This window comes from Collimonas sp. OK242 (genome assembly GCF_900107095.1).
Taxonomy (GTDB): Bacteria; Pseudomonadota; Gammaproteobacteria; order Burkholderiales; family Burkholderiaceae_D; genus Collimonas.
Window position 1 is genome coordinate 115,344 of record NZ_FNOR01000003.1, and the last position, 55,150, is coordinate 170,493.

Sequence of the window (55,150 nt, forward strand, 5' to 3'; positions counted from 1 at the left end):
TCTGCATGCCGGCAATGAAATTACCCAGCACCGGCCGCGCCGCGATGCCGGCGACCAGCCCGGCGACCCCGGCCGAAGCCAGCAAACTGGCGCCAAACTGGCGGGCGCCAGGCAAGGTCAGCAAGACGAAGCTCAAACCGAGAAGCGCGGCAATGAAGTAAGCGCTGCGCGTCAGCACCCTGGTTTGGGTCAGGATGCGGCGCGCTTTCAGGTTATCGGCGGCGGTGACCGGATTGAGCTGGACAACGGTCGCGCTTAACGCGCGAATGCAGCGCATTGCCAGCCATGTCAAGGCGATGACCAGCGCTACCGAGCTCAGGTAGGACAACGGCACCAGCCAGGGAGTATCATCCGGCGCCCCGGTCAGCACCAGGCGCACCGCGAACAGGATCAGGCATGCCTGGCTGGCGCGGTAAGCGATAAAACTGAGGTTGGCGAGGTAGGGCCGATTGCGGATTAACCGGCGCAGCAGCATGATGCCGACATGGTGCAACACGCCGGCAAGCAATGCCGCCAGCAAGGCCGCGCCAAGCACATAGAGGCTGGCCTCCAGGTATTGCAACTCAGGGAAAATACTCAGATTCATCCATCGCCTCCCATCGTTTGACCGGCCCCGTAGCGATTCCCCGCCGACCTTGCCCGCCTCCGGCCGACGTTAGAGTTTTTTCTGCAACAGCATGGCCTTGCCCGTGGCAGCACCCAGTTCATAACCGGCAAACCCGGTCGACTTGTACAACGCCTGGGCGCGCTGGTTGCCTTCCAACACTTCCAGCGTGATCTTGCAGCAGCCAAGGCCGCGCGCCACCTCCTCAACCTGAGCGATCAGCTGCTTCGAAATCCCGCGGCCGCGAAATTTTGCGGCGACCGCCAGATCATGGATATTCAGCAGCGGCTGGCAGGCAAAAGTCGAGAATCCCTCGATGCAGATCGCCACGCCTGCCGGCGCATCGTCCACAAAAGCCAGCACCACATGGACATCGTTCCTTTTACTCAGCGCGGCGATCAAATTGCTTTTGACGAAATCGGCAAGCTGCTGCCCGCCGCCCATGGCATCCATCGCATAGCCGTTCAAGAGTTCCACAATCGCACTGGCATGGCGCGCATCGGCAAAATCGGCGTTCACTATCTGAGTCATGTTCCTGGTCCTGGTTCATTATTGATTGATGTTTCTGATTTTATATCAGCGCCGAACAATGCAAGGCACGTACCAGGCGAGTGCCAAAAAAGCGCAGCGGCGCCCCTTTTTAGTGACTTTAGTGACAATTATCGGCAGCACTCGCCAATTTGGTGAACTGATACACCAATCTTGTATATCAGATTGGTGCATCAGTCTCGAATATCACCTGATATCGCCTGGCATACGACTTGCTGATAGCACGGCATGACCGTCACCGCCAAATCGTCAACCCAGATCGCCGAACGGATTACCGAGGCAATGCTGGCGCGTAAACTCGCGCCCGGGACCCGCTTAGGCGAGCAGCAGCTGGCAGAATTGTTTGGCGTCAGCCGGACCCAGATTCGCGAGGCGCTGACCCGCCTGGTGACACGCGGCATTGTCACCGTCAGCGCCCGCCGCGGCTGGTATGTGATTGAACCCACGCCGGAGGATGCGCGCGATGCCTTCGAGGCGCGCCGGGTGCTGGAACTGGGACTGCTGCGGCATGCGCGGCCGATCAGCGCAGATGCAATCCGCAAGCTGCGCCGGCATGTCGAGCGTGAACAGGCCTCGCTGGAGGGCGAAGACGTCGCCACCCGCAGCTTCTTGCTGGGCGATTTCCATGTCTGCCTGTGTGAATCGTTCGGCAATACTTTACTGGCCGACACCTTGCGCGATCTCACTACCCGCACCACCCTGACCGCCATGCAGTACCAGTCTTCGCACCATGCCAGGCAATCCTGCGCCGAACACGTCGGCATCGTCGCGGCGCTGGAAAGCGGCGATCTGGAGCAGGCGGAACAATTGATGCACACCCATTTATGCAACGTCGAAGCGGGTCTGGAGCAATCCCTGCGCAGCGACCCGCTGTCGCCGCTACGACGCGCATTAGCGCCGCTTACAGAGAATTTCGACCAGCAGTCATTTGCAATATCACCTCAGCCAAAGGAGTGTTAACATGAAATTTCCAAAGATTCTGCTCGCCATGATGGCCGCCGCTGCCCTCTTCAGCAGCACCGCGCGGGCCGATGCGCTCGATGATATTGTCAAGAGCGGCGTACTGAAAGTCGCCGTGCCGCAAGACTTCCCGCCGTTCGGCTCGGTCACCAGCGATCTCAAGCCGCAAGGCCTGGATATCGACGTCGCCACCTTGATTGCTAAAAAACTGGGGGTCAAGGTCGAACTGGTCCCGGTCACCAGCGCCAACCGCGTGCCTTACCTGCAAACCAGGAAAGTCGACCTGATCATCTCCAGCCTCGGCAAGAATCCGGAGCGCGAAAAAGTCATCGCCTTCAGCGACGCCTACGCACCTTTCTATAACGGCGTATTCGGCGGCGCCGAGCAAAAGGTCAGCAGCGCGGCCGACCTGGCCGGCAAGACCGTGGGCGTGACCCGCGGCGCGGTGGAAGACCTGGAACTGTCCAAGATCGCTCCTGCCAGCGCCACCATCAAGCGCTACGAAGACAATAACGGCACCATCAGCGCGTTCCTGTCGGGCCAGGTGCAACTGGTTGCAACCGGCAACGTAGTGGCCGCCGCGATCATCGCCAAGAATCCGCCGAAGAAGCCGGAAACAAAATTCCTGATCAAGAATTCGCCTTGCTCGATCGGCCTCAACAAGGACGAACCGAAATTGCTGGCCAAGGTTAATGCGATCCTGGCGCAAACCAAGAAGGATGGCGAATTGAATGCGGTGAGCGTGAAGTGGCTGGGCCTGCCTTTGCCGGCCAATCTGTAAGCACGACTTGCCACCACCAGCCTTGGGCAAGACATGAGTTATCACTTCGATTTTCTGGCGCCGTTCGACTATCCCGCCGTCCTCATCAAGGGCGTGCTGGTGACGCTCGAACTGATCGCGATCGGCGGCGTGCTCGGGATAGCGGTCGGCATCTTTGGCGCCTGGGCCCGGACCCAGGGGCCGCGCTGGTTGCGGCCGCTGGTCAGCGCCTATGTGGAATTGATCCGCAACACGCCGTTCCTGATCCAGCTGTTTTTCATTTTCTTCGGCTTGCCGGGAATCGGCTTGCAAATCAGCGAGATGGAGGCGGCAATACTGGCCATGGTGATCAATCTGGGCGCCTACAGCTGCGAAATCATCCGCGCCGGCATCGCCGCCGTCGCCCGCGGCCAGATCGAAGCCGGATTGAGCCTGGCAATGACCAGGATGCAGATATTCCGTCACATCATCCTGCCGCCGGCCTTGCAAAAAATCTGGCCGGCCCTGTCCAGCCAGGTAGTGATTGTGATGCTGGGTTCAGCCGTGTGTTCGCAAATTGCGGTGGAAGAACTGGCGTATGCGGCCAACTTCATCCAGGGCCGCAACTTCCGTTCGTTTGAATCGTATCTGCTGTCGACAGCAATCTATCTGCTGCTGGCGATCGGCTTGCGGCAATTGCTGCGATTGCTTGGCGACCGGCTGTTCGGCCGGCCCGTAGCCAGGGAGGCCGCATGATTTCCTTTTCGACCTGGGACATCGTCCGCAACCTGTTGCTGGCGCTGCGCTGGACCGTATTGCTGTCGCTGGCCTCATTCGCCCTGGGCGGTCTGCTCGGATTAGTCATCTTGTTCTTGCGCAGCTCGCAGCAAGCCTGGCTGCGCCGCCTCACCAAAATGTATATCGAACTGTTTCAAGGCACGCCCCTGCTGATGCAATTGTTCCTGGCTTTTTTCGGCCTGGCTCTGTTCGGCCTGGAAGTGCCGGCCTGGCTTGCCGCCGGCCTGGCGCTGACTTGCTGGAGCAGCGCCTATCTGGCCGAAATCTGGCGCGGCTGCGTTGACGCCATTCCGCGCGGCCAATGGGAAGCATCGTCGTGCCTGGCCATGACCTATATGCAGCAAATGCGCCATGTGATTCTGCCGCAGGCCTTGCGTATCGCTATTCCGCCTACGGTTGGTTTTAGCGTGCAAATCGTCAAAGGCACCGCGGTGACCTCCATCATCGGCTTCGTTGAACTGTCGAAAGCCGGCACCATGATCACCAACGCGACGTTTCAGCCGTTCACCGTGTATGCCCTGGTGGCGCTGATGTATTTTGCGTTGTGCTGGCCGCTGTCCAAATACAGTCAGTTTCTGGAAAGGAAATTCAATGCCGCTCATCGCCATTGATAATGTAAAGAAAAGCTTCGGCGACAACCAGGTGCTGAAAGGCATCCGGCTCGATGTCGAAGCCGGTGAAGTGATTGCCATCATCGGCAAAAGCGGCTCCGGCAAGAGCACCTTGCTGCGCTGTATCAACGGCCTGGAAAGCATCGACGAGGGCAATATCAGCGTCGCCGGAGCTCATCTGGGCAAGACCGAGCTGGAATTGCGGGCGCTGCGCCTGAAGGTCGGCATGATCTTCCAGCAGTTCAATCTGTTTCCGCACCTGACTGTGGGCCGCAACGTGATGCTGTCGCCGATGATCGTCAAGGGAACCACAGAAAGCGAAGCGCGCAAATCGGCGCAGGAAAATCTGGCGCGCGTCGGCCTTGCCGAAAAATTCGATGCTTATCCGGATCAGTTGTCCGGCGGCCAGCAGCAGCGGGTGGCGATTGCACGCGCGCTGACGATGCAGCCGCAGGCTTTGCTGTGCGATGAGATCACCTCTGCACTCGATCCTGAACTGGTGAACGAAGTATTGGCGGTGGTGCGCGGGCTGGCGGAAGAAGGCATGACGCTGTTGATGGTCACGCACGAAATGCGCTTTGCGCGTGAAGTCTGCGATCGCGTAGTGTTCATGCATCAGGGGAAGGTGCATGAAATCGGCGCACCGGAAGAGATTTTCGTTCATCCGAAAACAGTCGAGCTGCAACAGTTTCTAGGCGCGTCGAACTGAGCATCAAACTGCGCTTCAGTCGACAGCGGAATGGGTAAACTCAGTGAGCTGATCCGCAATTCTGTAAAATTGCGGATTAGCTCCTGTTAACCGTGGAAGTACACATGAATTCAAACAGCACTACCGCGCCGCTCGCTGCCGATCTGATCTCCTTCATCGAAGGCTTGCCGAAAGCGGAATTGCACCTGCATATCGAAGGCACGCTGGAACCTGAATTGCTGTTCTCGCTGGCGCAACGCAATAATGTCAAACTGCAATACGCCTCGGTGGAAGAGCTGCGCGCCGCTTACGCCTTTACCGATCTGCAATCGTTTCTCGATCTGTACTATGCCGGCGCCGCAGTATTGCAGACCGAACAGGATTTTTACGACATGACGATGGCATACATCGTCCGCTCACGCGCCGACAACGTACGCCATTCGGAAATTTTCTTCGATCCGCAAACCCATACCGAACGCGGCATCGGCATCGATGTGGTATTTTCAGGGATCGCCCGCGCCTTGCGTGAAGCGCGCGACAAACACGGCTTCAGCAGCGCCATGATCATGTCGTTCCTGCGCCATTTATCGGAAGAAGACGCCTTCGCCACCCTGGAACAAGCGCTGCCCTTGCGCGCGCAGTATCGCGACCTGTGGATCGGCATAGGCCTGGATTCCGCCGAACGCGGCAACCCGCCGGAAAAATTTGCACGGGTCTTCGCGCGCTGCCGCGAACTCGGCTTTCACCTGGTTGCCCACGCCGGCGAAGAAGGTCCGCCGCAATACGTCAAGGACGCACTCGATGTGCTGCATGTGGAGCGCATCGATCACGGCGTGCGCAGCGAAGAAGACCCGGCTCTGATGAAGCGGCTGGCGCAGCAACGCATCCCGCTGACGGTATGCCCGCTGTCCAACCTCAAGTTATGCGTGGTCGACGACATGCGCAACCACAACCTGGCGCGCATGCTGCATGCGGGCCTGGCGGTTACCGTGAATTCTGACGATCCGGCCTATTTCGGCGGCTACATGAACGCCAATTTCCTGGCAGTGGCTGCATCGCTGCGCTTGAGCCGCACCGAATTGGTGATGTTGGCGCGGAATGCTTTTGAAGCGACTTTTTTACCTGCAGCGGCAAAGCAGCAGTTGTTGCTGGAGCTGGACGGTTACTGCATGGCGCATTAGTCTTGCGACTGCATTTCAGCACTGCTCGCAAGCCGCCGCACCGCATCGGTCCGGCGGCTTTTTTACGCCTGAAACCGAACAAAAAGCGAATAGGCAAAAAAAAGCCCGCACACCTTGCGGTTGCGGGCTGAATCCAAACCTAGGAGGTGTTGGAGGAGACAGGCATAACTATAGCGATGCGACTCCTGTTTGTATGCTTTAGAGTTCGCATACCTGATATTCGGCAGGTGTATAACGGATCTGGCCGAATTCCCTAAAAGCTGTATTGTCCTTGCCAGCCGGACAGTTTCCGTGCAACATGGATAAGCAGCCAGATAGCCTGCCCTATCGATCCCGTCTGACTCTGCGCAACCGTATTATCGTGGAGACCATGATGGACAACGTACTTGCCGCACCTCGCCTGACCAACGCCGGCATCCTGTTTTCGGTGACGGTCGAATTTCAACAGTATCAGTGCCTGGTGCCAGCAAGCACACTCTCAGATCTGTCGCATTCGAAAGACCCTAAACTCGACTTGCTCGACACTTATCGGGCATTCCAGACAAAAATCGAAGGCGTCGCACGGCGCTTGATCGGCGCCGGCATTATCGGCAAGCCGCTGGTTATCGGCAGCGGCTATTTCCAATAATTTCCAGACTGGCCTGATTACGTGTTGGCAAACGCACGCTTCTTCAACAGCGCTGCGCGCAGCTTGTCGTACACCAGGTTGAAGACGAAGGTGTAAGGCAGGAAGAAAAGCAGCAAGCCGATGTCGAGAATCAGTGCCTCGAGCAAGCTCATGTCCAGCCACCATGCCACCAGAGGCACGACGATTGCGACCAGTCCGGCTTCAAATGCGGCGGCGTGCACGACCCGCATGGCCATGGTGCGGGCCAGGCGCCAATGGCGCTCGATGCGGTCGAACAGGCTGTTGAAAATCATGTTCCAGATCATCGCCACCAGCGAAATCATCAGCGTCAGCAAACCCGCGTGTGCCATCGGCACCTTCAATACCCAGGCTAATACCGGTGCGGTCATTGCCACTGCCAGCACTTCAAAAATCAGTGCGTGAATCGCGCGCTCGGTCCAGGTTTTATGCGTATTCATATTGCCTCCATGACTTCGGAAATAGTTGATGAAGTTGATGAGGTTATTTTCTTCTATTTTCCTGATACTATAAAACTAATAACCATCGGATAAACCGATGATTAAACAAATGCACAGGAACCAGCACGCATGCGCCACTCCCTGGAAACGCTATTCATGTTTGTCGAGGCCGCCACGCAAGGTTCGTTTTCTGCGGCGGCGCGCAAACTCGGCAAACAGCAATCCACCGTCAGCGAGGCGATCGCCAACCTGGAAATCGACCTCGGACTGACGCTGTTCGATCGCAGCACCCGCCGCCCGACGCTGACCGAACAAGGCCGGGCGATGCTGGTGCATGCGCAGCAAGTGATGGAGGCCACCGACCGGCTGGAACGATCGGCGCACCGGCTGGCTGACGGGCTGGAGCCGCAATTGACCCTGGTGCTGTCCGACACTTACCAGTCGGACCGCTTCGAGCACATCCTCACCAGTTTCGAACAGCGCTATCCCGAACTGGAGCTGGAATGCATGATTGCGGAGCACAACGATGTGGTCACTCTGGTGCAGGAAGGACGCGCCAATCTCGGGCTGGTGGCGGCGCAGCCGGACTACGCGCCGGATATCGGTTTTGAATCGCTCCCGGATCGTTCGGCAATCGGTTTGTACGTCGGCAAACAGCATCCGCTGGCGAAGGCTAGACACATCTCCACCGAGATGCTGCATGGCGCGCGGGAACTGCGCCTGAGTACCTACGCTGACGATGCGGTGCAGCGCCGGCGCGGCAAATGCTGGACCGCGTCCAGTTATTTGCTACTGCTGGAAATGACGGAACTGGGCTTCGGCTGGGCCGAGTTGCCATACTGGATGGCCAAGCGCTTCGCCGCCAACAGCTTGCTCGAGTTGCAGGTGCGCGGCTGGCCGAAAAGCATACAGGTCGATGCGGTCTGGTCACGGCAGCGCGGGCTGGGGCCGGCCGGCAGCTGGCTGCTGGATACCCTGATGGCCCGATGAGCAGGTGATTGGCGGCGTATCGCGCTGCACCAATTGTGCACCGATTGTAACCGCGATATCTGGCGCGAATTTTGCTGTTGTTATCTGATATCACTCAAAAACAGACAAAAAATGTTAATCATCCTCGCCTCCCTCACCTTTGCCGCTTTGCTTGCTTTTTTCCTGCTGCGTAAAGAGTTTAAAACGCGCGGTTTTCTGTCCACTTATAACCGCAATGCCCGCTCCGATGCCCGGTTGCAGCGCGGCCGAACGATCAAACCGCATCAGTAAAGCCGTTGCCGGCGGCAGGCCGGCACTGAAGCCAAGGCTATCGGCCTGGCACCTGCAAATTAACGTCACCGCCTGACAAACTTGTCGGGTGGGCTATATCCTGCCCACCCGACTATGCTGATCCATCTTCCCGACAGGCAAAAAAAAGCCCGCTGGACCTTGCGGCGCGGGCAGAATCCAAACCATAGGGGTTGGAGGAGACGCATCAACTATAAGATGAAATATGCGGCACTGCAATATAGTAAAAATACGGTATCAAATGCAAAAAAACCTGCGGCCTTGAGGCAAGCAGGTTTTTTTATTTCTTCAATACAGGAGAAGATTCCCGAAACCCAGTCCTATCTGGAAAGTGGTCCCGACGTGTAACGAATCTACTCTTGTATTGGCCCGACTCAAGCAGGATTCACGGATGAATCGCGTTTTAAGACGCTGTGCTCGACAGGCAATTTTTGAATTATACACAGTTTTTGCAACTAATGCAATAGAGCTGGCAGATGCCGCGTATTTACCGCAAACCAGCCAGGCAAAAAAAAGCCCGCTGGACCTTTCGGCGCGGGCTTGAATCCAAACCTTGTGAGGTGTTGGAGGAGACAGGTACAACTATATAGACCCACCCCCGGCACCGCCAATTTATTTAACGCATATCAGTTATTCACATGGATGATAGCGTTACCATCCCGTTTTCGCATAGGGTAGGCGCCGCCCCTCTTCAGCACTCTGGCGTGCCAGCTCGATAATTTCCGCGACGCTGACGGCAGCATCGGCCGCAACCGGAAAGGGCGCGCCTTCCTGAATCGAGGCTGCCAGCGCACGATAAAATTCCACGTAAGCGCCATCCAGCGTAGCCAGTTCACCGCACAGGTCAAGCTCGCCTTCGACTTCCCTGATCAAGCCGGGCGGGTTTTTAGCCCAGCCCGGCTGCCCGGGACGCAAACCATCCTTGAGCTGATCTTCCTGGCTGTCGAGCCCTGATTTCAGATAGCTGCCGCGGCGGCCATGCACGACAAAGCGCGGCGCCTCCAATGCGCTCAGGGCGCTGGCATGCAACACCACCTGCTTGTCCGGATAACCCAGCTGCAAGTGAACATAGTCGTCGGCCTGGGCATGTTCGCGATAGGCGCCGATGGTTGCATAGACACTTTGCGGAGCGCCAAACAATGTCAGCGCCTGATCGATCAAATGCGGCCCAAGGTCGTAGAGCAAACCGCCGCCGGTTAAGGCATTCTCGCGCCAGCGCTGCCGCACCTGGGGTCGAAAACGGTCGAAATGCGATTCAAAATGCGTAATGTGGCCAAGCCGGCCGCCGGCGAACAGCGACTGCAAAGTACGGAAATCGCCATCCCAGCGGCGATTATGAAACGGCGCCAGCAGCAGCTTGCTATCTGCCGCCATGCGCGCCAAGGTGCGCGCCTCGCCTGCGTTCAGCGTGACCGGCTTATCGACCACGACATGCTTGCCTGCCGCCAGTACGCGACGGGCAAATTCAAAATGGGTGTCATTGGGCGTTGCGATCACAATGCATTCGATCGCCGCATCCGCCAGCAAACCGTCGAGATCGGCAACGATGCGCGCCTGCGGCCACGCTTTGGCGGCAGCCTCGGTTTGACTGCTGGCAATTGCGCTAAGCTCGGTGCGCCCCGAGTATCCGATCAGCGGCGCATGAAAAGTGGCGCCGGCAAAACCGTAGCCTAACAAACCTACTTTCAAGGTGGACATGGTTCTCCTTCTGCGTTACAGGCCAGATTCGGCTGGATTCAGCGAAAGCAAATGATGATTGAAAGTTACCCACAGAAATTGTGGACAGTCCTGTGGATAACCATTATCAATTTCAATCAAGTCTTTGATTTATATGATTTTTTACCGAGCGCACAAGCTTAGTACTTCGGGCCGGACTAGCAACAACTTGCGCTATGGCTTGATTGCCACGAAGCGGCAGGGTAATTGACAGCGCCGGTGGCAGCGCCAAGGCGGTTCAGGCCGCCGAAGAATCAATATCCGCCAGGGATGCACGCCCTTTTTCGGTGATGTCATAACCGTCGCCGGCGGGCCTGGCGACGACATGCCCCTTTTTCCCCAGGAACATCGCAACGTCAGCCGCGAGCTTGGTGCCAGGATCGTTCGCCACGGCGCGCAAACCGTCTATGCAATTCCTGATGAACAAAGTCTGCTGGCCTTTTTCGGTCAAGGACAGGCCGCCGTTTTTTTCATACGCAATGTACTTCAGCCCGGCCAGGCGCTTGGTGTTCCTTGCCACGCAAGCACTCACCCTGCCGTGCGCACCCTTGCCGATCTGGCCCAGTGCGTCGTATTCATCTCTTGTCAAACTGTCGTTCATTACTGCTTCCTCTGTAAGTATTTGCCGTGCTGCGACCCTCATGGTACGCGCCGCAATGGATAGCAGCAAGGCATCGGACTTGCACTGCGATGCACGCGCATTGGTTAGCGCCATCGAGTACGGCCATTGAATACTACAACTACGAAATAAAATCTGGTATCGTTACCGCAGGCATTCCAGCCTCATGCACAAGGAGACATTTATGGATTTAATAGAAAAATTCGACGCCAAAGGCAAAGAAACCGGGGACGCCTATCATGTTGAATGTTATGAAAACACGATTGAAAGAGCCACCGCAAACGGCGTAATCAGTAGCCTGCCAGTATCGAAAACCTATCAACTGGCAGATGGGCGCGCGCTGAATCCGTATTCGGAAGGGAAGTTTGTGATTGTTCAGACCGGCGAGAAAATCTACCGGATTTAATCAGCGTTCCGACCACCGACATGCAAGCCTGCGCGCCGTAAGGACGTAGGCTTTTTTATTCGGGAAAGAGGATTTTATCGCTGCAGAATCCGCCCTACGCTCTGCCGCCCTCGCGCAAGGTTCTGATCAACAGATCAGCCATGATGGTCCCATCGAATTCCCTGAAACCACGCTGATAAACCAATGCCCCCACCGCAATCAGCCGATATAACTCGTCGTCAGTTAGCTTGTAGGACAGTTTTGCAATCTCGTTGGCAAACATCTGCACGATATCGTCGTCGCTGGTGTGCGGTACCTGATGACTTGCCCTACTCCACATCTCGATGATCTTCGCAGCCTTCATATAAGCCTCCCGGAGACCTTTTATTATAGGTGCCGCTGCGCAAATTTCCAGTCGTCAAAGCAGGCATAGCGTCGCGACATTACTGGAGAAACAACTATAACGGACGCAATACAGGCTGCCTTTCACGCATGACGGCGACAAGCTTGTGACCAGCCTTAGCGTGATGCAGGATTGCTGTTCTTGCAACTCGCACACCTCGGCATCCAGAAAATCGAAATAGCGTCCGACCAAAGGATACAGCGCCTTGAACAAGCTTTCCTTGGCCGAAAAAACCAGGCTCAGCCAGTGTGCAATGGACAGGCCGGCAACATTGCCGACTGACAGCTCCGCCGCCGTCATCAGATGTTCAAGCAGCGGTTCTGCCGCTTCGTTGGTGTGGATCCGTTCAATATCGATCCCCAATCCTCGCCATGCCTTGGTCGTGGTCACAACGGCAATCGCCAGCCCGTCGCCATGGCTGATCGAGCCCAGGCAGCCGGCCGGCCAGAGCGGCGCCCGATGCTGGCCGATGGCGAGCGGCGCCCGGCTCTCGTAGCCCAGCTGTCGCAACGCTGCGCGGGCGCAAAACCTGCCGGCGGCGAACTCCACTTGCCGCTTTAACGCCGCACTTGCCAAGCTCTCGGGCAAAACAATGCCGCCGGCGGTCAGGTCAGCCAGTTGTCCGGCATCGACCGTATAACGCAAGCTGGCCTGGCGGATAGATTCAGGCATTTCCGGCAGAATAATCCCGGTCATGTCATCTGCTGGAATTGGCATGTGCTTTTGGCTGATCAGCTTTGTATGGATGGCAAAACATTATAGCGATCAGCGATGGCACTGAAGAGGTCCGGGCCGGAAAACAAAAAAACCCGCGCACCTCACGGCGGCGGGTTGATCGGAATACAACAAAAAAAACTGGTGCCGGTGATCGAGGCTACCGGCCAACCTGCTGATGGCAAAACACCCTTCGAAAAGCCCCCGCCCGTTTGAGTTGGTCTTTATGAGTGAGCACTAAATCAACATGTCGAATCTTACCGAGCTAACATGACAGCGGTATGACGCAAGCAGATGACGTGCGCAAAATAATCGCCGCTTTTTGTCTATGGCGGACAGAAAAAAAAGCCCGTGATACCTTGCGGTCACGGGCAGGATCCAAACTCGGGGAGAGCTGTAGGAGACGGCTCATTGTAGCTTTCCTACGAGATCGGCACAGCTGTCAGTAATGACAGGGGCGTAAGGTGCCGGCGGCTCTCGTGGCGCGCATTCAATCCGGCTTCAATGTCCGGCGCAAGGCTTCGAAAAAAAGCGCCGACTGCAGGCGTTCACCCTGCAATTGTTGCGCAACGCGTTCTGCCAGTTCCGCGCGCACCGGCCGTAAGGCACGGCCGGTAGAGCTCGCCAGGACTTGAGCGGTGCAAGCTCGCTCCAGGTAATACAAGTCATCGTAAGCGTAGTCGATCCGCTCGCCGCAGACCAGCACGCCATGATTGCCAAGAAAAGCGACATCGGCGCCGCACATGGCGTGAGCGATGCGCTCGCCTTCGGATCCATCCAGCGCCAGTCCGTTGTACTGGTCATCGACGGCGATCCGGCCGTGATAACGCATGGCATTCTGCGACAACGTCGTGTCCAGGCCCCGGGCCTCCGTCAGCGTCAGAGCCGTTGCATAAGGCATATGGGTGTGAAGCACGCAGTTTTTGCGGGCGATGCGGTGAATCGCAGCATGAATGAACATCGCCGTAGGTTCGACTTCGTGCTGGCCAGCGAGTTTGCGGCCGGCGGCGTCAATCATCACGATATCGCCGGCTTGTATCTCGCTCCACATCAGGCCACGAGGATTGAGGAGGAATAGATCGCTGCGATCCGGCACTGCCACGCTGAAATGATTACACACTCCCTCTCCTAGCCCGTGATGCGCTGCGGCACGCAGAGCCAACGCCAGATCGGCTCGCAATGCCGACACGACAGGTGAATTGAAATATGCATCACTGTCAGAGGAAGTCTCATTCATAGGAGCCTTTAGAAATGTGTTGGACGATAGTTTTGAGAAGCACAAAATTTCAGTTCCTAGATTCTCCCACCGTAAAGTGGCGATGCAATCAGTCCGAATGTCTAAGCAACGTCAAAATTCAGCAGAACCTACCGCATCGAATCCGTGCTCGACGGATCTGTTGCGGAGCCTGCCGGCGACGCCCCGCGTCTGGGCGACGGCAGCGTCCAATAGACCGCGGCTCCTTGATCGACCTTTCCTTCTGCCCACACGCGTCCACCGTGACGCTCCACGATGCGTCTGACGGTGGCGAGACCTATGCCCGTCCCGGGGAATTCATGCTCCGAGTGAAGACGCTGGAACGGCGCGAAGAGACTCCCTGCGTATGCCTGGTTGAAGCCGGCGCCATTATCTTTCACGTAGAAGGTGGTCTGGCCATCCTTGACGACCGACCCGAGCTCGACTCGGGGGGCGGACGTCTTGGTCGTGAACTTCCACGCGTTCCCCAGCAGATTCTCCAGGATGATCTCAACCAGGCGCGAGTCTGCGTCCACGACTAGACCGCCATTGACGATGAACGCCACCTTTCGGTCTGGCTCGCTGCTGGCGAGTGAATCACAGATGCGCTGGCCAAGGCGAGCCAGATCGACCGGCTCACGGCGGAGATTCACTCGTTCCACTCGCGACAACTCAAGCAGGTCATCGATCAGCTCACCCATCCGCTTGGCGGCGGCGCGCACGCGTTGCAGGTAGTGCTGGCCTTCCGCATCGAGTTGCCCCGCGTGATCTTCCAGAAGAGCCTGGCTAAAGCCGTCGATGGTGCGGAGCGGCGCCCGGAGGTCATGCGAGATGGAGTAGCTGAAAGCTTCCAGCTCTTGGTTTTTTTGCTCGACATTTTTCAACAGGGCCGCGCGCGTCTCAGCCAGTTCGTTCGCGATGTCCGCCGCCACGCGGCGCATCCGCGCCATCTCCATGTGCGTCGCGACCCGGCTGATCAGTTCGCGTCCGGAAAACGGCTTCACGAGGTAGTCGTCGGCGCCGATTTCCAGTCCGCTGATGATTGCCTCTTCGCCGGCGCGTGCCGAAAGAAGAACCACCGGAACCGTGCTGGTTCTTGGATCGGCCCGAAGCGCTCGCAACAGGGCGACGCCATCCATGCGCGGCATCATCACGTCGCTGAGAACCAGGTCGGGCGGTCGTTCGAGCGCCGAGTCGAGAGCAGCTTGTCCATCCACGACGGCCTCAACCAGCCACCTCGACGCCAGCAGCCGGACCAGGTATTCGCGCATATCGGCGTTGTCGTCGGCGACCAGGATGCGGGCGCCAGAGGTGACGGTCGAAGCGGCGGTCGAAGCGGCGGTCGCGGCAGCGCCGGCGGTGACGGCGTTTCCGTCCTTGAGCCAATGCGCGGCTTCCAGCAGGTGCGGCGTTGCTCCGACGGTCTCCGCTTCGAGTCGGGACTCGGACAAGATCCGATCCTTGGGGAGATGATCGGTACCCGTGGGTATCGTCACGATGAAGGTGCTGCCCTTGCCGACCAGGCTTTCCGCGCGTATCTCGCCGCCATGTTGCTTGACAAGCTCATGGACCAGGGCGAGCCCGATCCCGGTTCCCTCGAAGCTGCGGCCGCGCGCTCCCTCGATACGATGGAAACGCTCGAAGATCTTGGGCAGTTCTTCGGCCGGGATGCCGGTGCCGGTATCGATCACGGATAGCACGATTTTGCCGTCGGCCGCGTGCAGCCGAATCGTAATTTCGCCCTCGAACGTGAATTTGAAGGCATTCGAGATAAGGTTCAGGACAATCTTTTCCCACTGGGTCCGATCGACGTAGGCAGGCTCCGGTTGCGGCGGGCAGTCCACAATCAGCTTCAGTCCCGCCGATTCCACCAGGGACTGAAAGGATCCGGCGAGGCCGCCGGTGAAGACCGGGAGGTCGATGGGTTCGAACGACGACGTCAGGCGATTGGCTTCGATGCGCGAGAAATCGAGCAGGCTATTGACTAGCCTCAAGAGGCGCAGCGCACTTCGATGTACGGTCTCGAGGCTATCACCTCGAAGAACCCGGCCTGGATCGCTAAGGGCATCTTCGAGGGGGCCGAGGATCAAGGTAAGCGGGGTGCGGAACTCATGGCTCACATTGCTGAAGAAGGTGGTCTTCACGCGATCCAGTTCGGCCAGCTTCTCGGCCCGCTCTCGCTCTTCCTCAAGGGCGCGGGCGTTGGACACGGCGGTAGCGACGTGCCCGGCGACGAGATCGAAGAAGCCGCGGTAATCATCGTCGAAGGCCCGCCGCGGGCTGATCCCGAGTACCAGTACACCGGCCAGCCGCTGCGTCCCGGGGTGCGCGATAGGCTGGAGCATCGCCTGGTGCGCCGGTTCATCCCAGGGCTCCCTGGGCAAACAGTCAAATCGATCGGCCAGATTCTCTACCATCTCCGCCTGGCCATGTCCGGCCACGCGTGCCAGAGGCCAACCGAAGGCATCCGCATCCGTCATGTCCACCGTCAGCGGGCTGGCAGCGGTCCCTGGCTCCAAGCCAGCATGGCCGGCCAGATGCAGCTGTTTGCCGAAGCTATCCTCCAGGTACACCAGGGCGAAGGGAATGTCGTGCCGATTGCGTACGAGAATCTCGGCGCAGAGCCGAGCGGCCTCGTTAATGGTTCGCGCCGCTATTGCCATCTCGCGCAGCGTCTTCAAGCGGCGTCTGTCGAGAACGCGCGCAGTGCTCTCGGTGCATGCGTTGAAAATACCGCTCGGCCGCCCCATTTCGTCACGAATCGGGCTGTATGAGAACGTATAGTAGGTCTCCTCCAGATAGGAGTAGCGGAGCATCAGCAACAGCAGATCCTCCGACCAGGTGGCCTCGCCGGTGTCGATGACCTGGTCCATCATGGGGCCGATGATGTCCCAGATCTCGGCCCAGCACTCCTGCCCGGGGCGGCCAAGGTACTGCGGGTGCTTTCTTCCGCCTAGCAGTGGCCGGTAGCCGTCGTTGTAGAACATCCATCGTTCCGGCCCCCACCACAAGACAATCGGATGGCGTGAGCCAAGACAGATGCTGACGGCGGTCCGAAGGCTCTGCGGCCATGCTTCGATCGGGCCCAGCGGAGTCTTGGACCAGTCCGTGGCGCGTATCAGACTGGCCATCTCTCCCTTGCCAGCAAAGATCTGATCGGCAAGTGAGCCGCTGACCGCAGGCAGCATCTCCTCAGCGTTTGTTTGATCGTTCATGTCACGCCCCGCGCACTCTGCTCAAACTAGACAACAGAGTTTCAACTTCCGTTCCGGTCATTGGTTTTCCAAGCAAATAACCTTGCAGCTCATCGCACCCCATAAACTGAAGCTGGGTGCGCTGCTCGACAGTTTCCACGCCACTGGCAATGACTTTTAGCTTGAGTGCGTGCGCCAGCAATATGAGCGTCGATACGATGGTGATCTGCCCGGTATGGGTCGTCAGATCCGTGATAAAGGCGCCGTCGATCTTGATCGCATTCAAAGGGATCTTGGCCAGGTAGCTGAGCGACGAACGGCCGCTTCCGAAATTGTCGATCGCAAGGCCGATGCCTTTATCTTTCAGTATCCGCAAGGATGGTGTGATGCTATCGATGCTGCCAGTGAGAGCAGACTCGTCGATTTCCAGATCGATTGCAGCTGCTTCTTCACCATCGCGTCCCAACACCGCGTCACAGACTGTTTTCAGAAAATCGGGTTGCTGCAATTGCTCTGCCAAAATATTGACCGCAATCGGGGGTGGATTGAGGCCGTGTTTGCACCAGTAGCGATAGTCGGATGCCGCCTTTTGCAGCACCCACTTGCCCACTTCCACGATCATTCCCGTCTGTTCCAGGATCGAAATGAATTCACGCGCCGGCAGCAGCCCGTGTTTCTGGCTGTTCCAGCGAATCAGCGCGTCGAAGCCGACCAGACGGCCGTCGTCGGCGGCAATCTTGGGTTGGTAGTGCAAAATAAATTGTTTATCCGCGACGGCTTGGCGCAGTTGGCTTGCCAGGACAAGTTGTTGGGCTACACTGGCAGTCAGGCCCTCTGTATAGAAGAGATATTCCGCGCCGGATAGTTTTGCTCTCTCTAATGCAGCTTCGGCGTTGCCAAGCAGCTCATCGACATGCGCGCCGTCAGCCGGATATAGTGCAACTCCGCAGCTTGCTGCGATGCTTATTTCCTGTTTCCCGACCGAGAACGGTAGCGCCAGGCAGTCGAATACATATTCCTTCAATGCGCGCGCGACGTCTGCATCGCTGCGCAGCTCCGATAACGCTATCGCAAACGTGTTGCTGCCAATACGCGCGCAGTTGATTCGCCCATCTGCGCTCAGCCGTTTTGCCAGGAGTTTGAGCACCTGATCGCCCTCGGCTTTGCCAAACGTGTCGTTGAGCGCACCAAAGCGTCGAATGTCCAGTACGACCAGCGCCAGCCTGCCATGTGTTTGCGCATTGGCTTGGATCAATTGCGCGGTCCGCTCAATAAACAGCTTGCGGCTGGGCAGCCCCGTCAGCAGGTCGTACAGGGCGAGATAGTTTGACGCTGCTTCTTTTTCCAGGTAATCGAGCGCGAAAGAAAGGTCGTCGGCCAATTCCTTGAGCAAGGCCTCTTCTTCGCAGTCGAATGCATTCGACTGCGAAGAATATAGCGCGAGGACACCAGTCACGCGTCCATTTATCACCATCGGCAGTACGGCAATCGAACGGACGCCGCGCTGAAGCAACATCTGTGCGTGTTGCGGATGGAGCATATCCGAGTCGAGAACGTTGCCAACGACAGGCGTGGACAGGTCTATCGTTTGGTTCACGATCGATCCTATTTCAGCCTGGTTGTCGCGCACGACGAGACCAAATCCGCTCAGGATTTCGGCGTCTTCTCCAGCCCAGTTGACAGGCGTCAATGCATGCGATTCCGTGTCGACAAAGCCGCTCCAGGCAAGCTTGAGTCCGCCTTTGTCGACCGCGATCCGGCAGGCTTCGCGTAGCAGCGCGTCGCGCTCGCGGATACGTATGATCGCCGAATTGATGCCGCTCTGCATGGCGTGAAAATGGTTCAAGCGCTCGTTCTTGTCTTGCTGCCAGGCGCGATCGGTAATGTCGCGGTCGGCGCCGCGATAACCGACAAGTTCACCGTCGCTGCCGAGCAATGGCACCGCATTGCTTTCGAGCCAGCAGGTGCTGCCATTTTTATGTTTCCAGCGGAACGTCAGATTGCGCCACCCGTGCTTGTTGGCGAAAGCGCTTTGTGCCAGATTGCCGGCGGACTTGCCGTCCTCTTCAAGCATGTAGTTGTTGGCGTTGCTGCCGATCAGCTCTTCCGGCGCGTAGCCCAGGATCGTGCTGCAGGCATGACTACAGTAGGTGAAGCTGCCATTGACATCGATTTCCCAAATCCACTCGACGATCGCATCTGCGATGGAGCGAAAGCGTTCTTCGCTCTCTGCCAATTCCTGCTCGGCCCTGTGCAGTGCCTGGCGCGCCGCTGTTTCCTTGAGCGCGCGCTCGATTGCCGGCAGCAACCGGGCCCGGTTGTCTTTCAGTACGTAATCGACGGCGCCTTGCTTGAGCGCCTCGATCGCACGTTCTTCACCGATGGTCCCTGACACGAATATGAACGGAATATCGGGCCTCTGCTGCTGCACCATGGCTAGCGCACTGACGCCGCTGACACCCGGTACGGAGTAATCGCAGAGGATCACGTCCGGATCGAAATGATGCAGCGAGTGCGCAAGCTCTGCATGCGTGTCCACCCGCAGGGCGATGATCTCCAGCCCGCCCTTGCGCATTTCACGAATCAACAGCTCGGCATCTTCGATCGCATCTTCGACAAGCAATACCTTGATCGCCTCAGTCATAGATTCTCCGTTTTTGTCACCAATCGTCTGGACGCCTGTTCAAATTGGTCCAATAACAGCAAGCTTCCGATAGCACCTTCGTGAATGCGGCGGCATCTACCGGTTTGGTGAGGTAGCTGTTGACGCCCAACTGGTAGCATTCCACCAGATCGCGCTCTTCGCCTGAGGAAGTGAACATCACCACCGGGATGAATTTTGTATGTTCATCCGACTTCACGCGCCGCAAGACATCGATGCCGCTTAATCCAGGCATCTTGATATCCAGCAAGGTTAGTTTGGGATGGTCTCTGCGCCGCCGTTGGTAAGCGCCGCTGCAGAAAATGAAGTCCAGCGCCTCGATACCGTCGCGGACGCGCGCAATTTTGACGGTCGAGCAGTTAATTTTGAGTGCGCGTATCGTCATCTCCGCGTCTGCATCGCTGTCTTCCACCAGCAGCACATCGACCTGTTCCAGATCACTCATTTTTTTCTCCGGCCTGCAGCGCAAAATAAAACGCGGCGCCGGCGAAACTGCGCTGCAGAACGTTCTGGCGTTCACGCGGAAAATGCAGCCCCCTCCTGTCGGCGATGCACTCGCTCAATTGCGGCCATTGCGTCTCCAGGACTTGACTCGGCATCATTCGCTCCGATCGATTGCTTCATCTAACATGTGCGCCTCGTCCAGGGAAAGAAATTTTTCCAGGTCGTAGATCAATGCCAAGTCATTATCAAGCTTGAGCACGCCCTGGAATTGTTCGCGGCCGGCTGCTACCAGGTTGCTGCTGACAATGGCGGCATGTTCGTGTTCGCATAGCCCTTGCGTCTCATCGACGACCAACGCCACCGATCGCACCGAGCACGACCGCCGGTGCGCTGGGCAAGGGCGTTACGTCTGCTGCGTAGATAATTCGTGCAACGGTGGCAAGTGGCAGCGCATAGCGCCTCCCATCCAGAAAAAAAAGACCAGTTGCCTGGGTTCATTCATTTGAAAACCTGGGCCTTCCGAGTTTTCCGGACTGGATTTATATTTCCTTTCGGAAACAATGGTAGCAGGTTTTTACATAAATAGGTGGCAGCGCGCATAGTTGCAAAAACTGCCACAAACCCCCGTCTTCTCTGGCAATAAACTCAGCTTTCGCGTCACTTTACGGCCCACTATCTTCGATATCTGAAGCATCCCGTCAGTCCCGCATGTAAGCTTCTGGTAAGTTTCAAGCAAGTCCCGCGTAAGGTTTAGCCCGCACACTCCAAACTAGCTGCACCAATATATAAATAATCAAGGAGACCGGCATGGCCACATTACAACCTACCGCAGGCGGGCTTAAACCTGCTGCACGGGGCATTACACCGGAGGAGCGCAAAGTCATTTTTGCCTCATCCCTGGGCACCGTATTCGAATGGTATGACTTCTACCTGTACGGCTCGCTGGCGGCAATCATCGCCAAGCAGTTCTTCTCCGGCACAGATCCCAATACCGGCTTCATTTTTGCATTGCTGGCATTTGCGGCGGGCTTCATTGTGCGCCCTTTCGGCGCGCTGGTATTTGGCCGCCTGGGCGACATGATCGGCCGCAAATTCACCTTCCTGGTGACGATCCTGATCATGGGGGCATCGACCTTCATCGTCGGCATCCTGCCGAACTACGCCACTATCGGCATCGCCGCCCCTATCATCCTGATCAGCCTGCGCATCCTGCAAGGCCTGGCGCTGGGCGGCGAGTATGGCGGTGCGGCTACCTATGTCGCCGAACATGCGCCGGACGACAAACGCGGCGCTTTCACATCCTGGATTCAAACTACCGCGACGCTGGGTCTGTTCCTGTCGCTGCTGGTGATCCTGGGCGTGCGTAGCGCAGTCGGCGAAGAAGCGTTTGCGGCCTGGGGCTGGCGCATTCCTTTCCTGGTCTCGGTCATTCTGCTGGCAGTCTCGGTCTGGATCCGCCTGTCGATGAATGAGTCGCCGGCTTTTGCCAAGATGAAGGCCGAAGGCAAGACTTCCAAAGCACCTTTGACAGAAGCTTTCGGTCAATGGAAAAACCTGAAACTGGTGATCCTGGCGCTGATCGGCCTGACCGCCGGCCAGGCCGTGGTCTGGTACACAGGCCAGTTCTACGCCCTGTTCTTCCTGACCCAGTCGCTCAAGGTAGACCTGTCGACCGCCAACATCCTGATTGCGCTGTCCCTGTTGCTGGGCACGCCATTCTTTGTCATCTTCGGCACGCTGTCCGACAAGATCGGCCGCAAGCCCATTATCATGGCTGGCTGCCTGATCGCAGCGCTGACCTACTTCCCGATCTTTTCCGGCCTGACCCACTACGCCAATCCGGCCCTGGAAGCCGCCTTGAAAAGCGCGCCGGTGATCGTCACTGCCGATCCAGCCTCTTGCCAGTTCCAGTTCAACCCTACCGGCACCAAGAAATTCACGTCGTCCTGCGATATCGCCAAAGCCAAGCTGTCAGCGGCTTCGGTGAACTATGAGAACGTCGCCGGCGCTCCCGGTTCAGTTGCCACGATCAAAATCGGCGAAAAAATCCTGACTTCGTATGACGCCAACGGCTTGTCGAAAGAAGATGCTGCGGCCAAGGACAAGGCGTTCTCGGCAGAGCTGGCAGGCGACATCAAAGGCGCAGGTTATCCAAGCAAGGCCGATCCGGAGCAGATGAACAAGCCGATGGTGCTGTTGCTGCTGTTCATCCTGGTGATCTACGTGACCATGGTTTACGGGCCGATCGCAGCGATGCTGGTGGAAATGTTCCCTACCCGCATCCGCTATACCTCGATGTCCATGCCTTACCATATCGGCAACGGCTGGTTCGGCGGCTTGCTGCCAACCACGGCCTTCGCACTGGTGGCGTTCAAGGGCGATATCTACTATGGCCTGTGGTATCCGATCATCATCGCAGCGGCCACTTTTGTCATCGGCATGGTGTTTGTCAAGGAAACCAAAGACTACGATATTTACCAGGCCGAGCGCTGATCAACGATATGGCATATCCTTACGGCTATGCCTGTGCAGCGTAAAAGGAGCCGCCGGATGATTCTGGCGGCTTTTTTCATTCTGCCAACTGTCCATGCGCCCCGATATTTGGTATTGTCGGGCGTTGGTCAACGTTGGCTAACAATAACGCCTAGCCTTACTTTGCCGGCCGAATTCAGAAAATACACGCTCTCTTATTTACGAACTGCCATCATTTACCTCACCCATCAACGATTATCACGGCGCGTCGTGCGTCGCAGCTCCTTTCCAATATGAAGACACCAATCAGAATAGGTACTCCGCTCTCCCCTTCCGCCACCAAAGTCATGTTGCTGGGCTCCGGCGAACTCGGCAAGGAAGTCATCATCTCGCTGCAGCGGCTGGGCGTCGAAGTGATCGCCGTCGACCGCTATCCGAACGCCCCCGGCCATCAGGTCGCGCACCGCTCGCATGTCATCAACATGGCCGATGGCGCGGCGCTGGAAGCGCTGATTGCGCAGGAGCAGCCTGATCTGGTGGTGCCGGAAATCGAAGCGATTGCCACTGAAACCCTGGTCGCACTGGAAGCGGCCGGCAAGGTCACCGTGATCCCGACCGCGCGCGCCGCCTGGCTGACCATGAACCGCGAAGGCATCCGCCGCCTGGCCGGCGAGACGCTGGGACTGGCAACCTCGCCTTACCGCTTCGCCAACAACCTGGATGAATTGAAAGCCGCTTGCTCGGCTATCGGTTTTCCCTGTGTGATCAAGCCGGTCATGTCGTCCTCCGGCAAGGGCCAGTCGAAACTCGACAGCGCCAGTGAAATCGAAGCAGCCTGGGCCTATGCCGCGGCTGGCGGCCGGGTCGATTCCGGGCGTGTCATCGTTGAAGGTTTTATCGATTTCGATTATGAAATTACGCTGTTGACAGTCAGAGCGCTGCAGCCGGATGGCAGCATCGCCACCCACTTCTGCGAGCCGATCGGCCACGTCCAGGTGCATGGCGATTACGTCGAATCCTGGCAGCCGCATCCGATGCATCCGGAAGCGCTGCTCAAGGCGCGCGATATCGCCAAGAAAGTCACCGACAACCTCGGCGGCCTCGGCCTGTTCGGCGTCGAGCTGTTCGTCAAGAACGAGATGGTCTGGTTCTCCGAAGTCAGCCCGCGTCCGCACGACACCGGCATGGTCACCATGGCCAGCCAGCAGCAAAATGAATTTGAGTTGCATGCCAAGGCCATCCTCGGCTTGCCCGTCAACGTTGCGCTGCGCAGCCCGGCTGCTTCAGCAGTCATTTACGGCCAGCACGACGCCAAGGGCATTGCCTTTGAGGGCGTGGCGGACGCGCTGCGGATTCCGGGCGTGGATATCCGCCTGTTCGGCAAACCGGAGTCGTTCCAGCGCCGCCGCATGGGCGTCGCGCTGGCCACTGCCGACGACGTCGAGACCGCGCGCATACGCGCCAAGCAGGCTGCGGCCAAGGTCAAGCCGGTGATCGCCGGGTAATCGGCTAAAGCGGCAGCTAGCAACATCGCAGTAGCGTAACAGAGGTAGTAGAGACATCGCTCCGAACTTCGGTTTGGGGCGATCCAGATTAAAAGAACAAATAACCAAACATTCACCATGAAATTCGATGTCGCCATTATCGGTAGCGGGCTGGCAGGCCTGTCGGTCGCGTTGCACCTCGCAGAGACCAACAAAGTTGCAGTCATCTCCAAACGCGCGCTGCTCGACGGCGCCAGCAACTGGGCTCAGGGCGGCATCGCCGCCGTGCTGGATTCCGGCGACAGCCACGAACAGCATATCAATGACACCCTGGTCGCAGGCGCCGGTTTATGCGATGAGAGCGCGACGCGTTTCATTGTCGAAAACGGCCGCGCCGCGATTGAATGGCTGATCGAACAAGGCGTGCCCTTCACTCCTGACGCCAGCGCGGAACTGGGCTTTCACCTGACCCGCGAAGGCGGCCACAGCCAGCGCCGCATCATCCATGCCGCCGACGCCACCGGCCATGCGGTGCAGGTCACGCTGGAACAAAAGGTGCGCGCCCATCCCAATATCACGCTGCTGGAAGATCATTATGCAATCGACCTGATTACGTCGAAGAAGGTTGCCACCGGCGAAGCTGACAAGAGCGCGCCGCGCTGCCTCGGCCTGTACGCCAAGAACGTCAAGACCGGCAAGGTGCTGACCCTGGCGGCCAACCACACGGTGCTGGCAACCGGCGGCGCCGGCAAGGTCTACCTGTACACCACCAATCCCGACAGCGCTACCGGCGACGGTATCGCCATGGCCTGGCGCGCCGGCTGCCGGGTAGCGAATATGGAATTCATCCAGTTCCATCCGACCTGCTTGTACCATCCTTATGCCAAGTCCTTCCTGATCACCGAAGCGATACGCGGCGAAGGCGGCGTGCTTAAATTGCCGGATACCGAAGGCGCCGATGCCGGCCAGCGCTTCATGCCGGCGCACGACGAACGGGCCGAACTGGCGCCGCGCGACGTGGTGGCGCGGGCGATTGACTTCGAGATGAAAAAACGCGGCCTCGATCATGTCGACCTCGACATCACGCACAAGTCGCCGGAATTCCTGAAAGAACATTTCCCGACCATCTACGCCCGTTGCCTGGAACTCGGCATCGACATCACCAAACAGGCGATTCCGGTGGTGCCTGCGGTCCACTTCACTTGCGGCGGCATCGTTACCGACCTCAGCGGCCGCACCGACTTGCCCGGCTTGTACGCAGTCGGCGAAACCGCTTATACCGGCTTGCATGGCGCCAACCGCCTGGCCAGCAATTCGCTGCTGGAATGCGTGGTGGTCGGCCGCGCCACCGCCAAATTCATCGCACAGCAAGACAAGCCGAAAGCCATACCGCTGCCGGCCTGGGATGAAAGCCGCGTGACCGACGCCGACGAGGAAGTCGTGATTTCCCACAACTGGGATGAATTGCGTCGCTTCATGTGGAATTACGTTGGTATCGTGCGTACCAATAAACGTCTGGAACGGGCCCAGCACCGGATCCGCTTGCTGAAGGAAGAGATCGACGAGTACTACGCCCACTTCCGCATCAGCCGCGATTTGCTGGAGTTGCGCAACTTGGTGCAGGTGGCCTCGCTGATCGTCGAAAGCGCACTGTCGCGCCACGAAAGCCGTGGCCTGCACTACAGCCAGGATTTTCCGGAGACGCTGGCCAAGGCTCTGCCGAGCGTGCTGACGCCGCCACAGCGGCGATAGTGTAGTGCTTCGTGAGTAATGAAACTTCATAAACGGCGTCTTTTTGCGCCAGGCGTCGTTGCAAATCCTCGCGATAGTCCCGCTATCGCTCCGGTTTGCGCCTTGCCTGACACAAAAATACACCATTTCTGAAGCTCCATTACTCACGAAGTACTACACTGACGCCTTCATCCGGCGCGCATGCGTATCGCAGTATTGCGCGCCAAGAAACGGAGTGTCTGCTGCCGGCATCGGCGCTACACTTCCGTTCTCTAAGAAAAATGCAGAAATTTCATGACTTCAAAACTTCCGCGCTCCCTGGTCGCCCTCACCTGGTCTAACCTGGCTGCGCAATCAGCTGAACAATTGAGCCTGGCGGCTGCACCGATCATGGCGGTACTGATGCTGGGCGCGGGGCCTGGCGAGATCGGCATGCTGGCGGCAGTGCAATCGCTGCCGTTTCTGCTGCTGTCTATCCCTTTCGGCCTGCTGGCCGACCGTACCTCGCGGCGGCGCCTGATGGTGGCAGCCGAGGCGCTGCGCATGCTGGCCTTGCTTGGCGTACTGGCTGCGATACTCCTGAACCATCTGTCGATCGAGTTGCTGGCGGCGCTCGGTTTCATCGGCGCCGTCGGCACCGTGGGTTTCAGCGTCGCCGCGCCTGCCCTGGTGCCGGCGCTGGTGGAACGCGAGGACCTTGCGAAAGCCAACGGCCGCCTGGAACTCGCCCGCAGCGCCGCTTTTGCCGCCGGTCCGGCATTGGGTGGCGCGCTGACTTCATGGGCCGGCGCCTCGGCCGCGTTCGTGTTGGCTGCCATGCTATCCGGATCGGCAGTGGTGCTGCTGCTGCAACTGCGTGAACCGCAGCGCAAGCCGGCAGCAGCCCGCCATCCCTTGCTGGAGTTGCGCGACGGTGCGCACCTGGTCTGGCGCGATGCCTTGCTGCGGCCGATCCTGTTGACTGCCGTGGCATGGAACATCTCCTGGTTTGTATTGCAGGCTGCCTATGTACCCTATGCGGTGCGGCAGCTCGGGCTCAGTGCTGGCGCGGTTGGCGTAACGCTTGGTGCGTATGGGGTAGGCATGATGGCGGGCGCGCTGCTGACGTCGCGCGTGGTGGCGAGGCTGCCGTTTGGCCGCGCGATCCAGCTCGGCCCGCTGATCTCGGTACTGGCTGCGCTCACGATGGTTGCGACACTCGCGGTTCCGAGCGGCGTGTTGGCGGCCGTGTCATTCTTTCTGTTCGGCGTCGGTCCGATTATCTGGGTGATTACCTCAACCACATTGCGCCAGACCGTCACCCCCGGCGCCATGCTGGGACGGGTATCGGCGATTTTCCTCACCGTGAATACGGGAGCGCGTCCGATCGGCGCCGCGCTTGGCGGCCTGGTCGGCGCGCGTTGGGGCGAACCGGCCTGCCTGCTGCTGGCGCTGGCAGGGTTCCTGGTGCAAGCCTGGATCATATTCAATTCCGAGGTGCGCGTGCTGCAGCGCCTGCCGGCACCGCTCACCTGAATGATGACGAATGACGGACGCAAGCGGTAGTGTCGCCATTCGCTCATCTCGGCTATGCTTGGAAATCAAACAATAACGAGGAGACACGATGAGTGCAGCGTCGCAAAAAATCACAGCCATCCCAAGCCCGGCGCAAAACAGCGCCAGGCGAGTAATCTTCGCCAGCTTCATCGGCACCGCTATTGAATTCTACGATTTCTATGTCTACGCAACCGCGGCGGCGCTGGTCATCGGCCCGATATTCTTCCCGCACGACTCGCCGACCGCACAAGCGCTGTCGGCATTTGTCACCTTTGGCATCGCGTTTATCGCACGGCCGATCGGGGCTTTTCTGTTTGGCCATTTCGGCGACCGGATCGGGCGCAAATCGACGCTGGTGATTTCATTGCTGGTGATGGGCATCTCCACCATGCTGATCGGCTTCCTGCCGGGTTATGCCAGCATCGGCGCACTGGCCCCCATCCTGCTGTGCGTACTACGTTTCGCCCAGGGCATCGGCCTTGGCGGTGAATGGGGCGGCGCGGCGCTACTCGCCACCGAATACGCTCCGCCGGGAAAGCGCGGCAGGTACGGCATGTTTCCGCAACTCGGCCCCTCGGTCGGTTTTCTGATGGCGAACGGCCTGTTCCTGGCGTTGGCGCTGGGCCTTTCGGATGAACAGTTCAGGAGCTGGGGCTGGCGCGTGCCGTTTATTTTCAGCGCGGCGCTGGTAGTGCTGGGGCTGTATGTACGAATGAAGATCGCCGAAACGCCGGTGTTTGCCGCGGCGCTGGAAAAGCGCGAACGCGTCAAAGTGCCGGCCATAACCTTGTTCCAGCATCACTGGCGGCCAGTGATGCTGGGTGCGGTCGCGATGATCGTCTGCTACACGCTGTTCTATATTGCCACCGTGTTTTCGCTGTCTTATGGCGTCACCACCCTGCATATTCCGCGCCAGGAATTCCTCGCGCTGCTGTGCCTGGCGGTGGTGTTCATGGCGCTGGCGACGCCGTTGTCGGCCATGGCCAGCGACCGCTTCGGCCGCCGGCCGGTGCTGATCGCCGGCACCCTGGCGGCAATCGCGGCGGGCTTTACCATGCAACCGCTGTTTGGCAGCGGCAGTACGCTAGCGATTGCCTTGTTCCTGATCATTTTCCTGTTCTTGATGGGCGTCACGTTTGCGCCTATGGGGGCGTTGTTGCCCGAGCTGTTTCCAACCAGCGTGCGCTATACCGGCGCCGGCGTCGCCTATAACATCGGCGGCATCCTCGGCGCCTCGGTGGCGCCCTATATCGCACAATTGCTGGCGCAGCGCGGCGGCCTGGCTTATGTCGGCGCTTATGTATCGGTTGCGGCGACGCTGAGCCTGATCGCGGTGCTATGCATGCGCGAGACACGTCACGCCAATCTGCGGCAGGTTTAACAGCAGCATGGCACATCGTTTACATCGTATAACGGAGACAAAAATTGATGCAAGCATCCCTTTCCCTGAAAAGTAATCTGCTCAGCAGCTTGATTTTTCCGGCGCTGGTATTGAGCTCCGGCCTGGCGCTGGCGGCTCCGGTGGCGCCGGTATACGAGCTGGCGCAAAAAGAAAAGCCGGCACTGATGGATACCATGCGCGATCTGGTGAATATCGAATCGGGCAGCAAGGACCTTGAAGGCCTGGCGCAGATCGCCGGCCTGATTCGCGACCGCCTGACGCAGCTGGGCGGCCAGGCCGAACTGCTGGACGCCCCGGAAATTTATCGCATGGGTGACACGCCGGAAAAGATAGGGCAAATCGTCCATGCGGTGTTCAAGGGCAGCGGCAAGCACAAGATCATGCTGATCGCCCACATGGACACGGTGTATCTGCGCGGCATGCTGAAGGATCAGCAATACCGGGTCGACGGCGATAAAGCCTACGGCCTCGGCATTGCCGACGACAAGCAAGGCGTCGCCACCATCCTGCATACCATCGCCATCCTGCAAAAAATCGGCTTCAAGGATTACGACACGCTGACCGTACTGATCAACGGCGACGAAGAAATCAGCTCACCCGGCGGCCGCAGCTTGCATACCAAGCTGGGCGCAGAACAAGATGCCGTGTTTTCCTACGAAGGCGGCGGCGCCAAAGGCGAGTTGCGGTTGGCGACCAGCGGTATCGCAGCCGCTTATCTGACGGTTGAGGGAAAATCTTCGCACGCTGGAGCTGCACCCGAGAAAGGCATCAACGCCTTGTATGAACTGTCACATCAACTGTTGCAGCTGAACTCCCTGTCACAACCGGAACGCGGCCTGAAATTGAACTGGACCGTGGCGCAAGCCGGCACCAACCGCAACGTGATTCCCGCCAGCGCCAGTGCGCAAGCCGACGCCCGCGCCTTGAAGATGAGCGACTTCGAACAATTGCAGACGCAACTGCAAGAGCGCGTCAAGAATCAACTGATCCCGGCTGCCAAAGTCCACCTGAAATTCGAAATGCGACGGCCGCCGCTGGAAACCAATGCTGTATCGCGTACGGTGTCGGCCTATGGCAAGAAAATATATCAGGAACTCGGTCTGCCGATGACGATAGTAGACGTGGCTAGCGGCGGCGGCACCGATGCCGCGTTCGCTGCATTGAAATCGAAAGGCGCTGTGGTCGAAGGAATGGGACTGACCGGTTACGGCGCGCATTCGAATGATGCGGAATACGTCCTGCTGAACACCATTGTTCCACGCCTGTATTTATCGACGCGGCTGATCATGGATTTTGCTCAGGGTAAAGTGCAGTAAGGCATCGGCTAAGACCGTGGATACCCAGGGTCTGTTGCCAAATAAGCCGGGAATGCGAATGCGCGACAGGCGTTGCGCATACGCCTAAGTACGACTTAGTACAATTTACTCGATAATCCGCAGTGAATAATCGGTGGCCCGGATATCCTTGGTCAGGCTGCCGATAGAAATCCGGTCGACGCCGGTTTCTGCAATCGCCCGCACCGTCTCCAGATTGATGCCGCCGGAAGCTTCCAGCAACGCCCGGCCGGCGGTCAGGTTGACCGCATCACGCATCGCATCGAGGCTGAAGTTATCCAGCAGAATCGAGTTCGCGCCTGCACGTAATGCTTCATCCAGCTGCACCAGGCTTTCCACTTCAATCTGCACCGTGACGCCGGCATCCAGCTCGTGGGCCGCCTGCATGGCTGCCGCAATGCCGCCGGCCGCCGCGATGTGATTTTCCTTGATCAGGATGCCGTCGTACAAGGCCAGGCGCTGGTTATGTCCGCCGCCCACCCGGACCGCATATTTTTGCGCCAGGCGCAGGCCAGGCAAGGTTTTGCGCGTATCGAGAATATGCGCCTTGGTGTCGGCAATGGCGTTGACGTAAATACGCGTCGCGCTGGCCACGCCGGACAGCAATTGCAGGAAATTCAAGGCGCCGCGTTCGGCGGTCAACAGCGCGCGGGCGGGCGCGCTTATCAGGCAAACCTGGCTGTCGGCGCTCATCAGCTCGCCTTCGGCATAAGACCAGTCGATATGAATGCGTGCATCGAGTTGCCGCATCACCGCTTCGAACCATGGCGCGCCGCACAGCACTGCCGGTTCGCGCACGATCACGCGCGCCTTGACCATTTGCTGCTCGGGAACCAGCTTGCCGGTCAGGTCGCCGCTGCCGACGTCTTCGTCAATCGCGGCGCGGATATTGTTTTCGAACGCCGTTTGCAGCGCAGCGTCAAACGGTGCGAAACGATTCTCTAAGTTGCTGACCGAGTTCCTAACTAGGTTGCTGGCGGAAGTATTCATGCGGGACCGATTCCTGAAAACAGTTTTTGTTCTTGCGCCAGATCGCTGGACGGGCGCACATTGGCTTTGCGTTGCGCCGCAAAGTCGAGCATGCGATCGATGCAGACCACCGCCTTGCGGCCGATTTCAGCATCGACATGGATTTCATTGCTGCCCGATTCCAGCACGTCGGCCAGATTCTGCAAGCCGTTCATCGCCATCCACGGACAATGCGCGCAGCTCTTGCAGGTGGCGCTGTTGCCGGCAGTCGGGGCGTCGATAAAGCGTTTGCCCGGCGCCGCCATTCTCATCTTGTGCAAGATGCCGTTGTCGGTGGCGACGATGAATTCGTCGGCGTCCAGGCGCTGGGCGGCGGCGATCAGCTGCGTGGTGGAGCCGACTACATCGGCTTGCGCCACCACTGCTTCCGGCGATTCCGGATGCACCAGGATCTTGGCGTTCGGGTGCTGCTGACGCAGCAATTCCAGTTCGACCCCCTTGAACTCGTCATGCACCAGGCAGGAGCCTTGCCACAACAGCATGTCGGCGCCAGTCTGTTTCTGTATGTAGCCACCCAGATGCTTATCGGGCGCCCACAGGATTTTCTTTCCCTGGGCATGCAAATGGGCCACGATGTCGAGCCCGATGGAGGAAGTGACCATCCAGTCGGCGCGCGCCTTGACGGCGGCACTGGTATTGGCATACACCACCACGGTGCGGTCAGGGTGGGCATCGCAAAAGGCGGAAAACTCATCCGCCGGACAACCCAGGTCGAGCGAACAGGTGGCATCCAGGTCGGGCATCAGCACGCGCTTGTGCGGGCTCAGGATTTTGGAGGTTTCACCCATGAACTTGACGCCGGCGACCACCAGCGTCTTGGCCGGATGATCGCGGCCGAAGCGCGCCATTTCCAGCGAATCGGAGACGCAGCCGCCGGTTTCTTCCGCCAGGTCCTGCAGATCGCCGTCGACATAATAATGGGCGACCAGTACCGCCTGCTGTTCTTTCAGCAAGCGTTTTATACGCTCCTTGAGCGCGATTTTCTGGTCTGGCGTGGGGGTATCCGGGACGCGAGCCCAGGCATGGGCAGTACAGCTGGTGCTTGAGCTGGTACCAGAGCTAGTCCCTAAGCTGCTGCCTAGGTCCATTTGCGGCCGCTCGAATTCAACGGTTTTGATGGCGTGGGTTTGCATGGCGATGATGGGTAAGTGCAGTAACGATGAGTAAGTGCGGTAATAGCGCAATCATACGACAGAAGGCGCAACAGCATATTTTGCCGCAGTGTGTGCGGACAGGAATTCTACCGCTATCTGTCACGCAGTGCCTTAACATTACCGTATTGCCAGCTGGAATGAACTCCCGTACTATGATTTAACAAATATCACAACAGACTGTTACCGAAAATCTGCCGGATCAAATCCTCCCGCATTTTTTTGGATGCAATAAAAGAATATGGGGAGATCATGAGTATTTTCGACAAAACCGAGCGCGGCCGTACAGAAATAGCAACACGCGGCCAAATCGTGGCGCCGCGCCTGCGCACGCTGTTATTACTGGTGGACGGCAAGACTGGCAACGATGAATTGCTGCGGAAGGTAGCCGGCCTCGGACTGGGGCAGGAACATCTGGATGAGCTGCTGCAGGCCGGCCTGATCCAGGCCGGCGCGGAGACCGGCAGCGCCAACGCCAGCGCCGTCAATCCCACCGCCGCCGCTGCCGAAGCGCCGGTGTCGAAAAGCATCCCGCCGCCCGCCGTCGCCGCCATGCCGGCTGAACAAATTCTGCCGCCAGGACAAACCCAGTTTGAAGCGATTTACCATTTTTACAACGACACCATCAAAAGCATGATCGGTTTGCGCGGATACGGCTTGCAGCTGAAAGTCGAACGCGCCGGCAGCGTTCAGGATTTTCGCGAATTGCGGCAGGTTTACCTGGAAGCGGTGCTCAAAGCCAAGGGCGAGGAAATCGCCCGCAGCTTGCGTGGCCGGCTGGACCAGCTGCTGTATCTGGGCGAACGGCAGCAGCCATAGGCAACATAGAGATTAATGATAAAAAAAGCGTGGCAGATAAATTCCGCCACGCTTTTTTTTTTGCATCACGGCGCAGCAGTTTCTGCGCCTGATTCCAGAGAGTTACTCGATACCCTGGCTAGTCAGGTAATCCTCGTAAGAGCCCTGGAAGTCGACTATCTCGTTTTCCTTGACTTCCAGTATCCGGGTCGCCAGCGATGACACGAACTCGCGGTCATGCGAGACGAAAATCAGGGTGCCGGCATATTTCTCCAGCGCGATATTGAGCGATTCGATCGACTCCATGTCCATATGGTTGGTCGGCTCGTCCAACAGCAGCACGTTATGGCGGCCCAGCATCAGCTTGCCGTACATCATGCGGCCCTTCTCGCCGCCGGACAATACCTTGACCGATTTCTTGACGTCGTCGCCGCTGAACAGCAGACGGCCCAGGCTGGAACGCACGGCCTGGTCGTCGTCGCCTTCCTGGGTCCATCGTCCCATCCAGTCGGTGAGCGTCATGTCGGTGGCGAAATCTTCGGTCGGATCTTGCGGCATGTAGCCGACATTGGCGTTTTCCGCCCACTTCACCAAGCCGCTGTCTGCCGACAGGCCGGTGATGTCGCTGCCGCCGATGCTGCGCAACAGCGTGGTCTTACCGGCGCCGTTGGCGCCGATGATGGCGATTTTCTCGCCGGCTTCCACCATGATGCTGAAATTCTTGAAGATCGGCCGATCGTAAGTCTTGCTGATGCCCTGCACTTCGACTGCCAGCCGATGCAGTTTCTTCTCGCCGTCGAAACGCACGAACGGATTGGCGCGGCTGGATGGCTTGACATCCTCGACCTTGATTTTTTCAATTTGCTTGGCGCGCGAGGTGGCCTGGCGGGCTTTCGATTTATTGGCGGCAAAGCGGCGCACGAAATCCTGCAACTCGGCGACCTTGTCCTTGGCCTTGGCATTCACCGACAACTGCTGCGCGCGTGCCTGCGACGATGCCAGCATGTAGTCGTCGTAATTGCCTGGATAAACCTTCAATGTGCCGTAGTCCATATCGGCCATGTGAGTACATACCTGATTCAGGAAATGGCGATCATGGGAAATGATGATCATGGTCGAATTGCGCTGGTTCAGCACATCTTCCAGCCAGCGGATGGTATTGATATCGAGGTTATTGGTCGGCTCGTCGAGCAGCAGGATATCCGGATTCGAAAACAGCGCCTGCGCCAGCAATACGCGCAGCTTCCAGCCCGGCGCGATATTGCTCATCGGCCCCTGGTGCTGATCGATAGCAACGCCCACGCCCAACAGCAGTTCGCCGGCGCGCGCTTCGGCGGTATAGCCGTCGTATTCGGCAAACTTGGCTTCCAGGTCGGCCGCCTTCATGTAGTCGTCGTCGGTGGCTTCGGGATCCGCATAGATCGCATCGCGCTCGGCCATCGCTGCCCACATTTCAGTGTGGCCCATCATCACCACGTCGAGTACACGCATTTCTTCAAACGCAAACTGATCCTGACGCAATTTACCCAGACGCTCGTGCTGATCGAGCATCACGTTGCCGGCCGAAGACTCCAGATCGCCGCCCAGGATCTTCATGAACGTCGACTTGCCGCAGCCGTTCGCGCCGATCAGGCCGTAACGGTTGCCATCGCCGAATTTGACGGAAATGTTTTCAAACAGCGGCTTGGGGCCGAACTGCATCGTGATATTTGCTGTGGACAACATCTTAGCTTTGGTCTTTTCTTAATTGAATCATGGGGTTAGGTGGTGAGGCGGCATTATACAGTATCCGCATTTGTGCACTGCATGAACTCATATAAAACCGCCGTCGGCCGCCACTATTTCCGCGAATTCAATTTAGTCCCTCGGTTTACCGCCGTATCACTTCGCCGCCTCGCCAAGCACCAGAGACGCCGCCAGACGCCCGACTTCCGCCAGCGCAGCGTCGCGGGTGGCGGCTGATGCCTTGGTCCCGGTCAAATAAGCAGTAACCACTAACGGGGCGCGGTCAGGCGGAAACAGAATGCCGATATCGTTGGTTGTGCCATGGACGCCCGAACCGGTCTTGTCCGCCACGCGCCAGCCGGCCGGCAGGTATGCTCGCAGGCGCTGGTCGCCGGTCGTATTGGCCAGCAACCAGTTTGTCAGCTGCTGGCGCGCATCGGCAGACAGGGCAGTTCCCAGCACCAGCTGGCGCATGGTAGACAGCATCGCGTTGGGTGAAGTAGTGTCGCGCGGATCGCCGGGGCTCGCCTGGTTGAGTTCCGGTTCGATGCGGTCGAGCCGGGTCACTTGGTCGCCCAAGGAGCGGACGTAGGCCGTCAGATGAGCCGGGCCGCCTAAGCTGTGCAGCAACAGATTGGCTGCGGTGTTGTCGCTCAGCGTGATGGCGGCTTCGCACAACTGCGCCACCGACATGCCGCCGGCGCCGGTATGTTTCTCGGTAGCGGGTGAATAGGCAACCAGATCGGCAGCATCGTAGCGGATGCGCCGCGTCAGTTGTTCCTGCCCTCGGTCCACCCGTTTCAGGGTCAGTCCCGCAGCCAGCAACTTGAAGGTGCTGCACATTGGAAAACGTTCGTCGCCGCGGTAGGCATGGGCTTGTCCGTTGTGAGTATCAAGGACGGCGACGCCGAGGCGGCCACCGCTTCTGGCTTCGATTTCGCGTAATTGCCGGGCGACCGGATCAGAATCGAATGCAAGTTTGATAACATTGCCAGCATAGGCCCAGGATTTCTGTGTGTAACTACCTAAAGCCAGTGCACCGAGAGCTAGTCCCAGATTGCCTGCAAACTGTCGTCGTTTCATGTTTTTCCTCTACATTTGAATGAACACGGCGCCACGATAACGTCGCCAAGCTTATTGTTCAAGCTACAATATCCAAGTCAAATCATAAGAAAAACTATGTCATCTGGAGAATTACATGCATCTTCCCTTGAACGCATTACGCGCTTTCGAAGTCTCGGCACGCTTCCTTAGTTTCACCCGCGCCGCTTCCGAGCTGAATGTCACGCAAGCCGCGATCAGCCAACAGGTGAAGAATCTGGAGGAGCGGATGGGCGTACAGCTGTTCCGCCGGCTGCCGCGCGGGTTGGCGCTGACTGCCGAGGGCATCGCCCTGCTGCCGGTTTTGGCGGAATCTTTCAGCCGCATCGGCTCGGTCCTGGAACAATTCGGCGACGGCCGCTCGCGCGAAGTGCTGACCGTAGGCGCTGTCGGCACATTTGCCGTCGGCTGGCTGATCCCGCGCCTGCGCGATTTCCAGCAAGCCCATCCTTTCGTCGATTTCCGCTTGTTCACCAACAATAACCGCGTCGATATCGCCGGCGAAGGGCTCGACTACGCGATTCGCTTCGGCGACGGCGCATGGCATGCAACCGAAGCCGAAGCCTTGCTGGCTGCGCCGCTGTCGCCGATGTGCTCGCCAGCAATAGCATCGTTCCTACGAGATCCAAGCGACCTCGCCAGGCAAATATTACTGCGCTCCTACCGGACCGAAGAATGGGCCGCCTGGTTCGCCGCAGCGGACTTGCCCAGCCCTGTGCTCAGAGGCACCGTGTTCGATTCTTCGCTCACCATGGCCGAAGCAGCGGCACAGGGCGCCGGCGTAGCCCTGCTGCCAGCCCGCATGTTTACCCGCGAACTGCAACACGGCCGCCTGACACGCCCGTTCGACATCGAGATAGCCAGCGGCAGCTACTGGCTGACGCGCCTCAAATCCAAGCAAGTCACCCCCGCAATGCAAGCCTTCAGAGAATGGCTACTCCAAACCGCCAAGCAGTAATCCCAAAATTAATTCGACTCTGACCCCAATTAATTTCAAAATCAATTGGGGTCAGAGTCGAATTAATTGCGTGATCAGGATGACAGGGCGAGCGGGTTCTGGATGGTCAGCCGGAAGCCGTTTGCGTCTGACAGCAATTGCGCTTGGGCGCCGACCTGCAACGTCACCTTGTCGCGGATGTGGCCGAATGGCAAACCGGTCAGTATCGGCACGGCGATATGGGCGCGCAGATAGACCAGCATGGTATTGAAATCATAGCCGTTGTCATGCTCGCCAAGGCGATATCCGGAAAAATCGCCCAGCACGATCGCCTGCTGCCGCCCCAGAATGCCGGCATATTGCAGTTGCAGCAGCATGCGCTCGATGCGGTAGGGATGCTCGCCGATATCTTCCAGGAACAGGATGCCGTCTTCAATTTGCGGCAAATAGGCAGTGCCGACCAGATGGTTCAGCATCGCCAGATTGCCGCCCCATAGCGTACCGCTGACTTTGACGACGGGATTATCGGCGGCGCTGACTCGCAACACCTGCTCCGGCTGCCGCAGGCATTGCCAAAAATGCGACATCGTAAATTCGCTTAACTCGGCGCTGCCGAAATCGCTGCACAGCATGGGGCCGGCAAGACTTGGCGCTCCGGTCTGGGCCAGCAAAGCCAGCTGCAGCGCAGTGACATCGCTATGGCCGACAAATATCTTCTTGCTGGCGGCCAGGCGGCGCAGGTCCAGCAGCGGCAATAAACGCGACATGCCGTAGCTGCCGCGCAACGCCAGCACGATCTGTACTTGCGGATTATCGATCGCCTCGTAGATCTGCCCTACCCGCGCGGCGTCGGTGCCGCCGAAGCGCTGGTGCTTGGCGGCTGGGTCGTAGTAGTCATAGACCACGCAACCCTGGCTCTGCAACGCCAGGATGCCGCGCACCAGCGCTGCTTCGTCAGGGGCGTAGCCGCCGGGCGCGATCAGCGCCACGCCGACGGCTTGCTTGAGGTGAGTCTGGGGAGCTTGAGTAGTTTCAGTCACGATGGTTTTTGTTGGGCTTGCCGGCGTTCGGCGAAAAATTCTTTGAGTAGTGTGCCACATTCCTCGGCCAGCACGCCAGCCGTCAACTCAGTGTGATGATTCAATTTTTCCTGCTCAAACAAATTGAGCACCGAGCCGCAAGCGCCGGTCTTGGGATCGCTGGCGCCGTACACCACGCGCGCCAGCCGGGCGTGCATCATGGCGCCGGCGCACATCGCGCACGGCTCCAGGGTGACGTACATTTCACAGCCGGGCAAACGGTAATTACCGAGGATGGCGGCGGCTGCGCGCAGCGCCATGATTTCCGCATGCGCGGTAGGATCGTGATTGCCGATCGGCTGATTGAATCCGGTAGCAATGATCTGTCCGTCTTTGACGACCAGCGCGCCTACCGGCACTTCTCCCAGAGCCCAGGCATTGCGGGCCTGGGAAATGGCTTGTTGCATATAAATGGCGTCATGCATAGGCAAATAGGAAGGCAGCGGCTATCAACGGTCTTCGGAAATTTCGGCCCAGCAATTGGGCGTTTCATGCAACACCAGTTTTTGCAGATGCAAGCCGGTGCCGTAGTGATCCTTGTAGGCCGCCTTGAGGATATCGTAGGCGGTGCGCGCCAGGTTCTCGACGGTCGGGATACGATCGATGATGACGGTCTTGTGATCCGGCAGGGTCGCCAGGAAATCGCGTACTGCCATGTCTTTTTCGTAGACCAGGAAAGCGTGATCCCACACGTCCACCAGATGCTGTTTCGCCAGCGTCTTGATGTCGGAGAAATCCATGATCATGCCGTTGTCGGAGCTGCCTTCGACTTCAATCACCGCGCCGACCAGGGTAATTTCCAGCGTATAGCGATGGCCGTGCAGATTGCGGCACTGGCTCTTGTGATCGGGAATCCGGTGTCCGGCGTCGAATTCCAGTTTGCGGGTGATGGTAAGCATAGGTAATCGGTACTTTATAAAATCGGTTCAGGGAATCTGCAGCAGCTTGTGGGTCTGCAAGCTCAGCTTCCATTTCGGGTTGCGCTTGCAAGTCTCAATCGCCAGCGCCAGATTGTGCGCCAGTTGCGGGCCATCCATGGCCTGTACATAGAAATGTTCGAAATCAAGCGATTCGTATGCCGCCAGCGATTGGCCGATTTGCGGAATCACCACCTTCAATTCATTGCCCTTGCGCAGCTTCAGCACCGAACCCATCTTTGGACTAACGCAAATCCAGTCTATGCCCGGCGGCGGCAACAACGTGCCGTTGGTTTCGATCGCGATTTCAAAACCGGCCGCGTGCATGCTGTCGATCAGCGCAGCATCGAGTTGCAGCAGCGGCTCGCCACCGGTGAACACCACGAACTTGCTGGCGGCGTAAGTCTCCGGCCAGAGCGCATTGATGGCGCTGGCGAGCGATGCGCTATCCTTGAACTTGCCGCCGCCCTCGCCGTCGGTGCCGACGAAATCGGTATCGCAGAACTGGCAGACCGCCGTGCTGCGGTCTTCTTCGCGGCCGGTCCACAAATTGCAGCCGCTGAAGCGACAAAACACCGCAGGGCGGCCGGCATGCGTGCCTTCGCCTTGCAGCGTGTAGAAAATTTCTTTGATGCTATAGGTCACGGTGCTTCTCGCATATGTTCATCAGTCGGGAACGAGGCAATTCGTCGCCGGCCGGCCTGGCGACGCTTGAATGTTATTCCGCAACGGGTAATTCTCAATCAATTATCAGTTGTTTCTCGCCTCTGCATATCCGCATGGATATCAGGCATAAATTAGGCTCAATACGGTCAATACTCGCAGCTTTCCGTCATTTTCACTATCAAAAATGAAGGCTGTTACGGTGTGGGAGATAGGTCGATTTGCGGGGAAACCGCATTTCTGCCGCAATTATTAATGAGAAGATGCCGAGCAGATGCCGACCCAACCTTGTATTTTAACGCAAAAAGACCGTTTCCGCGATGCGAGGGCTGCATCTGATAGGCGCAACACCGTATTTCTTAGTAACTCTTCAGCGCATGCGTTGTGCCGGTCAATTGCCATCGAAAGTGGTTTACAGCTCGCATATCAGGATAAAAGCGACCACCGCGCCAGCGGCACATGACGTGTCCGGCCAAGCAGGCTATGCATCAGGACAAACTCGCTCACTGTCCAACGGATGGGTTCAATCGTTCCCGGCGGAACAAAGCGATTGTCGTACAACAAAGTAACGTGGGGGGTGTAGTGCGAATTTGCGACCGCGAGTCCGGCTTTTTGCAGCGCCCTGTCGAGGGTCTGCTGAAACGTAGTCAAGGCGGCGACGCCGTCGTCGCCCAGCAAGACCAAAGGACGGTTACGCGGCCTGCCGTGAAAACTCATCGCGCGGTCGAACGTAACGTCGAACGGTGCAGCCCTGACACTTGCCGCCGCCTTTATCGCCGCGGCGACGATGTCTTCCGGCACGCCTATGTAATCACCCAAATAGCTCAAGGTGACATGCAAGCGGCTGACTCCGATTGAGCGGCCCTTCAACTCATACATATCGCGCAGGAGCTCCCGCTGCCGCGCGATGCTTGCCGCCGCATCCGGAGTCGGGATGAGCGCAAAGAACAGGCGGTCGGTGGGGTGCGGCGCGTTGAAGCCTGGTAGAAAAAACTGTTCAGGCATAGGGTGATTGCATCCGGGAGGCGGACGGCGGCAAATGAAAAAGGGCTTTCAGTTTACGCCTTTCCTGCAAGACGGGCGCTAGCCAGGGTAATGCCCCCAGTTCAGTATAGATACGGTTCCAGCTACGAGACAAATTAGACGACTGCCCATCGGATTGGTGCACCAGTCCAAATTCAGATAGCGGAAGTTGAGACCGCCAAGCTTCGCATGCAACGGCTGTACTACCATCAATTCAGGCTGGCAATACCATCCGGAATAGATTCCCGGGCGTCATTGGCGCGCCAGCCAGCGCCGAACCAGAAAACAAAAAAGCCCACGTTTACGCGGGCTTTGGAGCATTCGCCACTTATGCACAGTCGCGAGCGCCAAACCTCAGATCACTCCCGCTCAATTATCATTTTTTTGTTAGTGAGCTTTGACATGCCTATGTGTTTTTGCCTTACCCGCTGTTTTGTGAGCTAAAGCCTTTTGGCTTTCGCGGTCCGCTGAACGCTGCAATCCCTTGTCACGGTCAACCGCATTAATCCCATTTGTGTTTTTCAGGCCTTCACTACTGATGTGCTGTGAAGACGTGCTGCCGAAATGCGCACCACCACCTCCTACTCCTCCTCCTCCATTGCGCGCAAAGGTGGCAACGCTGGCAGTGGTCAAAAGAATGGCGGCACCGATAATGCATGCGTTTTTAAACATGATTTTCCTCTTTGATGAAGTTGAGTCGTCTTGCAGACACCTTCGAATAAGCGGGGAGATTGGCATCAGGCACACTTATTTTGCTGGCACTACAGTTCCATTAGCGCTCAAATTCAACGTGAAGTGGACGTATTAAGTGTATTAGATGTATCGAATTGTTTCCACACTACGCACTTTGCCGCATGGAACGATATCCTTTGCCGCCGGTCATAGTCATCATGCAAGCGGCATTGCAGAAACATGGTATTTGTAAATCATTGTAAATTACTACAAACCGATTACGAATACCGGCAACCGACCTGATCAATATGCCGGGATGAGCGCGCTCATAAAAAATTGATCATTCAAGCAAAGGAAAAAAACCATGAAAAAAATTTTTGCATTGTTCGGTTTTGTCGCATTTTCGTTACAGGGCTGTGCTGTCTACGGGCCGGATTTCCCTGGCGTCATCGTAGCGCCAGAAAGTCGCGGACAAGGCGGCCCCGGTAATGGATTCTGCCCGCCAGGGCAAGCCAAGAAAGGCAACTGCTAAACACTCAATAAGGACGATCGCTCGGCTGGAGGTCAGGACGGTCGTGACGACCGCGGAAGATTTGGAGCGCTAACTACCTTATGGGCTGCACTTAATGCGCAACATACCCAGCATCCATTAATAACAAGGAGATATCATGAAAAATCCTTTACGCACGTTATGCTTATTCGGCGCGATGTCGACTGTGGTATTACTCGCGGCCTGTGGCGGTGGCGGTGGTGGCGGCGGTACCCCGGCGACCGGAACCTTGGGTGTGGCGATGACCGATGCGCCGTCCTGCGGATTTGATGCGGTCAACGTCACCGTTGACAAAGTGCGCGTGCATCAAAGCGCAACTGCCAGCGAAAACGATGCCGGCTGGACGGATATTACGCTTAACCCCGCGCGCAAAATCAATCTTCTTAATCTGACCAACGGCGCTCTGGAAGACTTGGGTCAGACACCTTTGGCGGCAGGTCACTATACGCAGTTGCGCTTGGTGCTTGATCCGAATACCGGAGCCGGCCTCGCCAACTCGGTGATTCCATCCGGCACAAACACGGAAATTTCGCTCGATACGCCAAGTGCGGTACAAAGCGGCATCAAGCTGATCAACGAATTCGACGTCGCGTCTGGACAACGCACGGATCTGGTACTCGATTTCGATGCCTGCAAATCCGTTGTGACCAAGGGAAACGGACAATATGCATTGAAGCCCGTGATCAGCGTGATTCCCACGGTTGTGAACGGCATCGACGGTTTCGTCAACCCTGCCTTGCTGAATAACCACGTCATGGTATCGGCGCAGCAGAATGGTACAGTGGTGCGTTCTACGACACCGAATGCCACGACCGGAGAGTTTTTCCTGGCACGTCTTGTGCCGGGCAACTATGACGTCGTGATCACCGCGGACAACCGTGCAACAGCAGTCATTGCTACCGTGCCGGTTGCCAGCACCACCAGCACGGTCGTGGTCAGCAGCAATAGCACGCCTATCGATTTGCAATTGGCGGCCACGCCTCCAAACGCCATCAGCGGCACCATCACATTAAATCCGGTCAGCACAACGGCAGTGGCCTTTGCCGCGGCCAAGCAAAGCTTCGCGGCCGGCCCTACGGTGACGGTTAAATATCAGGGTGCTGACGTGGCAAGTGGCGCATATACCTTATCAAACCTGCCCTCAGTGGCGCCGCAGCTTGGTCAATATACCGCGGCGTTGCCGATCATGTTTGCAACGCAGTCAAACACCACTCCCGGCACTGGCAAGTATGTAGTTGAAGCCTCGGCGGTTGGTTATGTAACTCAATCGAATCTATCGGTAAACGTCACGACGACTAGCCAGTCCGCTATCAACTTCACGCTGACGCCTTAACCGCTCCTGCAGGAACCCAGCGCACACTCTTGAAAAGTGTGCGCTGTTGGCGAAAGCGGAATCAAGAAACAAAAAAAAGCCCGCATTTATGCGGGCTTTCAGGCATTTTTTACTTCTGAGTACTAGTGAGTGCCAGACATCAGATCATTCCCACTCAATTATCAATTAGGTTCTAACAGCCAGTATTTCCGCTGCATTTCAGGGGAGAATTTTGGTGAATACCATGAAAAATACCATTCCCCAAAAAGCAGCTACCTCCGTGCAGCAGGTATTATCCTGCTAGTTCGGAAAACCTCAAATCTTCGATGAGCACGATCAATTAAGTGGCCAATAGAACGGGGATTCCAAGGGCAGGTATGTGGCGTTGGCCAGCCATTCCAAATTTGATTCGTATTTTTTTTCAAACTCCACACTCCCAGATCACGATGATGTTCCATCCACTCTGGTAAGAACTTGCATGTGTTGTTCGCCTCGAATGGCGCTCCCCTCAAATTTCCTCAACCATTTCTCCCGATTTGTTCCAGGCATAATCGCGTATCTACATGCTGAATGTTGATGCCAAAAACGGCCATGCACAAATATGTCACTTACATCCAGACATTCCATCTCTTAGCGCTAAAGAAAACACATAGTAACTTTCGTTCCGATTTTCATCGGACATGAATGCGAGACTCCCGAGGACTCCTCTTTTGCAATAATCTTCGCCATGAAAGTCGTTATCGTAGATAGATCTAATATCACTGTGGTAAATCCAGCCATTTTTTAAAAGCTGTTCTCTGTAATGATATAAAACCTTTTCTTGCGGCACGCGCGCAAGATATTCCGTAGCCATTGACAGTACACCGATTTTGTCAGTTATCTTTAGGCCATAGGAATAGCCTTCCGGAAAAGGTTGAATCCTTTGGAATTCGGACAGAACTGCTTCCCGAACTGCTTTATCCGCACCTAACTTCGGTCCAAACAACAAAAACAAACCCCAGGCAGCGAAAATACCAATGACCCAAAAATACCAAATACGCATACGTTCATCATCGCCAATATTATTGAGCGCCTCAGAGGAAAAGAAAAACCGTCGCCACTTCATTATTCACCCCTGATCTCTTTCATTTTTTTTTGCCATAAGTTGTCGCGCCGCCCCTTCCATCTCAGCCAATTCCGACTTGGATAATCCCTTATAAATCAAACGGGTAATTACAATCAGTACCATGAACACAGAAGATCACGTGGCATGGTATCAGGGGTGGCTCATAGCATCGGCTTGGATAATACCACCAGATATACCATCTAAAATAGGTACTTGGGTATGCGTTAGCATGCCAGCCAATGCCGAACCGAAAAGCAAAAAAGCCCGCATTTACGCGGGCTTTCAGGCATTTTTTACTTTTGAGTGCTAGCGAGTGCCGGACCTCGGGTCACTCCCACTCAATCGTCGCCGGCGGCTTGCCTGAAATATCGTACACCACACGATTGATGCCGCGTACTTCATTGATGATGCGGTTAGACACCCGCCCCAGCAGCTCATGCGGCAGATGCGCCCAATGGGCGGTCATGAAATCCTGCGTCTGAACAGCGCGCAAGGCAACCACGTATTCGTAAGTGCGGCCATCGCCCATCACGCCAACCGACTTGACCGGCAAGAACACGGCAAACGCCTGGCTGGTCTTGTCGTACCAGGATTCGTCCTGGTCGTCCTTGGTATTGCGCAGCTCTTCGATGAAGATGGCGTCGGCGCGGCGCAGCAGGTCGGCGAATTCCTTTTTGACTTCGCCCAGGATGCGCACACCCAAACCCGGGCCGGGGAACGGATGGCGATACACCATCGCATGCGGCAAACCGAGCGCGACGCCCAGCTTGCGCACTTCGTCCTTGAACAGTTCGCGCAGCGGTTCCAGCAATTGCAGGTTCAGGGTTTCCGGCAGGCCGCCGACATTGTGGTGGCTCTTGATGGTATGCGCGGCGTTCTTGCCCTTGCCTGCGCTTTCGATCACGTCCGGGTAAATCGTCCCTTGCGCCAGCCATTTTGCATTCTTCAGCTTGGCCGATTCGACCTGGAACACTTCGACGAATTCACGGCCGATGATCTTGCGCTTGGCTTCCGGATCGGTGACGCCGGTCAGATGGCCCATGAACTGTGCCGTGGCGTCGACATGGATCACCTTGACGCCGAGATTCTTGGCAAACATCTCCATCACCATCTTGCCTTCGTCGAGGCGCAACAGGCCGTGGTCGACGAATACGCAAGTCAGCTGATCGCCGATGGCGCGATGGATCAGGGCTGCGGCGACACTGCTGTCAACGCCGCCGGACAAGCCCAGGATTACCTCGTCGCTGCCGACTTGCTTGCGGATCGATTCAACCGCCTCGGCGATGTAGTCCGGCATGTTCCAGTCTGGCTTGCAGCCGCAGATATCGATGACAAAACGCGTCAGTATCGCTTCGCCTTGCACGGTATGGGTGACTTCCGGATGGAATTGCACCGCATAGAATTTACGCTCTTCGTCGGCCATGCCGGCGACCGGGCAGTTCGGAGTCGATGCCATCAGCTTGAAGCCGGGCGGCATTTCATTGACCTTGTCGCCGTGGCTCATCCAGACCTTCAGCATGGCGTGCGAATCGGGCGTGACGAAATCGCTGATATCCTTCAGCAGCGCCGTATGACCGCGCGCGCGCACTTCGGCGTAACCGAATTCACGCACCTTGCCCATCTCAACCTTGCCGCCCAATTGCTCGGCCATGGTTTGCATGCCGTAGCAGATGCCGAACACCGGCACGCCAAGTTCGAATACCGCTTGCGGTGCACGCGGGGTATCGCCGTCGGTGACGCTATTCGGGCCGCCTGACAGGATCACGCCGGCAGCACCGTAGTTACGGATGAATTCGTCGGACACATCGTAGGGATAAACCTCAGAAAACACACCAGCTTCGCGCACGCGCCGCGCGATCAGTTGGGTTACCTGGGAGCCGAAATCGAGGATGAGGATTTTTGAGTGCATGGTGGAGGCCTGGTAGCTGATTTAGCAAAAAATGAGAATCTTTAAACTGCACGCGCCACCTGCGACTATGCCGCAGGTGGCGCGTTCATGTGACAGAGTCAAGACCGCCGCTATCAATCGGTACGATAGTTTGGCGCTTCTTTGGTAATCTGCACATCATGGACATGCGACTCGCGCATGCCGGCTGAAGTGATTTCGACAAACTCGGCTTTTTCGCGCAGCTCATCGATCGTCGCACAACCGCAATAGCCCATGGAGGAACGTACGCCGCCGACCAGTTGATACAAGATGGTCAACACGCTGCCCTTGTAAGGAACCCGGCCTTCAATGCCTTCCGGCACGAACTTGTCAGCCTTGTTGGCGGAATCCTGGAAGTAGCGATCGGCAGAACCGTCCGACATCGCTCCCAGGCTGCCCATGCCGCGATACGACTTGTAGCTGCGCCCCTGGAACAGGATCACTTCGCCCGGCGCTTCTTCAGTCCCGGCGAACATGCTGCCCATCATCACGGTGGAGGCGCCGGCTGCCAGTGCCTTGGCAATGTCGCCCGAAAAACGAATGCCGCCGTCGGCGATGCATGGAATGCCTGTGCCCTTGAGCGCTTGCGCCACGTTGGAGATGGCGGAAATCTGCGGGACGCCGACGCCAGCCACGATCCGTGTAGTACAGATGGAGCCCGGGCCGATGCCGACCTTGACGCCGTCGGCGCCATGATCTGCCAGCGCCTTGGCCGCGGCGGCAGTAGCGATATTGCCGCCGATGACTTCAACCTGCGGGAAATTCTGCTTGACCCACTTGACGCGATCCAGCACGCCTTTGGAGTGACCGTGCGCGGTATCGACCACGATGACGTCGACGCCGGCTTTCACCAGCAACTCGATCCGTTCTTCGTTATCGGCGCCGACGCCGACGGCCGCACCAACCCGCAGCTTGCCCTGGCCATCCTTGGATGCCAGCGGATGCGAGGTGGATTTCTGGATATCCTTGACCGTGATCAGGCCGCGCAGCTCGAATGCGTCGTTGACCACCATCACGCGTTCCAGGCGGTGCTTGTTCATCAGGCGCTTGGCTTCCGACAGGTCGGCGCCGTCCTTGACGTACACCAGCTTCTCGCGCGGGGTCATCTTGGCGCTGACTTCCGCATCCAGCTCTTCTTCAAAACGCAGATCGCGGTTGGTGATGATGCCGACCAGGCGATTGCCGTCGACCACCGGGAAACCGCTGATGCCGTGCAGTTCTGACAATGCCATCACTTCGCGGATGCGCATGTTCGGCGGAATCGTGATCGGATCACGCACCACGCCGGATTCAAAACGCTTGACCTTGGATACTTCGCGCGCCTGCTCCTGCGCGGTCAGGTTCTTATGAACAATGCCGATGCCGCCCTCTTGCGCCATGGCGATCGCCAGCCGGGCTTCAGTCACGGTATCCATTGCCGCCGACAACAACGGGATGTTGAGATCGATATTACGGCTCAGGCGTGTCTTGAGGGTGGTGTCTTTGGGGAGGACGTCCGAATAAGCGGGGACTAACAGCACGTCATCGAACGTGAGTGCTTTTTGAAGTAGACGCATAGTTTTTCCTATAGGCGCAAAAGCGAATTATACAGAAATCCAGGCAAGTCGCCTAACGCTGCGCGATTTTCGCCGCAACGAGTAAAATATTTCCACAAAGCACTATCCATCAATTGACATGGCGGGTAAAACGTGGCGAAATCTGCGCACTGCACTGCGCACCGTTTTTAGTTCCACCGCTCCACTTTTTTCACCCTCTTTTTCACTTTTAATGCGCCCCAAGGACAAGCAATGAATGCACCCCGCCTGAAACAGGTTTTCTCCGCCACTGCGACACTGGTCTTGCTCAGCCTGGCGACTTCCGCCCTGGCGCAATTCGTGTGGCTGGATGAAAAAGGCGTCAAACAATATTCTGACCAGCCGCCGCCGCCCTCGGTCCCGAACAAGCGCATCCTGAAAGCACCGGGCCAGAGCCTGCCGCGCAATGCCGGCTCTACCGGCTCGGAAGATGGCGCAGCTAACGCAACCACTGCGGACGCTGCCGCCGACGGCAAACCGGATGCCAAAGCAGCGCCGACTATCGCCGAGCAGAATGCCGCATTTCAAAAACGCAAGGCTGAGCAGGCAGAAAAGAGCAAGAAAGCCGAGCAGGACGCCAAACTGGCTTCCAACAAGGCAGAAAATTGCGCCCGCGCCCACGCCAACCAGCGCACCCTGGATTCCGGTGCAAGGATTGCCCAGACCGACGGCAACGGCGAACGCTCATACATGAATGATCAGCAGCGAGCGCAGCAAAACGCACAGAACCAGGAAACTTTGAACGACTGTCAGTAAGATAGGAAGTGAAATAGAAAACCGGAACAGCCCGCCATTCAGCGGGCTTTTTTATCGGCGCGCTTGCGGCGCGATTCCATCGGATCGGCAATCAGCGGACGATAGATTTCAATCCGGTCCCGATCGCGCAATACGGTATCCAGCGTCTTCAGCTTGCCATAAATGCCGACCCGCCAGCAGCTGAGGTCGATCTCGCGTATCTCCTCCAGCAAGCCGCTGCGTTTGATGCCGTCGTGCAGCAGCGTCCCGGCCGGCACCGACAACTGCTTCAGGGCCTGCACGCCGGGGCTGGCGTAACAGACCTGGATCCGTATCAACGGCTCGGTGGCGGCCTTGTCAATCATGGCGACCCTCATGATGACCATAGACGGCGTCGGCGCGCCTGCAGAAGGAATCGACGAAACTGTTGGTAACCATGCTGAATACCGGTCCGATCAGTTTTTCCAGGATCCGGCTGGAGAATTCGTAATGCAAATCGAATTCGATCTTGCAGGCATCGGCCCGCAACGCCTTGAAACTCCAGTTGCCGTCGAGATGCTTGAACGGCCCTTCGACCAGGCGCATCTGTATGGCGGTCGGCGGCGTGTTGCTGTTTTCAGTAGTAAACGATTGCTTGATACCGTGGTAATGTATGTTCAGCGTCGCTACCAATTTGCCGGCAGCCCGTTCACGTATGTCCACCCCGCCGCACCACGGCAGGAATTGCGGGTAGTCTTCGACCCGATCGACCAGCGCAAACATCTGTTCAGCGCTATACCCCAAAAGAACCGTTTTATGCACTACTGCCATTGAATATCAACCGTTTGATAGAATCACAACTTGAAATTTTAACCGACCTGCGCGATTTTCCTTATACATGAGCATTATTGACAACAAAAAAGTCTTCCACGACTACTTCATCGAAGAGCGCTTCGAGGCAGGCATGGAGTTGCACGGCTGGGAAGTGAAGTCCATCCGCGCCGGCCGCGCCAATCTGAAAGAATCCTATGTCATTGTCCGCAATGGCGAAATCTACCTGTTTGGCGCCCACATCAGCGCCCTCCTCAGCGCGTCCAGCCATGTCCATCCGGAAGCGGTGCGTACCCGCAAGCTGCTGCTGCACGCAGAGGAAATCAAGAAGCTGATCATCAAGGTCGAGCGCTCCGGCTACACGCTGGTGCCGATCAACCTGCACTATCTGCGCGGCCGCATCAAATGCGAAATCGGCCTGGCCAAGGGTAAAAAGCAGCACGACAAGCGCGATACCGAGCGTCAGCGCGACGGCGAACGTGAAGTGCAGGCTGCGATGAAGCAGCACCGGCGTTAAGACATTCAACCATTAGGGCGTGTTGACATATGATTTGGGAGTGCGAACGCGCGGCAGGCGTTACAGGCCTAGGCGCGGCGACGCGACGTAGCGGTGCTACGGCAAGGATGCGGATGGCCGCCCCCAGCAACAACGGCATGTGACGCCTGCAGCCGTTCCCGGAGGGTTCAAACTAAAACGTGCGCTGGCCGCGTTGCATGGCTTGCTGGGGCACCAGCCCCAGCTGTGCCACGCGCCTTGCCAGCACACGTTTTAGTTTGAACGCATCTCCCAAATCATATGTCAACACGCCCTAAGCCAGACACAATAAAAAACGGCCCCGGCGCAATCTGAATTTCGCCGGGGCCGCCTGCTTATACCGCGTTGATACCGGGATTACGATTTGGTCTGAGACTTGACCACCTGCAAGGCAGTGGCAATCAGGCCGCTCATATCGCCCATATTGGCCGGTACGATAATCGAATTATTCGTCTTCGCCAACTGGCCGAAGGCTGCCACATACTGCTCTGCCACTTTCAGATTGACAGCGTCCGAGCCGCCTGGCGACTGGATCGCAGCCGCAGTCTTGCGGATCGCTTCGGCGCTGGCTTCGGCAATCGACAGGATCGCTGCAGCCTGGCCTTGGGCGCGGTTGATGGAAGCCTGCTTCTCGCCTTCCGACTTGGCAATCGAAGCTTCGCGCTCACCGGTAGCAATATTGATCTGTTCCTGCTTGCGGCCTTCGGATGCAGCAATCAGCGCCCGCTTCTCACGCTCGGCGGTAATCTGCGCCTGCATCGCGTGCAAGATTTCCTTAGGCGGCGTCAGATCCTTGATTTCATAACGCAGCACCTTGACACCCCAATTGGCGGCTGATTCATCAATCGCGTTGACGATCGTGGTGTTGATGTGATCGCGCTCTTCAAATGTCTTGTCGAGTTCCATTTTGCCGATCACGGAACGCAAGGTGGTTTGCGCCAGTTGCGTGATTGCGGCGATGTAGTTGGAGGAGCCGTAGGAAGCGCGCATCGGATCGGTAATCTGGAAATACAAGATGCCGTCAACCTGCAACTGCGTGTTGTCGCGGGTGATGCAAACCTGCGGCGGCACGTCCAGCGGGATTTCTTTCAAGATGTGCTTGTAGGCGACGCGATCGATGAAAGGCACCACGATGCTCAGCCCCGGCCCCAGCGTGGCATGATATTTACCGAGACGTTCCACTACCCACGCATGCTGCTGCGGCACCACTTTGATCGTCTTGGCGATAAATATGACTACGATCACCAGCAAGATTAACGAGACGCTTCCGAACATGATTTTTTTTCCTTATGAATTGAGAACAGGATCGATCGCCACGCCACCGCGAACGATAGAAGACGTTCTAGTGATGATCCGGGCTGTTGCTTACAATCAGCCGGCTGCCGCGTATTTCATGAATAAAAAACTGACCGGCGCTTGCATGCGCCGCCGGCGCCAGCTCGACATCCCACATCGCGCCGCGATACTTGACGCGCGCCGTGTATCCCCCAGCGCCATTGGCGCTGGCGTCGTGCTGCCAGTGTTCGACCGTGATCGGCTGGCCGATATCCAGATTGACATTGGGGTCGCGCTCAGCCTTGACTCTCGTGCGGCGGCCGAATTTACTCCGTCGCAAAACATAGGTGGCGGCCAAAGCCACCACGGCTGCAGCCAGTAATTGCCATTCCACGCCAAGCCCCGTCAGCGCGACGACACCGCCGACGGCCAGGCCAATCGCCACCATCAATAAATACAAGGTAGTAGTGAATAGTTCTGCCACCACCAGTACGCCAGCCGCCAACATCCACATCACCCATCCGGCCATATGCCACTCTCCGTTATGTAGAACACCTAGTGTAATCTATTTGACAACTGAAGTTGCAATAACTTGCGTCTCATTTGCTTCTCATTTGATTTATGCCGAAAGCGCCAACTGCTGAAGCCGACTCAATCCAGTGCTATGCTCTCCCACTCATCCATAGGCGCTGCTTACTGCTGCTTACTGCAACCGCCCCAGCCAGACAACCATGAACACGATCCATCTTATCCAGCAAGCATACAAGAATTTCCAGAATGGAAATGCCGGCCACGCCGAACGGTCGCTCAAGGATATTTTAAAGAGCCAGCCAAACAATTTCGATGCCTTGCATATCCTCGGCGTGATCTGCGCCGCCACCGGGCAAAGAGACGAAGCGGCGCAGTTGTTCCGGCAGGCCCTGGCTCTGGATGGCAAGAACGTATCGCTGCATTACAAACTGGCGCGAGTGCAGTTTGAATCGGGCGAGTTCGAGGCCGCTCTACGCGCTTATGAAAAAATTATCGCCTTGGGTTATATCAAACCGGAGATCCTGCTGGCCAGGACTGTCGCCCTGATCAGCCTGCAGCGCCACCCGGAAGCGCTGGCTTGCATCGACCAGGCACTCGCCGAATGGCCCGAATACGCAGACGGCTGGTCGCACAAAGGCAGCATTTTGTATCAGCTGGGGCATGTTGAAGATGCACTGGCTTGCTTTGACCAGGCGCTGTCGCTGCAGCCGGCAACGGCCGACAGCTGGTATAAAAAGAGCCTGGCGCTGGATAAGCTGAAACGCTATGCGGATGCGCTCAGCAATATTGACCGCGCCTTGGCGATAGCGCCCAAAACCGCCATCTACTTGCTGGACCGTGCCGTCATCTTGCATAAGCTGGAACGTTATGCCGAATCTCTGAGCGACAATGAAACAGCTCTGACGCTGGCGCCCGAGAACGCCGAAGCCTGGGGCGATCACGGCCTGACCCTGAGCCGCATGAAACGCCATCAGCAGGCGCTCGTCAGCTATCAGCGGGCTCTTGGCCTGCGCGCCGATTACGCGGATGTGCTATCGAATCAATCGCTGTCGCAACTGGTGCTGGGGCAATTTGAAGCGGGTTGGCAAAGCTACGAGTACAGGTGGAAGAAAGGCAATGCGGACTTTCCTCGTCATACTGACATCCCGTTGTGGCTGGGCCGGCAGGTGATCCGCGGCAAGCGGATTTTGCTCTGGTCGGAACAAGGCCTGGGCGACACTATCCAGTTTTGCCGCTATGCCGCGCTGGTCGCGGCGTTAGGGGCTGAGGTGGTGCTGGAAGTCGATCCGGCATTGAAAACAATCGCCCAGACCATGGGAGCCTTCAAGGTTATCGCCATCGGTGAAGAGTTTCCGCTGGTCGACTATCAAACGCCGTTGATGAGCCTGCCGCTGGCTTTCAAGACCGATCTGGCAACCATTCCGGCCCCGCCCTTTTATTTCAAGGCCGATAGCGGGAAAAAGGAAAATTGGAAAAACCGCCAGAATTTCGCCAACGGAAAACTCAAAATCGGCCTTGCGTGTTCCGGCAATCCGGGCAATACCAACGATCACCGGCGTTCCATGCCGCTGCAGGAATTTGCCCCGTTACTGCAACTGGACGGGGCGGATTTTTTTCTGGTGCAAAAGGATATCAGGGAGGCGGATCGGCCATATTTGCTGCAAGCCGCAAAGCTCAGGCAGGTGGCAAATGACATTGCAGATTTCGACGACACCGCAGCCATCGTCGCCAATCTCGATCTGGTGATCAGCGTGGATACCTCCGTCGCTCATCTGAGCGGCGCCCTGGGCACGCCGGTCTGGCTTCTCCTGCCTTGGGTGCCTGACTGGCGCTGGCAGCTCGATCGCGAGGACAGTCCGTGGTATCCAAGCGCACGATTATTCAGGCAGGAACAGGCCGGTGACTGGCAGGGAGTGATTGAGCGCGTGACCAATGCACTGAATGACTTGGGCTAATGACCCGGCCTGCCTAATCGTACGGCCCGGCTCCTGATTTTGAATGATTCACTGCGTCAGCAAATCTTGAATGTCCCATCCGAAGGCGCCGGCTCCCCAGAATCTTCGATGCTCACATTACGTACCTGTGCTGCGGGTGGGCCCCGCCTTGCCCACAGGATGATGGCTTCAATCGCCGCCGCTTCGCCATGAACACAGGCTTCCACAGAACCATCCCGGCGATTGCGCACCCAGCCCGATAGGCCCAGGGCAAGCGCCTTGTCGGCAAAGGAAGCGCGATAACCGACGCCCTGTACCATTCCTTCTATCATCAGCCGCTTAGCCATCGCCAGTCTCGCTTTGTCGAATTGAAGAATATTCCATCCTACACCGGCATGGTAGTTCCCAACTTGGCGGCTAATGCCAGCACCAGCAACAGCACCACCGCTTCAACCAGTAACACCAGCCGAAACCCGTTGGCGCCGGCCACCTGATCGCGATCCAGCCGCGCTAACCAATACCAGCGATTGCGCGCTCCTAGTCCGGCAGCAATGCCAACCGCACAAAGTTTCGCCAGCAATATCCAGGCATAGGCAGAAGCCCAGGGATTGCTTGCATGCCCAAGCGTCCGCGCCACATTCAACAGACCGCTACCGAACACCAGCAGTAGCGCCAGCGTAGCGATTTTCGATACGCGATGCGCCAATGCGCTGCGTTGCGGCGGCGGCCAGGCGGACCAGTCTGATGTCAGCAGCACGCAGATCCCGACTGATCCGGCCCAGGCTGCCGCTGCCAGCACATGTGCAGTGTGGATCAATACGGACAAGCTGGCGAAACCCTGATCCGCCGCGTGCCCGGTCGCCGCCCGCGCCAGCGCGAATCCAAGCAGGCCGGTTACGAACCAGCTATTGCGTATTTGCCAGGCAGAGCTGAAAGTCGACATCATCAACATGATCCAGGCAGTCAGCGCGAGCCAGATCATGGCGCCAAAATGCGACTGCGTGAGCACCAGCCAGAGTGCCGCAGGCAGGTCGGCGATGCCGGTTTCGGTCATGGCAACGGTGCCGGCGCACAAGTAGGCCGCGAGTCCGATGCCGAGAAGTACGCAAGCCAGGCGAGCAATGCCGGCGAGGCGTACTGCGGCAGTGGTCGACGACACTCCCGCTTGCAGCACGGCGACGCCGACGGCCGCCGCCAGCGCCATATCCAGCCATCCCGCAAATAGCGGTTGCATCCAGCCGGTGGCCAGATTCATCACTTCACCGTGAATTTATAGCTCCCCTGGGTACGGTGGCCATCGTCTGCGACCGCGACCCATTTCACTTGATATTCACCGCTTGGCAGGATTGGTAGCGCCACGCGCATGGTCTTGTGGGTGGTGGCGTCGACCTCGGCTTTGGCGCCGTTGACCTGCTTGCCCTGCGCATTGCTGACGACCAGGCTGCTGAATGCCGGTTCGAGTGCTTCGTTGTAAGTGATGCGGACTTCGTGCGGCGCACTCACGACGGCACCGGCGACGGGGCTCTGGGTTTCAGGCCGGGCGTGCGCCCACGCCTGGCCGATGCTGCTTAAGCCGAGCACGCCGGCGATGGTAGACAAGCGTAAAAAAGCATTGGTGGCAGAGCCGTGAAAATATGATTTGTGCATAATATGAGGGAAGACTTTTTAAAAAATAGGTTTTCCGATGGATTTTGGGAAAATGTCGTCGAAGAAGAAATGCGTTTGCAGCAACACGCCGACGCCATGGCCGCTGGCGCGATTGGCAGGGATTTGCATTTCCAGTCCAATCTGAGCGGTACGCGACTCCCAAATGATCCCAGGGTTGATAGTACCCGTGGTGCGGCCTGAGCAACTGCCGCTGGTGCAGGTGCTCATCGCCAGCTCCACTACCGGAATCAGATTTGAGAAAGGCTTCGATAAGCCGACGTTTTTGACGAACGATT

The 55,150-nt window shown here is 57.6% G+C and carries 60 protein-coding genes (2 of these 60 only partly in view); 24 read left to right on the forward strand and 36 right to left on the reverse strand.

Annotated features, from left to right (window positions below; genetic code table 11):
* Both BLV81_RS03660 and BLV81_RS03665 read right to left on the reverse strand, forming a co-directional pair.
* Positions 1-586 carry the 5' portion of a mechanosensitive ion channel family protein gene (locus BLV81_RS03660; RefSeq protein ID WP_092352534.1) on the reverse strand. 524 nt of this gene lie to the left of the window's left edge, so the window shows 586 of its 1,110 coding nt (coding positions 1-586); its start codon is at positions 584-586; the stop codon falls past the left edge of the window.
* A gap of 69 nt (positions 587-655) precedes the next feature.
* On the reverse strand, positions 656-1,135 hold the full coding sequence (locus BLV81_RS03665) for a GNAT family N-acetyltransferase (protein WP_092352536.1): 480 nt from the start codon (positions 1,133-1,135) through the stop codon (positions 656-658).
* A 246-nt stretch (positions 1,136-1,381) separates the two neighbouring features.
* Between BLV81_RS03665 and BLV81_RS03670 the strand changes: the two genes are divergently transcribed.
* The 7 genes from BLV81_RS03670 to BLV81_RS03700 all read left to right on the forward strand — a co-directional run bounded on the left by BLV81_RS03670 (position 1,382) and on the right by BLV81_RS03700 (position 6,758).
* Complete coding sequence (locus tag BLV81_RS03670; RefSeq protein ID WP_092352538.1) at positions 1,382-2,113, forward strand: GntR family transcriptional regulator; 732 nt, start codon at positions 1,382-1,384, stop codon at positions 2,111-2,113.
* A gap of 1 nt (position 2,114) precedes the next feature.
* Positions 2,115-2,894, forward strand: a complete 780-nt coding sequence (locus BLV81_RS03675) for a transporter substrate-binding domain-containing protein (RefSeq protein ID WP_092352539.1) — start codon at positions 2,115-2,117, stop codon at positions 2,892-2,894.
* A 33-nt stretch (positions 2,895-2,927) separates the two neighbouring features.
* Positions 2,928-3,608: an amino acid ABC transporter permease gene (locus BLV81_RS03680; RefSeq protein WP_092352541.1), complete on the forward strand. Its 681-nt coding sequence runs from the start codon at positions 2,928-2,930 to the stop codon at positions 3,606-3,608.
* Complete coding sequence (locus tag BLV81_RS03685) at positions 3,605-4,261, forward strand: amino acid ABC transporter permease (RefSeq protein ID WP_092352543.1); 657 nt, start codon at positions 3,605-3,607, stop codon at positions 4,259-4,261. Before BLV81_RS03680 ends, BLV81_RS03685 begins: the two co-directional genes overlap by 4 nt.
* Complete coding sequence (locus BLV81_RS03690) at positions 4,242-4,970, forward strand: amino acid ABC transporter ATP-binding protein (RefSeq protein WP_092352545.1); 729 nt, start codon at positions 4,242-4,244, stop codon at positions 4,968-4,970. The genes BLV81_RS03685 and BLV81_RS03690 overlap by 20 nt, the downstream gene beginning before the upstream one ends.
* Before the next feature lie 104 nt (positions 4,971-5,074).
* The gene (locus tag BLV81_RS03695; RefSeq protein ID WP_092352547.1) at positions 5,075-6,130 is read left to right on the forward strand and encodes an adenosine deaminase; all 1,056 of its coding nucleotides are present in this window, start codon (positions 5,075-5,077) and stop codon (positions 6,128-6,130) included.
* A 370-nt stretch (positions 6,131-6,500) separates the two neighbouring features.
* Positions 6,501-6,758 carry a DUF1488 family protein gene (locus tag BLV81_RS03700; protein ID WP_176992732.1) on the forward strand — a complete coding sequence of 86 codons (258 nt, stop codon included), beginning with the start codon at positions 6,501-6,503 and terminating at the stop codon, positions 6,756-6,758.
* A 17-nt stretch (positions 6,759-6,775) separates the two neighbouring features.
* On the opposite strand, the gene BLV81_RS03705 is transcribed toward BLV81_RS03700, so the two are convergent.
* Positions 6,776-7,216, reverse strand: coding sequence for a multidrug/biocide efflux PACE transporter (locus tag BLV81_RS03705; RefSeq protein ID WP_092352551.1), 441 nt, complete (start codon positions 7,214-7,216; stop codon positions 6,776-6,778).
* A gap of 129 nt (positions 7,217-7,345) precedes the next feature.
* Here BLV81_RS03705 and BLV81_RS03710 point away from each other — a divergent pair, with 129 nt between their 5' ends.
* The 3 genes from BLV81_RS03710 to BLV81_RS23480 all read left to right on the forward strand — a co-directional run bounded on the left by BLV81_RS03710 (position 7,346) and on the right by BLV81_RS23480 (position 8,842).
* Positions 7,346-8,206: a LysR family transcriptional regulator gene (locus BLV81_RS03710; protein WP_092352553.1), complete on the forward strand. Its 861-nt coding sequence runs from the start codon at positions 7,346-7,348 to the stop codon at positions 8,204-8,206.
* A gap of 111 nt (positions 8,207-8,317) precedes the next feature.
* Entirely contained in the window at positions 8,318-8,476 is a 159-nt protein-coding gene (locus BLV81_RS23870) for a hypothetical protein (RefSeq protein WP_176992733.1), read from the forward strand.
* 114 nt (positions 8,477-8,590) lie between these two features.
* A complete protein-coding gene (locus BLV81_RS23480; protein WP_143036270.1) occupies positions 8,591-8,842 on the forward strand; it encodes a hypothetical protein in 252 nt (83 codons plus the stop codon).
* Positions 8,843-9,145: 303 nt separating this feature from the next.
* Here the strand turns inward: BLV81_RS23480 and BLV81_RS03715 are convergent, their stop codons facing one another.
* Positions 9,146-10,192 carry an oxidoreductase gene (locus tag BLV81_RS03715; RefSeq protein WP_092352554.1) on the reverse strand — a complete coding sequence of 349 codons (1,047 nt, stop codon included), beginning with the start codon at positions 10,190-10,192 and terminating at the stop codon, positions 9,146-9,148.
* Between the two features lie 256 nt (positions 10,193-10,448).
* Positions 10,449-10,811, reverse strand: a complete 363-nt coding sequence (locus BLV81_RS03720; protein ID WP_092352895.1) for a hypothetical protein — start codon at positions 10,809-10,811, stop codon at positions 10,449-10,451.
* 202 nt (positions 10,812-11,013) lie between these two features.
* On the opposite strand from BLV81_RS03720, the gene BLV81_RS03725 reads away from it, so the two are divergent.
* Entirely contained in the window at positions 11,014-11,235 is a 222-nt protein-coding gene (locus BLV81_RS03725; protein ID WP_092352557.1) for a hypothetical protein, read from the forward strand.
* Positions 11,236-11,329: 94 nt separating this feature from the next.
* On the opposite strand, the gene BLV81_RS03730 is transcribed toward BLV81_RS03725, so the two are convergent.
* From BLV81_RS03730 to BLV81_RS24395, 9 genes are all read right to left on the reverse strand, one after another.
* On the reverse strand, positions 11,330-11,578 hold the full coding sequence (locus BLV81_RS03730; RefSeq protein WP_092352559.1) for a hypothetical protein: 249 nt from the start codon (positions 11,576-11,578) through the stop codon (positions 11,330-11,332).
* A gap of 54 nt (positions 11,579-11,632) precedes the next feature.
* Entirely contained in the window at positions 11,633-12,313 is a 681-nt protein-coding gene (locus BLV81_RS03735; protein ID WP_176992734.1) for a 4'-phosphopantetheinyl transferase family protein, read from the reverse strand.
* 508 nt (positions 12,314-12,821) lie between these two features.
* The gene (locus tag BLV81_RS03740; protein ID WP_092352562.1) at positions 12,822-13,568 is read right to left on the reverse strand and encodes an aldolase; all 747 of its coding nucleotides are present in this window, start codon (positions 13,566-13,568) and stop codon (positions 12,822-12,824) included.
* Positions 13,569-13,696: 128 nt separating this feature from the next.
* Positions 13,697-16,780: an ATP-binding protein gene (locus BLV81_RS03745; RefSeq protein ID WP_218134245.1), complete on the reverse strand. Its 3,084-nt coding sequence runs from the start codon at positions 16,778-16,780 to the stop codon at positions 13,697-13,699.
* A gap of 1 nt (position 16,781) precedes the next feature.
* Positions 16,782-19,403 (reverse strand): EAL domain-containing protein, encoded by a 2,622-nt coding sequence (locus BLV81_RS03750; RefSeq protein WP_092352564.1) that lies wholly within the window; start codon positions 19,401-19,403, stop codon positions 16,782-16,784.
* A gap of 16 nt (positions 19,404-19,419) precedes the next feature.
* Positions 19,420-19,866, reverse strand: a complete 447-nt coding sequence (locus BLV81_RS03755) for a response regulator (protein ID WP_092352566.1) — start codon at positions 19,864-19,866, stop codon at positions 19,420-19,422.
* Positions 19,859-20,020 (reverse strand): hypothetical protein, encoded by a 162-nt coding sequence (locus BLV81_RS23875; protein WP_176992735.1) that lies wholly within the window; start codon positions 20,018-20,020, stop codon positions 19,859-19,861. Before BLV81_RS23875 ends, BLV81_RS03755 begins: the two co-directional genes overlap by 8 nt.
* Positions 20,020-20,226: a hypothetical protein gene (locus BLV81_RS03760; RefSeq protein WP_092352568.1), complete on the reverse strand. Its 207-nt coding sequence runs from the start codon at positions 20,224-20,226 to the stop codon at positions 20,020-20,022. Before BLV81_RS03760 ends, BLV81_RS23875 begins: the two co-directional genes overlap by 1 nt.
* Positions 20,207-20,335 (reverse strand): chemotaxis protein CheW, encoded by a 129-nt coding sequence (locus tag BLV81_RS24395; RefSeq protein ID WP_143036279.1) that lies wholly within the window; start codon positions 20,333-20,335, stop codon positions 20,207-20,209. The genes BLV81_RS03760 and BLV81_RS24395 overlap by 20 nt, the downstream gene beginning before the upstream one ends.
* 337 nt (positions 20,336-20,672) lie before the next feature.
* Here BLV81_RS24395 and BLV81_RS03765 point away from each other — a divergent pair, with 337 nt between their 5' ends.
* From BLV81_RS03765 to BLV81_RS03790, 6 genes are all read left to right on the forward strand, one after another.
* Complete coding sequence (locus BLV81_RS03765; RefSeq protein ID WP_092352570.1) at positions 20,673-22,358, forward strand: MFS transporter; 1,686 nt, start codon at positions 20,673-20,675, stop codon at positions 22,356-22,358.
* Positions 22,359-22,630: 272 nt separating this feature from the next.
* Positions 22,631-23,842 carry a formate-dependent phosphoribosylglycinamide formyltransferase gene (gene purT / locus BLV81_RS03770; protein WP_092352572.1) on the forward strand — a complete coding sequence of 404 codons (1,212 nt, stop codon included), beginning with the start codon at positions 22,631-22,633 and terminating at the stop codon, positions 23,840-23,842.
* Positions 23,843-23,959: 117 nt separating this feature from the next.
* Positions 23,960-25,573: an L-aspartate oxidase gene (gene nadB / locus BLV81_RS03775; protein ID WP_092352574.1), complete on the forward strand. Its 1,614-nt coding sequence runs from the start codon at positions 23,960-23,962 to the stop codon at positions 25,571-25,573.
* Positions 25,574-25,846: 273 nt separating this feature from the next.
* Positions 25,847-27,067, forward strand: coding sequence for an MFS transporter (locus BLV81_RS03780; RefSeq protein ID WP_092352576.1), 1,221 nt, complete (start codon positions 25,847-25,849; stop codon positions 27,065-27,067).
* 88 nt (positions 27,068-27,155) lie between these two features.
* Positions 27,156-28,469 carry an MFS transporter gene (locus tag BLV81_RS03785; RefSeq protein WP_092352578.1) on the forward strand — a complete coding sequence of 438 codons (1,314 nt, stop codon included), beginning with the start codon at positions 27,156-27,158 and terminating at the stop codon, positions 28,467-28,469.
* A 47-nt stretch (positions 28,470-28,516) separates the two neighbouring features.
* Positions 28,517-29,806 (forward strand): M20/M25/M40 family metallo-hydrolase, encoded by a 1,290-nt coding sequence (locus BLV81_RS03790; protein WP_092352580.1) that lies wholly within the window; start codon positions 28,517-28,519, stop codon positions 29,804-29,806.
* A gap of 105 nt (positions 29,807-29,911) precedes the next feature.
* Here the strand turns inward: BLV81_RS03790 and nadC are convergent, their stop codons facing one another.
* Together nadC and nadA are read right to left on the reverse strand one after the other, a co-directional pair.
* Positions 29,912-30,814, reverse strand: a complete 903-nt coding sequence (gene nadC, locus BLV81_RS03795; protein WP_092352582.1) for a carboxylating nicotinate-nucleotide diphosphorylase — start codon at positions 30,812-30,814, stop codon at positions 29,912-29,914.
* Complete coding sequence (nadA, locus tag BLV81_RS03800; protein WP_092352899.1) at positions 30,811-31,986, reverse strand: quinolinate synthase NadA; 1,176 nt, start codon at positions 31,984-31,986, stop codon at positions 30,811-30,813. The genes nadC and nadA overlap by 4 nt, the downstream gene beginning before the upstream one ends.
* 270 nt (positions 31,987-32,256) lie before the next feature.
* On the opposite strand from nadA, the gene BLV81_RS03805 reads away from it, so the two are divergent.
* Complete coding sequence (locus tag BLV81_RS03805; protein WP_092352584.1) at positions 32,257-32,823, forward strand: hypothetical protein; 567 nt, start codon at positions 32,257-32,259, stop codon at positions 32,821-32,823.
* Positions 32,824-32,925: 102 nt separating this feature from the next.
* Here BLV81_RS03805 and BLV81_RS03810 read toward each other — a convergent pair whose 3' ends face one another.
* Positions 32,926-34,527 (reverse strand): ABC-F family ATPase, encoded by a 1,602-nt coding sequence (locus BLV81_RS03810; protein ID WP_092352586.1) that lies wholly within the window; start codon positions 34,525-34,527, stop codon positions 32,926-32,928.
* A gap of 156 nt (positions 34,528-34,683) precedes the next feature.
* Positions 34,684-35,610 (reverse strand): class A beta-lactamase, encoded by a 927-nt coding sequence (gene bla, locus BLV81_RS03815; protein ID WP_092352588.1) that lies wholly within the window; start codon positions 35,608-35,610, stop codon positions 34,684-34,686.
* A 115-nt stretch (positions 35,611-35,725) separates the two neighbouring features.
* Here bla and BLV81_RS03820 point away from each other — a divergent pair, with 115 nt between their 5' ends.
* Positions 35,726-36,586: a LysR family transcriptional regulator gene (locus BLV81_RS03820; protein ID WP_092352590.1), complete on the forward strand. Its 861-nt coding sequence runs from the start codon at positions 35,726-35,728 to the stop codon at positions 36,584-36,586.
* A gap of 74 nt (positions 36,587-36,660) precedes the next feature.
* Here BLV81_RS03820 and ldcA read toward each other — a convergent pair whose 3' ends face one another.
* The 7 genes from ldcA to BLV81_RS03855 all read right to left on the reverse strand — a co-directional run bounded on the left by ldcA (position 36,661) and on the right by BLV81_RS03855 (position 40,919).
* Positions 36,661-37,605: a muramoyltetrapeptide carboxypeptidase gene (ldcA, locus tag BLV81_RS03825; RefSeq protein ID WP_255364931.1), complete on the reverse strand. Its 945-nt coding sequence runs from the start codon at positions 37,603-37,605 to the stop codon at positions 36,661-36,663.
* Positions 37,602-38,069 carry a tRNA adenosine(34) deaminase TadA gene (gene tadA, locus BLV81_RS03830; RefSeq protein ID WP_092352594.1) on the reverse strand — a complete coding sequence of 156 codons (468 nt, stop codon included), beginning with the start codon at positions 38,067-38,069 and terminating at the stop codon, positions 37,602-37,604. Before tadA ends, ldcA begins: the two co-directional genes overlap by 4 nt.
* 24 nt (positions 38,070-38,093) lie before the next feature.
* Positions 38,094-38,543, reverse strand: coding sequence for a 6-carboxytetrahydropterin synthase QueD (gene queD, locus BLV81_RS03835; protein ID WP_092352596.1), 450 nt, complete (start codon positions 38,541-38,543; stop codon positions 38,094-38,096).
* Positions 38,544-38,570: 27 nt separating this feature from the next.
* On the reverse strand, positions 38,571-39,206 hold the full coding sequence (queE, locus tag BLV81_RS03840) for a 7-carboxy-7-deazaguanine synthase (RefSeq protein WP_092352598.1): 636 nt from the start codon (positions 39,204-39,206) through the stop codon (positions 38,571-38,573).
* A 444-nt stretch (positions 39,207-39,650) separates the two neighbouring features.
* Positions 39,651-40,229 carry an RNA 2',3'-cyclic phosphodiesterase gene (gene thpR / locus BLV81_RS03845; RefSeq protein WP_092352600.1) on the reverse strand — a complete coding sequence of 193 codons (579 nt, stop codon included), beginning with the start codon at positions 40,227-40,229 and terminating at the stop codon, positions 39,651-39,653.
* Positions 40,222-40,392, reverse strand: coding sequence for a phospholipase A (locus BLV81_RS24400; protein ID WP_369823800.1), 171 nt, complete (start codon positions 40,390-40,392; stop codon positions 40,222-40,224). Before BLV81_RS24400 ends, thpR begins: the two co-directional genes overlap by 8 nt.
* 242 nt (positions 40,393-40,634) lie before the next feature.
* Entirely contained in the window at positions 40,635-40,919 is a 285-nt protein-coding gene (locus BLV81_RS03855; RefSeq protein WP_092352602.1) for a hypothetical protein, read from the reverse strand.
* A 364-nt stretch (positions 40,920-41,283) separates the two neighbouring features.
* Here BLV81_RS03855 and BLV81_RS23880 point away from each other — a divergent pair, with 364 nt between their 5' ends.
* Together BLV81_RS23880 and BLV81_RS03860 are read left to right on the forward strand one after the other, a co-directional pair.
* Positions 41,284-41,451 carry a hypothetical protein gene (locus BLV81_RS23880; RefSeq protein WP_176992736.1) on the forward strand — a complete coding sequence of 56 codons (168 nt, stop codon included), beginning with the start codon at positions 41,284-41,286 and terminating at the stop codon, positions 41,449-41,451.
* Positions 41,452-41,587: 136 nt separating this feature from the next.
* The gene (locus BLV81_RS03860; RefSeq protein ID WP_092352604.1) at positions 41,588-42,802 is read left to right on the forward strand and encodes a DUF4382 domain-containing protein; all 1,215 of its coding nucleotides are present in this window, start codon (positions 41,588-41,590) and stop codon (positions 42,800-42,802) included.
* Between the two features lie 583 nt (positions 42,803-43,385).
* On the opposite strand, the gene BLV81_RS03865 is transcribed toward BLV81_RS03860, so the two are convergent.
* From BLV81_RS03865 to guaB, 3 genes are all read right to left on the reverse strand, one after another.
* Positions 43,386-43,886 (reverse strand): hypothetical protein, encoded by a 501-nt coding sequence (locus tag BLV81_RS03865; protein WP_092352606.1) that lies wholly within the window; start codon positions 43,884-43,886, stop codon positions 43,386-43,388.
* Between the two features lie 328 nt (positions 43,887-44,214).
* A complete protein-coding gene (gene guaA, locus BLV81_RS03870; RefSeq protein WP_092352608.1) occupies positions 44,215-45,795 on the reverse strand; it encodes a glutamine-hydrolyzing GMP synthase in 1,581 nt (526 codons plus the stop codon).
* A 113-nt stretch (positions 45,796-45,908) separates the two neighbouring features.
* Positions 45,909-47,369, reverse strand: a complete 1,461-nt coding sequence (gene guaB / locus BLV81_RS03875; RefSeq protein ID WP_092352610.1) for an IMP dehydrogenase — start codon at positions 47,367-47,369, stop codon at positions 45,909-45,911.
* 231 nt (positions 47,370-47,600) lie between these two features.
* Between guaB and BLV81_RS03880 the strand changes: the two genes are divergently transcribed.
* Entirely contained in the window at positions 47,601-48,143 is a 543-nt protein-coding gene (locus BLV81_RS03880) for a DUF4124 domain-containing protein (protein WP_092352612.1), read from the forward strand.
* 38 nt (positions 48,144-48,181) lie between these two features.
* Here BLV81_RS03880 and BLV81_RS03885 read toward each other — a convergent pair whose 3' ends face one another.
* Both BLV81_RS03885 and BLV81_RS03890 read right to left on the reverse strand, forming a co-directional pair.
* Positions 48,182-48,487, reverse strand: coding sequence for an RnfH family protein (locus tag BLV81_RS03885; RefSeq protein WP_176992737.1), 306 nt, complete (start codon positions 48,485-48,487; stop codon positions 48,182-48,184).
* A complete protein-coding gene (locus tag BLV81_RS03890; RefSeq protein ID WP_092352616.1) occupies positions 48,480-48,932 on the reverse strand; it encodes a type II toxin-antitoxin system RatA family toxin in 453 nt (150 codons plus the stop codon). Before BLV81_RS03890 ends, BLV81_RS03885 begins: the two co-directional genes overlap by 8 nt.
* A gap of 67 nt (positions 48,933-48,999) precedes the next feature.
* Between BLV81_RS03890 and smpB the strand changes: the two genes are divergently transcribed.
* The gene (gene smpB, locus BLV81_RS03895; protein ID WP_092352617.1) at positions 49,000-49,449 is read left to right on the forward strand and encodes an SsrA-binding protein SmpB; all 450 of its coding nucleotides are present in this window, start codon (positions 49,000-49,002) and stop codon (positions 49,447-49,449) included.
* Positions 49,450-49,824: 375 nt separating this feature from the next.
* Here the strand turns inward: smpB and BLV81_RS03900 are convergent, their stop codons facing one another.
* Together BLV81_RS03900 and BLV81_RS03905 are read right to left on the reverse strand one after the other, a co-directional pair.
* Positions 49,825-50,742, reverse strand: coding sequence for an SPFH domain-containing protein (locus BLV81_RS03900; protein WP_092352619.1), 918 nt, complete (start codon positions 50,740-50,742; stop codon positions 49,825-49,827).
* A gap of 67 nt (positions 50,743-50,809) precedes the next feature.
* A complete protein-coding gene (locus tag BLV81_RS03905) occupies positions 50,810-51,271 on the reverse strand; it encodes an NfeD family protein (RefSeq protein ID WP_092352621.1) in 462 nt (153 codons plus the stop codon).
* 202 nt (positions 51,272-51,473) lie between these two features.
* On the opposite strand from BLV81_RS03905, the gene BLV81_RS03910 reads away from it, so the two are divergent.
* Entirely contained in the window at positions 51,474-53,228 is a 1,755-nt protein-coding gene (locus tag BLV81_RS03910; RefSeq protein WP_092352623.1) for a tetratricopeptide repeat protein, read from the forward strand.
* 56 nt (positions 53,229-53,284) lie between these two features.
* Here BLV81_RS03910 and BLV81_RS03915 read toward each other — a convergent pair whose 3' ends face one another.
* The 4 genes in view from BLV81_RS03915 to BLV81_RS03930 are tightly spaced (at most 53 nt apart) and all read right to left on the reverse strand, a layout consistent with a single transcriptional unit that may run on beyond the window.
* Positions 53,285-53,539 (reverse strand): acylphosphatase, encoded by a 255-nt coding sequence (locus BLV81_RS03915; protein ID WP_255364933.1) that lies wholly within the window; start codon positions 53,537-53,539, stop codon positions 53,285-53,287.
* Positions 53,540-53,592: 53 nt separating this feature from the next.
* Positions 53,593-54,462, reverse strand: coding sequence for a CopD family protein (locus BLV81_RS03920; RefSeq protein ID WP_092352627.1), 870 nt, complete (start codon positions 54,460-54,462; stop codon positions 53,593-53,595).
* On the reverse strand, positions 54,462-54,854 hold the full coding sequence (locus BLV81_RS03925) for a copper resistance CopC family protein (RefSeq protein WP_092352629.1): 393 nt from the start codon (positions 54,852-54,854) through the stop codon (positions 54,462-54,464). Before BLV81_RS03925 ends, BLV81_RS03920 begins: the two co-directional genes overlap by 1 nt.
* Positions 54,855-54,872: 18 nt before the next feature.
* Positions 54,873-55,150 carry the end of a hypothetical protein gene (locus BLV81_RS03930; RefSeq protein ID WP_092352630.1) on the reverse strand. Its footprint extends 610 nt past the window's final position, so only the last 278 of its 888 coding nucleotides appear in the window; its start codon lies off the right edge, out of view — the gene reads right to left on this strand; it ends in the stop codon at positions 54,873-54,875.

What these genes read in the sequence shown, in the direction of transcription:
- BLV81_RS03855 (WP_092352602.1), bottom strand. Translation starts at nt 40,919, where the DNA reads ATGTTTAAAAACGCATGCATTATCGGTGCCGCCATTCTTTTGACCACT.
- BLV81_RS03915 (WP_255364933.1), bottom strand. Translation starts at nt 53,539, where the DNA reads ATGATAGAAGGAATGGTACAGGGCGTCGGTTATCGCGCTTCCTTTGCC.
- BLV81_RS03700 (WP_176992732.1), top strand. Translation starts at nt 6,501, where the DNA reads ATGATGGACAACGTACTTGCCGCACCTCGCCTGACCAACGCCGGCATC.
- BLV81_RS03690 (WP_092352545.1), top strand. Translation starts at nt 4,242, where the DNA reads ATGCCGCTCATCGCCATTGATAATGTAAAGAAAAGCTTCGGCGACAAC.
- BLV81_RS23880 (WP_176992736.1), top strand. Translation starts at nt 41,284, where the DNA reads ATGAAAAAAATTTTTGCATTGTTCGGTTTTGTCGCATTTTCGTTACAG.
- BLV81_RS03715 (WP_092352554.1), bottom strand. Translation starts at nt 10,192, where the DNA reads ATGTCCACCTTGAAAGTAGGTTTGTTAGGCTACGGTTTTGCCGGCGCC.
- BLV81_RS03890 (WP_092352616.1), bottom strand. Translation starts at nt 48,932, where the DNA reads ATGGCAGTAGTGCATAAAACGGTTCTTTTGGGGTATAGCGCTGAACAG.
- BLV81_RS03745 (WP_218134245.1), bottom strand. Translation starts at nt 16,780, where the DNA reads ATGAACGATCAAACAAACGCTGAGGAGATGCTGCCTGCGGTCAGCGGC.
- purT (WP_092352572.1), top strand. Translation starts at nt 22,631, where the DNA reads ATGAAGACACCAATCAGAATAGGTACTCCGCTCTCCCCTTCCGCCACC.
- tadA (WP_092352594.1), bottom strand. Translation starts at nt 38,069, where the DNA reads ATGCATGACGCCATTTATATGCAACAAGCCATTTCCCAGGCCCGCAAT.
- nadC (WP_092352582.1), bottom strand. Translation starts at nt 30,814, where the DNA reads ATGAATACTTCCGCCAGCAACCTAGTTAGGAACTCGGTCAGCAACTTA.
- BLV81_RS03705 (WP_092352551.1), bottom strand. Translation starts at nt 7,216, where the DNA reads ATGAATACGCATAAAACCTGGACCGAGCGCGCGATTCACGCACTGATT.
- BLV81_RS03920 (WP_092352627.1), bottom strand. Translation starts at nt 54,462, where the DNA reads ATGAATCTGGCCACCGGCTGGATGCAACCGCTATTTGCGGGATGGCTG.
- BLV81_RS03710 (WP_092352553.1), top strand. Translation starts at nt 7,346, where the DNA reads ATGCGCCACTCCCTGGAAACGCTATTCATGTTTGTCGAGGCCGCCACG.
- nadA (WP_092352899.1), bottom strand. Translation starts at nt 31,986, where the DNA reads ATGCAAACCCACGCCATCAAAACCGTTGAATTCGAGCGGCCGCAAATG.
- BLV81_RS03670 (WP_092352538.1), top strand. Translation starts at nt 1,382, where the DNA reads ATGACCGTCACCGCCAAATCGTCAACCCAGATCGCCGAACGGATTACC.
- BLV81_RS03780 (WP_092352576.1), top strand. Translation starts at nt 25,847, where the DNA reads ATGACTTCAAAACTTCCGCGCTCCCTGGTCGCCCTCACCTGGTCTAAC.
- smpB (WP_092352617.1), top strand. Translation starts at nt 49,000, where the DNA reads ATGAGCATTATTGACAACAAAAAAGTCTTCCACGACTACTTCATCGAA.
- thpR (WP_092352600.1), bottom strand. Translation starts at nt 40,229, where the DNA reads ATGCCTGAACAGTTTTTTCTACCAGGCTTCAACGCGCCGCACCCCACC.
- bla (WP_092352588.1), bottom strand. Translation starts at nt 35,610, where the DNA reads ATGAAACGACGACAGTTTGCAGGCAATCTGGGACTAGCTCTCGGTGCA.
- BLV81_RS23480 (WP_143036270.1), top strand. Translation starts at nt 8,591, where the DNA reads ATGCTGATCCATCTTCCCGACAGGCAAAAAAAAGCCCGCTGGACCTTG.
- BLV81_RS03680 (WP_092352541.1), top strand. Translation starts at nt 2,928, where the DNA reads ATGAGTTATCACTTCGATTTTCTGGCGCCGTTCGACTATCCCGCCGTC.
- BLV81_RS03755 (WP_092352566.1), bottom strand. Translation starts at nt 19,866, where the DNA reads ATGAGTGATCTGGAACAGGTCGATGTGCTGCTGGTGGAAGACAGCGAT.
- guaA (WP_092352608.1), bottom strand. Translation starts at nt 45,795, where the DNA reads ATGCACTCAAAAATCCTCATCCTCGATTTCGGCTCCCAGGTAACCCAA.
- BLV81_RS03735 (WP_176992734.1), bottom strand. Translation starts at nt 12,313, where the DNA reads ATGACCGGGATTATTCTGCCGGAAATGCCTGAATCTATCCGCCAGGCC.
- nadB (WP_092352574.1), top strand. Translation starts at nt 23,960, where the DNA reads ATGAAATTCGATGTCGCCATTATCGGTAGCGGGCTGGCAGGCCTGTCG.
- BLV81_RS03765 (WP_092352570.1), top strand. Translation starts at nt 20,673, where the DNA reads ATGGCCACATTACAACCTACCGCAGGCGGGCTTAAACCTGCTGCACGG.
- BLV81_RS03785 (WP_092352578.1), top strand. Translation starts at nt 27,156, where the DNA reads ATGAGTGCAGCGTCGCAAAAAATCACAGCCATCCCAAGCCCGGCGCAA.
- BLV81_RS03665 (WP_092352536.1), bottom strand. Translation starts at nt 1,135, where the DNA reads ATGACTCAGATAGTGAACGCCGATTTTGCCGATGCGCGCCATGCCAGT.
- guaB (WP_092352610.1), bottom strand. Translation starts at nt 47,369, where the DNA reads ATGCGTCTACTTCAAAAAGCACTCACGTTCGATGACGTGCTGTTAGTC.
- BLV81_RS03730 (WP_092352559.1), bottom strand. Translation starts at nt 11,578, where the DNA reads ATGAAGGCTGCGAAGATCATCGAGATGTGGAGTAGGGCAAGTCATCAG.
- BLV81_RS03900 (WP_092352619.1), bottom strand. Translation starts at nt 50,742, where the DNA reads ATGTTCGGAAGCGTCTCGTTAATCTTGCTGGTGATCGTAGTCATATTT.
- BLV81_RS03820 (WP_092352590.1), top strand. Translation starts at nt 35,726, where the DNA reads ATGCATCTTCCCTTGAACGCATTACGCGCTTTCGAAGTCTCGGCACGC.
- BLV81_RS03860 (WP_092352604.1), top strand. Translation starts at nt 41,588, where the DNA reads ATGAAAAATCCTTTACGCACGTTATGCTTATTCGGCGCGATGTCGACT.
- BLV81_RS03865 (WP_092352606.1), bottom strand. Translation starts at nt 43,886, where the DNA reads ATGAAGTGGCGACGGTTTTTCTTTTCCTCTGAGGCGCTCAATAATATT.
- BLV81_RS03805 (WP_092352584.1), top strand. Translation starts at nt 32,257, where the DNA reads ATGAGTATTTTCGACAAAACCGAGCGCGGCCGTACAGAAATAGCAACA.
- BLV81_RS03695 (WP_092352547.1), top strand. Translation starts at nt 5,075, where the DNA reads ATGAATTCAAACAGCACTACCGCGCCGCTCGCTGCCGATCTGATCTCC.
- BLV81_RS03810 (WP_092352586.1), bottom strand. Translation starts at nt 34,527, where the DNA reads ATGTTGTCCACAGCAAATATCACGATGCAGTTCGGCCCCAAGCCGCTG.
- queD (WP_092352596.1), bottom strand. Translation starts at nt 38,543, where the DNA reads ATGCTTACCATCACCCGCAAACTGGAATTCGACGCCGGACACCGGATT.
- BLV81_RS03885 (WP_176992737.1), bottom strand. Translation starts at nt 48,487, where the DNA reads ATGATTGACAAGGCCGCCACCGAGCCGTTGATACGGATCCAGGTCTGT.
- BLV81_RS23875 (WP_176992735.1), bottom strand. Translation starts at nt 20,020, where the DNA reads ATGCCGAGTCAAGTCCTGGAGACGCAATGGCCGCAATTGAGCGAGTGC.
- BLV81_RS03880 (WP_092352612.1), top strand. Translation starts at nt 47,601, where the DNA reads ATGAATGCACCCCGCCTGAAACAGGTTTTCTCCGCCACTGCGACACTG.
- BLV81_RS03905 (WP_092352621.1), bottom strand. Translation starts at nt 51,271, where the DNA reads ATGGCCGGATGGGTGATGTGGATGTTGGCGGCTGGCGTACTGGTGGTG.
- BLV81_RS03685 (WP_092352543.1), top strand. Translation starts at nt 3,605, where the DNA reads ATGATTTCCTTTTCGACCTGGGACATCGTCCGCAACCTGTTGCTGGCG.
- BLV81_RS23870 (WP_176992733.1), top strand. Translation starts at nt 8,318, where the DNA reads ATGTTAATCATCCTCGCCTCCCTCACCTTTGCCGCTTTGCTTGCTTTT.
- BLV81_RS03725 (WP_092352557.1), top strand. Translation starts at nt 11,014, where the DNA reads ATGGATTTAATAGAAAAATTCGACGCCAAAGGCAAAGAAACCGGGGAC.
- BLV81_RS03910 (WP_092352623.1), top strand. Translation starts at nt 51,474, where the DNA reads ATGAACACGATCCATCTTATCCAGCAAGCATACAAGAATTTCCAGAAT.
- BLV81_RS03790 (WP_092352580.1), top strand. Translation starts at nt 28,517, where the DNA reads ATGCAAGCATCCCTTTCCCTGAAAAGTAATCTGCTCAGCAGCTTGATT.
- BLV81_RS03750 (WP_092352564.1), bottom strand. Translation starts at nt 19,403, where the DNA reads ATGACTGAGGCGATCAAGGTATTGCTTGTCGAAGATGCGATCGAAGAT.
- BLV81_RS03720 (WP_092352895.1), bottom strand. Translation starts at nt 10,811, where the DNA reads ATGAACGACAGTTTGACAAGAGATGAATACGACGCACTGGGCCAGATC.
- BLV81_RS03675 (WP_092352539.1), top strand. Translation starts at nt 2,115, where the DNA reads ATGAAATTTCCAAAGATTCTGCTCGCCATGATGGCCGCCGCTGCCCTC.
- BLV81_RS03925 (WP_092352629.1), bottom strand. Translation starts at nt 54,854, where the DNA reads ATGCACAAATCATATTTTCACGGCTCTGCCACCAATGCTTTTTTACGC.
- BLV81_RS03740 (WP_092352562.1), bottom strand. Translation starts at nt 13,568, where the DNA reads ATGAATGAGACTTCCTCTGACAGTGATGCATATTTCAATTCACCTGTC.